The sequence below is a fragment of the Bradyrhizobium sp. Ses1 genome, from assembly GCF_059512365.1.
Genome location: NZ_JCAMOQ010000004.1, coordinates 1 through 56,548, shown reverse-complemented (window position 1 = coordinate 56,548; position 56,548 = coordinate 1). Strand labels below are relative to the sequence as shown.

Here is a 56,548-nt window from a genome sequence, read left to right as displayed (position 1 = left end):
GACGCGGCGAGCGCTCGCATTGGCATCGCGTCGATGCGGCGGAGATCTGGCACTATTACGCTGGCGATGCACTGACCTTGCGGATCGCCGATGCGAGCGGACAGCGCGAGATTCGTCTCGGCCCCGATCTCACCGCCGGCGAAGTGCCGCAGGCGATCGTGCCGGCGCATGCATGGCAGGCGGCGGAGTGCACCGGCGATTGGATCCTGGTCGGATGCACCGTGGCGCCGGCGTTTGAATTTGCGAAATTCGAACTGGCACCGAAAGGCTGGGAGCCCGATTAGTTTTGTAGGGTGGGCAAAGCGAAGCGTGCCCACCATCACGAGCTGAGCAAGAAATGGTGGGCACGCTTCGCTTTGCCCACCCTACTTTCTCCACATGGCCTGCGCGGCGACCATCACGCGTGATACTGGCCGCCGTTCACGGTGAGCGTCGAGCCGGTGATGAAGCCGGCGTCCTCGGCGGCGAGAAACAGCACCGCACGCGCGATCTCCTCGGGCTCACCAAGACGATTGACCGGGATCTGCGGGATCACGTTCTTCTCCAGGACGTCCTTCGGCACCGCCTGCACCATTTCGGTGTTGATATAGCCGGGCGCGATCACGTTCACGGTGATGCCGCCCTTGGCATTCTCAAGCGCGAGCGCCTTGGTGAAGCCGATGTCGCCGGCCTTGGCCGCGGAATAATTGACCTGGCCGAACTGGCCCTTCTGGCCGTTGATCGAGGAGATGTTGACGATGCGGCCGAACTTGCGGGCACGCATGCCCTCTATCACCTGGCGCGTCATGTTGAAGAGCGAGCCGAGATTGGTGTTGATCACCTCGTTCCACTGCTGCAGCGTCATCTTGTGGAATGCGGTGTCGCGGGTGATGCCGGCGTTATTGACGAGAACGTCGATCGGGCCGACCTCGGCCTCCACCTGCTTGACGCCGGCAGCGCAGGCATCGAACGAGGCGACGTCCCATTTGTAAACGGGAATGCCGGTTTCTTCCTTGAACTTTTGCGCCGCGGCATCATTGCCGCCATAGGTTGCCGCGACCTTGTAGCCGGCCGCCTTCAACGCCTTGCTGATCGCAGCGCCGATGCCGCGCGTCCCACCCGTTACTAATGCAACACGTGCCATGTCCGTCTCCTCCTTCGTCATTTTTTTCTAGGCCGACATTGTGCCGGTCTTTTGAAATTTATCTCTCTATTGAGCATGATCTTTTCGGGAAACCGGTCTCCACCTTTCCGGATCATGCTCTCAAAACGAAAATGCCCGGCGCGAGGCCGGGCATTCTCTTAACAGCTTGCACTGCGGTTGACAGACGATCTTTTCATCATTCAACCCGGCATGTTGCCTCTTGTTCAGTCGCGTGCAACGCACATCGCGATGCCCATGCCGCCGCCGATGCACAGCGTGGCGAGGCCCTTCTTGGCGTCGCGCTTCTGCATCTCGTGCAGCAGCGTCACGAGGACGCGGGCGCCGGACGCGCCGATCGGGTGACCGATCGCGATCGCGCCGCCGTTGACGTTGACCTTGGACGTATCCCAGCCGAGGTCCTTGTTGACGGCGCAGGCCTGCGCCGCGAACGCCTCGTTGGCCTCGATCAGGTCGAGATCGCCGATGCTCCAGCCGGCCTTCTTCAGTGCGCTGCGGGAAGCCGGGATCGGGCCGGTGCCCATGATCTTCGGGTCGACGCCGGCCTGGCCCCAGGAGACGATGCGCGCGAGCGGCGTCCTGCCTTCCTTGGCGGCCTGTTTGGCCGTCATCAGCACCACGGCGGCGGCGCCGTCATTGATGCCGGAAGCGCTGCCGGCGGTGACCGTGCCGTCCTTCTCGAAGGCGGGCTTGAGCTTGGCCATTGCGTCCAGCGTGGCGCCGTGGCGCGGATATTCGTCGGCGTCGACGACCACATCGCCCTTTCGGGTCTTGATGGTGACGGGGACGATCTCTTCCTTGAACCGGCCGGCCTTCTGCGCGGCTTCGGCCTTCTGCTGCGAGGCGACGGCGAACTCGTCCTGCTGGGCGCGGGTGATCTGATATTGCCGCGCCACGTTCTCGGCCGTGTTGCCCATGTGGTAGCCGTTGAAGGCGTCCCACAGGCCGTCCTTGATCATGGTGTCGACGAGCTCGAGCCCGCCCATCTTGACGCCGCCGCGCAGATGCTGCGCATGCGGGGCCATGCTCATGGATTCCTGGCCGCCGGCGACCACGATGTCGGAATCGCCATTGACTAGCGCCTGATAGCCGAGCGCGACCGAGCGCAGGCCCGAGCCGCAGAGCTGGTTGACGCCCCAGGCCGGGCTTTCCACCGGAATGCCGGCGGAGATCGAGGCCTGGCGGGCCGGGTTCTGGCCCTGGGCTGCGGTCAGGATCTGACCCATAATGACTTCGGACACGCGGCCCGGCTCGACGCCCGCGCGCTCCAGCGCCGCCTTGATGGCGATGGCACCGAGGTCATGGGCGGGAGTGTTGGCGAACGCACCGTTGAAACTGCCGACCGGGGTGCGGGCGGCGCTGACGATGACGACATCGTCTGACATGGGCATCTCCTAGAGCTTGATGTTTGGCCTGGGTAACTTGGCGGCGGGCGGGCGGCCGGACGCGGGCCTATCTTTCGGCCTCATCCTGTTAACCTCCTTGAGGCATGTCAATCGGCCAGACGGCCAAATCCTGCCGCGGCGCACTTAAATTGACCCCGTTGGACCTTTCCTGAGCAATAACTATGCTTTGGAATTAACCGTGGCGCACAAATCGTTGCCGAACTGCTTTGAAAATGCTTACCTTTGCTGCGATGCGTGTGCATCACCCCTGCAGCAATGCTGCAAAGGGTTCCCTCCTGGTGTTGATGTGTGAGCCCCATGGCAAAATCAGAACACCCGACCACGATCAAGAAGTACGCCAACCGGCGGCTCTATAATACCGGAACCAGCACTTATGTGACGCTCGAGGATCTCGCCGCGATGGTGAAGGAAGGCGAGGATTTCCTCGTCTACGACGCCAAGACCGGTGACGACATCACCCGATCGGTGTTGGCGCAGATCATCTTCGAGCAGGAGAACAAGGCCGGCCAGAATCTGTTGCCGACCACTTTCCTGCGGCAGTTGATCCGGTTCTACGGCGACAGCATGCAAATGGTGGTGCCGAAATATCTCGAGCAGTCGATCGAGACGCTGACGAAAGAGCAGGAGAAATTCCGCAAGCAAATCGCAAGCACGCTGAGCGGAACTCCCTTCGCCCCGCTCGAGGAACAGGTTCGGCGCAACATGGAGCTGTTCCAGCAGACTTTCTCCATGTTCAAGCCATTCGTGCCGCCGCGCACGGGAACCGCAACGCCCGAGCCCGAGAAAGTGCCGGAGCCGGCGCCGGATGACGACAACATCGACGACCTGCGCCGCCAGATGAAGGAGATGCAGGAGCGCCTCGAGCGGATGTCGCGCGAGACGACGACGGCGACGAAGAAGGAAGAGTAGGCTCTTCCCCATACCTGCATTGAGCTCGTCATTCCGGGGCGCGCGCAGCGCGAACCCGGAATCCATTGGGCCGTTTGCGCGAGCGGCTGAATGGATTCTCTGATGTGCAAATTGCACATCATAGCTCGATGCTGTCGCATCGCCCCGGAATGACGGAGAGCGGTGGACGACCAGCTAACCCGCCGCCGGCATCGCTTCATCCGCCGTGTGCCATGGCCGCGTCGGCGAGGCCAATCCGATCAGGCGGCCCTGGATATAGTCGCAGCCCCATTCGCGCAGCATCACCGCGGACGCTTCGTCCTGCACCCATTCCGCGACTGTCTTGATGCCGAGCCGGCGCGCGAGGTCGAGCAGTGTCTGCACGAAAGCGCGGTCGTCGGCGGAATGCGCGATGTTCTGCACGAAGGCGCCATCGATCTTGACGATATCGACGCCGAGCTTGCGCAGGTTGCGGAACGAGGTGTAGCCGGCGCCGAAATCATCGATCGCGATCCGGCTGCCGAAATTCTTCAACCGCGTGACGAAGCCGCGCACCTCGTCGAGATTGCTGATCGCCACCGTCTCCGTGATCTCGACGATCAGCCGCTCGCCGACGCCGGGATGCGCGGCCATCAGCGATTCGATTCCGGAGAGCCAGTCCGGATCCATCGTGGTATCCGGCGAGATGTTGAGGCTGAGCTGAACCTCGGGTGAAGCGGCAAGCTCGGCCACCGCAAGCTCGAGCACGCGGTGATCGACCAGCCGGATCAGGCCGAGACGCTCGGCGACCGGCACGATGTCGGGCGCCGACAATGCCCGCCCGTCCTCCTGCTGCATGCGCACCAGGCACTCGTAGAAGGCAGGCTGCCGCGACTGCACCTCGACCACCGGCTCGAACGCCACGACGATGCGACGTTCGTTCAGGGCGGTGACGATCTCGTCGGTGACGCGGATGTTGACGCGGCGCTGGGCGTCGCGCTCGACATTCGGCTTCCAAAGCAGGAACGAGCCGGCGCGGCGGCTCTTGGTGGTATCGAGCGTCTCCTGGGCGCGGTTGATCGCCTCGTCGGCGCTGCGGGCGTGGCGGGGCACGCTGACCGCGCCTATCGACGCCGTCACCGAGACGGGGCCTGACTTGGTCGGCACGATCTCCTCCCGCACGGCCGTGAGAAAACGTTCGGCGGCGACATTGGCATCGTCGACGGTGCAGTTGCGCAGGATCAGCCCGAACTTGTTGCCGGAGAAACGCCCGAGCACGTCGCCGCCGCGCAGGCGGGCGCGGATGCGCTTGCTGATCTCCGCGATCACGGCGTCAGCGACGTCGAAGCCGAAGGCGTCGTTGATGCGCGCCAGATGGTCGATGCCGATCAGCATGAAGGCGCAGGACGATCGGAAGCGTGCAGCCTCCTCGATCGCCTCGGCGAGCGCGGCGATCAGATGGGTGCGGTTGAGTTCGCCGGTGAGCGGATCGTGCCGCGACAGCTTCACGAGCTGCTCGTCGCGGGCATGACGCTCATTGTCGATCCTGATCACGCCCTGGGCGCGCACTGGCCGGCCGTCGGGTCCGGCAAACCAGCAGCCGGTTTCCTCGATCCAGATCACGGGCGCCGAGGTGTTGGCCCGCACGCCGTACTCAATCCGGTAAGGCATGCCCTCGCCGCTGCGGAGGGGCGCGGGTTGGCCGAACGCATCGCTGCGAATGGCACGCGATGGCTCGATCAGCCTGGAAAATGCGGCGCCGCTTGCAATCGCCTCCGCCGGGAGATCAGGGAAAACCAAGGCCACATTGTCGCTCCAGACGAGCGCATCGGAGGCAATATCCCAGACAAAGGTGACTTGGCCGAGCGAAGCCAGGATGTCGGCGGCTGGCGGGATGGAAGGCATCTGCTGTCGCCTCGTTTCAGGACACGGCCAGTTGGATACAGGTGGACGCACGTGACAGTGGGTAAGTGATTCCGAGCCCGGAGTGTGCCTCTGTTTCCGCTCAGACCTTAGGTAAAGTTCATAAATAATCTGGAAACCACGTTTTGCCGCCATCGGGAACAAAAGCCCGTGCATCGGCATGGACCTTGCGAGTTCGAGGCCAACGGGATGGCAGCGTCCCGAAACGTGACAATCGAGCGGGATCAGCGATGCCGGAAGCCGGCGAATCAAGGCAAGTGCTTGACGGCGAGGTTTTGACCGGCGCCGCCACCGCCTCGGCTGAACTCGTCCCGCTGACCGAATCCCTGCACCACGTGTCCAAGCAGCCGCTGCCACGGCCCGACGCGGGCTTCGTGACCCAGCTGATCGCGACTGCGGCGCTGGCGCCGGAGACTCGTCCGCTGCGGCGCGGCACGCTGGCGGACGCGCAGATGGCCTATGGCGCCCATCCGCAGGAACGGCGCGGCGTCGCGCGCCGCACGCGCCAGATCATCTAAGAGCGTTTTCGAGCGAAGTGGAAACCGGTTCGCGTAAAGAAAACGCGTCAAAACAAGAATCCAGAGCTCAGCGCTGTTCCGGTTCAGTCGGCGGATTGCGGCTTGGCTGCAGGTCCGGGGAGGCGACCGCGGGTTGCGCCTGTGTCGGCTTGGAATGATCCTGCAGCACTGATTCCGCGACCGAGGCCGCCGGCGGCACCGTGTTCGCTGACGTCGTTGAGGCTGCGGGTGGTGGAGCCGGCTGCGGGGCCGGCGCGGGAGCCGGCTGGGGAGTTGGCGCCGGCGCGGGTTGCGGCAGCGGGGCTGGCTCCGGCTCGATTTGCTGCGCCCGTGCTGCGGGCGCGATCGCCGCACGACGGCGGGTACGAAGCGCGATCCCGGAGATGAAATCCGCCAATGCCAGCAAGGTCAGCAGAGCAAAGGTCGAGGTGCCGAATTTCGGCCACAGCACGAATTCGGCGGCTGCCGCACCGAACACGATCAGCGACAGCAAGTGATCCATCACGAATTTGGCGCCCGGTCGCGCGCCCTTGATGACTTCGAGCAACAGCAGGAGGATGCCGAGCGCCAGCAGGATGTCGCTCAGCGTTATCGGCCACTCCGCCCCCGACATCAGCGGCACCGTCACCAGCGGATCGACCAGCGATACGCCGGGCATCAGGAAGACGATGATGTTGTAGACCGCGAGCGGAATCAGCAGCAGCGGAAAACCGACCATGCGAGCGAGGCCTTAGCGAAGGAAACCGGGAGCGAAACGCCCTGAGATCGTGATTCGATCAGATTGAATCGGATCATGACCTGATTTGATTGTTTGAGCATGACTTCCGCGCAAACGCTACGCGTTTGTCGCGAGGGAAGAACCGGCGCCACTCTTCCCGGATCACGCCCGACGCGCCGAGGCGGACCGTCTGATCGCACTCATTGGCCGATTTCGGGCGGCCCAATCAATCGTGATCCCGGCCCTGCTTTCAGAGCCGGGGATCCAAATGCTCTCCGATCCCGCGGGGATCAGGATTCTTTCTTCTTCAGGACCTGCCGGCCCTTGTACATGCCGGTCTTGAGATCGAGATGGTGCGGGCGACGCAGTTCGCCGGAATCCTTGTCCTCGACATAGGTCGGCTTCTTGATCGCGTCCGCCGAACGGCGCATGCCACGGCGCGACGGCGAGGTTTTTCTTCTGGGAACAGCCATAACAGTCCTCTAGGGGTGTAGCGGAGGCATCCGTCCGAAATTAAGGACGCGCGTCAAAAGCGAGCTGCGATGCCGATAAGGCCGGGCTTATAGAGGAAGGGATGGCGTAAAGCTAGGGCCTGACGCGATTAGATTGCGGTGCGAGCCCTCCCCGTCGGCAACGGGCAAAGCCCGACATGGCTGGTCGAATTTATCGGAACAAAACGTGACCATCCGCTATCGGTTTCGGCACGCGAGGGCACCACGATCTCGTCCTGTCCAGAATAGGCCATGCGGTGCCGGCCAGCGGGTGCATCGCGCTCAGAATCCGCGGCTCTCGCTCCAGCAGCGCTGCACCGCGCTGGCGCGGGCCATATAGGTTGCGCTCAGGCGGCGCACACCAGGGCCGGGATTGCGGGCGCTGCGCTTGACCGGATTGGGCAGGATCGCCGCGAGCAGCGCTGCCTCGCGTGGCGACAAAGTCGCCGCCGAGCGGCCGAAGGCGTATTGGGAACCGGCCTCGGCCCCGAACTGGCCGGACGGGCCGAGCTCGGCGATGTTGAGATAGATTTCCAGGATCCGCTGCTTCGGCAGCACGAAATCGATCCACATGGCCAGCGGCAGTTCCAGCACCTTGCGGACCACGCTGCGGCCCGGCCACAGGAACAGGTTCTTGGCGACCTGCTGGGTGATGGTCGAGCCGCCCCGGCCCGGCTCGCCATCCTCGGCATCGTCGATCGCATCCTGCAGCGCGTCCCAGTCGATGCCGCGATGGCTGCAGAACTTCGAATCCTCCGACCCCACCACGGAGCGGGGGAGATACGGCGAGATCGCGTTGAAATCGACCCATTGCCGGGTGACAGGCGCGCCCTTGAGGGTGCGCCAAGCCATCAGCGCCGAAACCGGCTGCCCGGATCGGTAAAGCGGTGTCAGCACGTAGGGCACGAGCAGCACGGCCACCAGCAGCAGCAAAAGGATCCGGACAATGCGCAAATTGGAGGTTCCGGCTGAAAGCGGGTCGGCGCTGCCGGCAATATTGGCCGGTTTCAAATGAGATTCTGTAACAATTGGCGGTTTTTCCAGCGCTTTTAAGGCGCAGCCTTCGTCCCGGCGGAATTGACGAAGCCGGTGCCATCAACGATTGTCCGCCCCGAAATCCGATCTGGAGCAATTCTTAATGACGACCGGTACTGCAGAATTCGCCAAGCGGCTGGACCAGACCGCTGACGATACCGAGGCCCTGCTGGCGAAACTCTTGGCCGACACCGTGGAACAGGACGAGATCGTCCGTCCGCGGCGGCTGATCGAGGCCATGCGCTATTCGAGCCTCGGCGGCGGCAAGCGCCTGCGGCCGTTCCTGGTGGTCGAGAGTGCCGCCGTGTTCGGCGTGCCGCGCAACGCCGCGCTGATGGCGGGGGCCGCGCTCGAATGCATCCACTGCTACTCCCTGATCCATGACGACCTGCCGGCGATGGACAATAGCGATCTGCGCCGCGGCCGCCCCACCCTCCACAAGGCCTATGACGACGCGACCGCGATCCTCGCCGGCGATGCGCTGCTCACGATCGCCTTCGACATCATCACCCGCGACGAGATCCATCGCGATGCCGGCGTCAGGCTGGCGCTGACCCGGGCGCTCGCGCGCGCTTCCGGCGTCGGCGGCATGGCTGGCGGGCAGATGCTCGACCTGGCCGGCGAAGGCCGGTTCGGCGACCGTGAGCCGGTGGACGTGGCGCGGCTGCAGCAGATGAAGACCGGCGCGCTGCTCCGCTTCGGCTGCATCGCCGGCGCCATCCTCGGCCTGTCCTCCGAGAAAGAATATCTGGCACTCGACGATTTCGGCCGCGCGCTCGGCGAAGCCTTCCAGATCGCCGACGACCTGCTCGACGTCGAGGGCGATGCCGCCGCGCTCGGCAAGCAGACCGGCCAGGACGCAGCGCTCGGCAAGACCACCTTCGTCACCCAGCTCGGCATCGACGGCGCCAAGCAGCGCGTCCGCGACCTGCTCGCGCGTGCCGATGCCGCTTTGTCGGTGTTCGGAGCGAAGGGCGATGTGCTGCGCGCAGCGGCGCGGTTCGTTGCCGAGCGCAGGAATTAGAGTGCCAATGGATCGGATCAGGTAGAGCGACCAAGACGAAGCTGCGCCCCCTCTCCCGCTTGCGGGAGAGGGTTGGGGTGAGGGTGTCGCCGCGGCGAGACTCTTCGTGTGGAGAGAGCCCCCACCCGCCGCTTACGCGGAGACCTCCCCCGCGAGCGGGAGAGGTGAACGAGCTAGCGGCCTGACCGTTACAATCAAAGAGAGCAACCAGGGCGGACCATGAGCAAGGAATTCGAGGACCACCTTGTTCGCTTCCGGAAACTGCCGAAGGCTGTCCGCGTGGTGTATTCGCGGCCACGCATCTTTACTTCGATCGCAGTGGGCGTCGCCGCGTTCTTCCTTTTGCCTCAGACACTGCGTCCGGTGACGCGGCTCGTAGTGAGCTGGGATATCTTCGTCGCGCTAAATCTCGCCCTCGCCTTCATGATGATGCTCCAATGCAGCATCGCTTACATCAGGCGCAACGCGATCCTGCAGGATGACGGCCGGTTCCTGATCCTGCTCATCACCGCGCTCGGCGCCTTCGCGAGCCTTGCCGCGATCATCTTCGAGCTCGGCGCCGCCAAAAGCAGCCCGGAAGCGCTGGCACTCGCGATCGTCACCATCGCGCTATCGTGGGCGCTGGTTCATACCGCCTTTTCGCTGCACTATGCGCACGAATATTATCGCGGGAAGGAACCCGGCGGTCTGCAGTTTCCGAGCGGCAAGGAGCACATCGAGGCCGATTACTGGGATTTTGTCTACTTTTCATTTGTGATCGGCATGACCGCGCAGGTCTCCGATGTCGGCATCACCGACAGGATCATCCGCCGCACCGCGACCGTGCACGGCATCATCTCCTTCGTGTTCAACACGGCGCTGCTGGCGTTGATGGTCAATATCGCGGCGAGCGCAATCTAGCTTCGGCGCGCAACATCACGCGTCATTGCGAGTTTGGCACCGGCCGAGGGCCGACCCCGCTTGATGAAAATAGGAGGGCGTTATTGACGCGCAGAGGCGCCTCCTCACCGCTGTCATTCCGGGGCGTCCGAAGGACGAGCCCGGAATCCATCGGGCGCCGCACTCCGCGGTGAGATGGATACCGGGCTCACGCTACGCGTGCCCCGGAATGACCGCGCGGACGATGACCGGCGGCTTGCAACTCACTTTCTTCTTAGCGGAGCGAAGCAATCCATTTCGCCGCTTGCTGAGGCATGGATTGCTCCGCTTCGCTCGCAATGACGGCTCGGCCAAGCTAATTGCAAACCTGGACATTGCCGCCGCCGCCCTCGTATGGGCCGCCTTGCGCGGTGGTGCGGAATTCGAGGTGGCAGCCGCGCGCGACCGGCCGGCAGCCGCCGCGGTCGCAGACCATTTGGCCGCCGCCACCGCCGCGGCCGCCTGAAGAGGCCATCGGCCGGGGAATGCGCACTTCCGACCGCTCGCGCCGCGCCGGCCGATCGTCGGAATCGCGCTTGGCGACCGGCTTCTTGTCGCGCCGCTTCTCGCACGCATTGTTGTCGTTGAGGAACGAGCCCGCGCCACAGACGATCCGGGTGCAGCGATCGCCATCGGCCTTGGTGCCGTGCTCGCAGATCAGCGGGCAGACGCGCGATGATTTCTGCTTGATGGCATCGAGCGTGTCGACATTGGCGACCTTGGTGTCGAGCCTGGTTCCGGCATAGCGATTGAACAGCGTCAGCGACCGCTGAGAGGCGGCGTTCCACTCGCCATCGGCGCTTCCTGTGAGGCAGCCGACGCGACGCAGCTCGGTCTGGATCGATTTGGTGACGTCGGCTTGCGGCGAGCCGGTGCTGAGCGCAGCGACACTCACCGCTTTGTCCTTGTCGACCGGCGTCGTCGTGGGCGCGGCGGCCGCCTGATCCGCGGCGATCTTGTCGGCCAGTGCCTTTTCCGCCGCCAGCCGCTTCTGCTCGGCGACCGTCGCCTGCTCCTGCGCAACCTGCTTGGCCTTTTCGGCGGCGATGCGCGCCTGTTCAGCGGCCCTGGCGTCGGCAGCCGCCTTGGCCTGCTCGGCTTTTTGGGCACCTTCGGCGGCAAGCCGGGCGCGCTCCTGCTCCGCCGCCCGCGCCTTCTCCGTGGCAGCGACCCGGGCTTCCTCGGCTGTGACCTTCTCGAGCTGGAGTTTGGCGAGGCTCGCATAGAAGCCGTCGGGATATTGCGCGAGAAAGGCGTTGAGCGCGCTCTTGTTGCCGACCTGCAGCGCCAGCTCGTAATCACGGCGGATATCGGCCTGCGGATTCGGCACGGGCGCCGCCTTGGCTGGCGCCGGGACCAGCGGCACGTCCTCCCCACCGAGCGAGCCATAGACGAACGGCTCCTGGCGGTTATTGGTGGACTTCAGCACGTCGTCGCGGACGTAACCGAACGCGCGCCGCACATCGAGCCCGGGCGTCGCCAGGTGCTTGGCGAGCGCTGATGTGAAGGGGCTGTTCTTGCCGTCGCCATCGGCGGCGGTGGAACCGGCCTTGGCCGCATAGGCGATCAGTACGTTCGGGCTGGTCGGCTCGACCTTGGCGAGGCCCTGCCCGATCGCGCGCGACGCCACCGTGCGCTTCATGGTCTTGGCAAAGGGATTGTCGCGGCAGGCGTCGAGGATCACGAGCCGCAGTTTCTTGGCCGGTTCGATCGCGATCAGGACGCGGTCGAGCGAAAACGCCTCGTCATAGACGTCGGTGTCGCGTTCCAGCCTCGCATCGACCGGAATGAGGTAATTGGCGCCGTCGACCTCGATGCCATGGCCGGCGTAATAGACCACGGCGATCTCGGCATCGCGGGTACGATCGGCAAAGTCGCGCAGCGCGCGGCGGGTCTCGACCGCCGGGAGATCGCGGCGGAAGTCCACCACGTCGAAACCGGCGTCCTTCAGCATCGCCGCGATCAGCGCGCCGTCATTGACGGGGTTGGGTAGCGGCGCGACGTTCTGATAGGCCTGATTGCTGAGCACCAGCGCCACGCGCTTCTCGGCGAAGGCCGGCTGGCACATCAGAAGCAGGAACAGCGCCAGAACGAGGTGATGCAATCCCGGAAATCCAATCGATTTCATTACCGCACCTTCAAAAAACGCGGCTTTTCCATCCGATAGCAAAGCCTATCAGAAGCCGGGGCCGGATGGGGTGAGCCAAATTACGAACCATCCCGTGCCCGCCGTCCCATAACGTGTTAGTAGCCGAAGCCGAGTGATGGTTCGCGTAGCCCGGGTGAAGCGAGGCATAACCCGGGAGCGCTGGTGACCGTCGATGGAGTGTCCCGGGTTGCGCTACGCTCCACCCGGGCTACCAAAGGATACCGGGAGGAACCAACCATGAGCCATGACCGATCAACCATTGAGGCCGTCGTGCAGAACTATTTCGACGGGCTCTACGAAGGCGACGCCGACAAGCTCGGCGCGATGTTTCACCCCTCCGCCGACCTGCGCTGGCTGGAAAAGGGCGAGCTTCAGGTGCTGACCGTGCCGGACTGGCTCGACCGGGTCCGCAAGCGGTCGTCGGCCAAGGCCGAAGGCAAGCCGCGCGAGGATTTCATCGTCACCATCGACCGCTCGGACGACTCCACCGCCTTCATCAAGGTCCGCTGCCAATTGCCGCCGCGCTATTTCACCGATTATCTGGTGGCGATGAAACTGAAGGACGGCTGGCAGATCGTCTCGAAATCCTATCGTTACGACCTGCGGGAGTAAGTCCGCCCCAGGGTTGGCGGATCGGACCGCCCTCTTTTCGATCTCGCACGGTCGAGCCGTCCACGCACATTGACCTTGCCTGCGCTTCGGGGCCAATTTGGACGGCCATGGAAGCCAGATTCCAGACCTTCGTGATCCTGCTCGCTGTGCTGGCGGGCACGGCGCTGGTGGCGCGGCGCCTCAATGTCGCGCCTGCCATCCTCTTGATGCTGGCAGGCATCGCGCTCGCGTTCGTGCCGGGCATGCCCAGCATCGAATTGCCGCCGGAACTGGTGCTGCTGCTGGTGCTGCCGCCGCTGATCTACACGGCTGCGGTGGCTATGAGTTGGCGCGAGTTCAAAAATAGCCTTCGTCCGATCGTGCTGCTCGCCGTCGGCTGCGTGATCTTCACAGCGGCGGCGGTAGCGATCGCCACTCACTACCTGATCGGGCTGCCTTGGGAGGTCGGGTTCCTGCTCGGCGCGATCGTGGCGCCGCCCGACGTGGTCGCCCCGCTTGCGATCGCGCGGCGGCTCCACATCCCCCGCCGCATCCTTGTCGTGCTGGAGGGCGAGGGGCTGGCGAATGATGCCACGGCGCTGATCCTCTACCGCTTCGCCCTCGCGGCGATCACCACCGGCGCCTTCTCGCTGCCGAAGGCCACCGGCGAATTTGCAGCCATCGTGGTCTGCGAGATCGCGTTCGGCATCGCCGTCGGATGGCTCAGCCTGCGCGCCCGCCAGCACTCGCGCGATCCGCAGGTCGAGATCACACTCTCGCTGATCACACCCTATGTGGCCTATTGGCTGCCCGAACATTTTGGCGGCTCCGGCGTGATCGCCACGGTCGCCTGCGGTCTTTACGTGAGCTGGAATGGGCCGCTCCTGATTTCTTCCGCCACCCGCCTGCAAGGCATCTTCTTCTGGGACTTGGTGATCTACCTGATCGAAGGCATCCTGTTCTTGCTCACCGGCTTCCAGATGCGCTTGCTGTACGAGAAGTCGAAGGCATTTCCGCTCGACGACATCCTCTCCACCACTGCGCTGGTGATCGCAGTCATCGTCATCGCGCGCTTTGCCTGGGTATTTCCCGCAACCTATCTGCCGCGGATCCTGAGCAAGCGCCTGCGGCAGCGCGATCCACAGCCGCCCTGGCAATGGGTATTCACGCTCGCCTTCGTCGGCGTTCGCGGCGCAGTGTCGCTCGCCGCGGCGCTGGCGCTGCCGTTTGCGCTCGCGAGCGGCGAGCCTTTTCCCTACCGCGACATGATCCTGTTCGTCGCCTTCGGCGTCATCTTCATCACGCTGGTGGGATTTGGCTTGAGCCTGCCCACGGTCGTCGGCTGGCTGAACATCACCAAGGACGGCTGCGCCGAGACTATCGCCGAGCATGAAGCAGAAATTGTCGCGAGGCGCCAGGCGCTGGCCGCCGGCCTCGCATCGCTCGATGCCATCGTTGACGAGCGCGAGCTCTCCGAGGAGGTCGTCAAGCTGCTGCGGGCGCGGCACCATATCCGCACCAGCCAGCTTCCGGCCGCGCTTGATCCCGACAAGCACGACGTCTCCGCCAACGGCACCGAGCTGACGCGCGAATTGATCGCGACCGAGCGCCAGTTCATCCACGCCCTGCTCCGCGACGGCAAGATCACCGACGAGACGCGGCGCAGGATCGAGCGCGATCTCGACCTGGAAGAGGCCAGCCTCGCGAACCGCGAATATCGGAAGATACCGTTGTAACGTGGCTGACCTTTTTATTTGAGCATGATCTCCGCGCAAACGCTTCGCGTTTGTCGCGAGGGAAAACCGGTTTCCACTTTTCCGGATCATGCTCTACCGCGAGGCGCAGAATTCCTTCACAGCACCGACCACAGCGGCGCCGATCATGTCCTGCCGTTCCGTGGACGCCATTGCCAGCTCTTCGTCCCGGTTGATGATCGAGCCGGCCTCAAGCAGGACCGCGGGCACGCGGGTCCGCATAAGCACGATGAGCTGGTCGTAGCGGTAGACGCCTACCTTCTTGTCCAGCAGTTTTCGCCGGTATCGCCCCATCACGGCCTGCGCATATTGGCGGGCATATTGCAGGCCCTGCGCCTTCATTCGATTGCCGAGCAACCGGGCGAACCTCAGACTGGTCCAGAATTTCGGATTGTCGTGAGAAACGAACAGCGAATAGCCGCTGAACCGGTCGCTGAAATGGCTCTTCGTTCCCTCGAACTCCCATTCTTCGAGAAAGGAATCAGGCACCGAATCATGGTGGATCGATAAGGCGAGATCGGCCCCTGAATTGTTGATGGCGGCGGCGCGCTTGAACAGGCTCGGCCTTTTCGGGCCCTCCGTCACCAGGAGGCGGGTTTGCGCAAAGCCTTCCAACTTCAATTGGTCCTCGATGCGTTTCGCAAGGCGGAGATTGAAATCGAATTCCGGAATGTTGCGGGCGCTCCTCGCACCCGGCGCTTCGGCGCTATGGCCGACATCCAGGATGAGCTTGAATTTGGACCGGTCGCATTTCGAAGACGCAGTCTTTGGCGCCGCCCTGACACTCCCGCGCGACCACGCGGCATTTCGCGTGTCGGGCGACACGAGCGACAAGACGATGATCGAACTCACGATGATCGGACGGTGGCGCCACACGGCGAACATCGTAGCCCGGATGCAGCGAAGCGCAATCCGGGATCTGTCCATCCGCGTGCGAGACATCCCGGGTTTCGCTTCGCTGCACCCGGGCTACGGTTAGCCCCCTACTCCGCCGCGGCGTTCTGGCCGGGACCGCCGACGAAGCCCGTGGGATCGCCGAAGCGCTCGGTCATGACCGCCGTCAGGTCCTTCGCCTTGCTGGTCACGCAGGCGCCAGAACGGACGATGTAACGGTCCTGACGCGCAACATGCGGCGGCGCCTCGCCCTGCTGCAGCGCGCGGGCGGCGTCCATCACCAGCTTGCGAAAATGCATGATGCCGAGGTCGGTCGGCCCGAGATGCTCGCGCGTGCGGTCGGCGATCGGGCCCTGGCTGTCCTGCACCGCGGCGTCCTGCTCGGAGACGCCCTTGATGCCGGTGTAGCTCTTGGTCCTCTGCAGTTTACGATCGATCAGATAGTCGTTCGATTTGTTGCGCAGCGGCACATAGTTCTCATCGACCTCGGCGATCACACCGTTGCCGCGGTCATACGCATCGCGCTCCGCTTGCGTGATCGGGCGATGCGGATTCCAGGCGTAGGTGTAGATCCAGCAGTTGGTATCGGTGACCGGCACGAAGCTCTGGCCGAAGATGTTCTCGCCCGGCATCGCGCTCGGCGCAAAGGCGTGAACCGGCATCAGGAATTGGGCGATGCGCCAATAGATGTTGTCGGAGCCGGTGAGGCGGCCGCCTGCGATCGTTAGCCCGGCGTCGTGCGCGTTGATCTTGATCACCGGCCGCGGGTCTTCGGCGATCCAGCGCATGTGCTCGGTCGCCACACGCACCAGCGGATTGACGAAATGCTTCTTGATGTCGAGAATCTCGTTCTCTTCCTTCTCGAACGACAGATGCGCGAAGGTAAAATGCGCGGTATCGATCGAGCCTTCCAGCGCCTGCACCCAGTTGCAGTCCTGCCACTTCTTGCTGACGTAGCGATGCGACGGCGGCACCAGCGCCATCTCCAGCGCCGGCAATTCCGGCACGGCATCGGCCGGCCCCATATAGGCCCAGATCATGTCGCCCCATTCGCGCACCGGATAGGACTTGATGCGGATGTGATCCTTGGCGTTGAGATCGGGATAGGAGGTCGGCATGTCGACGCAGCGGCCGTCGGTGTCGAACTTCCAGCCGTGATAGACGCAGCGGATGCCGCACTCCTCGTTGCGGCCGAGCCAGAGATTGGCGCCGCGATGCGGGCAATATTGGTCGATGACGCCGACAACGCCGCGACTATCGCGGAAAGCGAGCAGCTCCTCGCCGAGAATGATGATCTTCTTCGGTTCGCTGTCGGGCTCGGGCAATTCCTCCGACAACAGCACCGGCAGCCAGAAGCGGCGCAACAGCTCGCCCATTCCCGTGCCCGGCCCGCTTTCGGTCAAGAACCTGTTGTCTTCCGCGCGAAGCATGGGACGTCCTCCGATTCTTGTTTTGGTTACGAGGAAGCTTGGCGCAAGCGCAGGCGTCGGTCAACGCGCACTGCTTCAACGTGTCACACATATAGATTGTGAGATTTATCACACGCAATTTCAGGTAAAAATGATAGCGACGTTCGAATTGCCATGTCCCGTTCAGGAAAGGATGCTCAGATGGCGACGTCGGAAGCCGAAGTCGAAACTGCCGTTCGTGGCGGATGCGCTCTCTTCAAGCGAATGATCGCAAACCTTGAAATCAGAATCCGCGACGAACGGCGCAGGCTCGCCGTCCTCGAAGCCAGCCTGAGGAAGGCAGAGTCTCAACCAAGGCCCGAACCGGCCCTCATCGAGCAGCTCAAGCAGTCGATCGCATCACTACAGAGCCAGATCGATGAGGATGAGATGAGCCTTGCCGACATCCGCATCGACTTCGAGATGTTCTGCACATGATAGGTTGCGGCGCGCCGTCCCGCATTTACCGTCACACCGGCCGCTCGCCTTTCACCGTGACGCGCGTGCCGGCGCGGGTATGGGGCCAGTAGTCCCACATCGCACGGTGCTGGGTGCAGCGATTGTCCCAGAAGGCGATCGCGTTCTCGGTCCAGCGGAAGCGGCACTGGAACAGCGGGTTTTCCGCGTGCTGGTAGAGATAGGCGAGGATGGCGTCGCTCTCGTCACGGGGAATGCCTGATATGTGGCGGGTGAAGCCGCGATTGACATAGAGCGCCTTCTTTCCCGTGACCGGATGCGTGCGCACCATCGGATGCTCGGCATGTGGATAGCTCGGCTTGTCGGCGACGCCGTAATTGGCGTAGAGCCCGCGATAGATCGGCTCGCCGTCATGCAGCGCGGTGAGCCCGTCGAGATAGGCCTTCATCCGATCCGACAGCGCCTCATAGGCCGCATACATATTGGCGAACAGCGTGTCGCCGCCATGCGGCGGGCACTGCCTGATGTAGAGGATCGAGCCCATCGGCGGCTCGAGATCGCAGGACACGTCCGAATGCCAGCCTTCGCCGTTGGCGCGCGGCGAATCCTTGTCGGCGTAGATCCTCATCAGCGCGGGATCCTCGCCCTCATGCGGGGCGGCGGGATGGATGTGCAATTCGCCGAACTTCCGGCCGAAGGCGAGATGGTCCTTTGGCGTGATGCGCTGGTCGCGGAAGAAGATCACGAGGTTCTCGGCAAGCGCGCGATGGATCTCATCCATCTGGCGATTGGAGCGCGCATCGTCGGAGACGAGCTGCGCGATATCGACACCGGAAATCTCCGCGCCGATGATCGGCGTCAGCTTTTCGACGCCGATGGTTTCATAGGGCTCGCTCTCGTCGGCGAGATGCTTGTAGCGGGGACCTTGCTTGCCGGACAGCGAGCTCACGGGTGTTGCTCCCAATCGTTATTGTCGGGAGCATCGTAGCCCGGATGGGGCGAAGCGCAATCGCAGGCCGCGGCTTTATCTGTCGTCCCGCGAAAGCGGGGACGACAGCGGAGAGGGGTCGTTGGACGGAGAGAACTTACTCCGCCGCGGTCACCGTGCTCGCGGGCACCGTGCTACCCCGGCCGTAGCGCTGGTCGATGTAATCGATGACCAGCGCCTTGAAGTCGGCGGCGATCGACGGACCGCGCAGGGTGCGGAACTTCTTGCCGTCAACGAAGACAGGCGCGGCCGGCGCTTCGCCGGTGCCTGGAAGCGAGATGCCGATATTGGCGTGCTTGGATTCGCCGGGACCGTTGACGATGCAGCCCATGACAGCGACGTTGAGCTGCTCGACGCCGGGATACTTCGTCTTCCAGGCCGGCATCTCGTCGCGGATGAAATCCTGGATCGAGCGCGCCAGCTCCTGGAACGTGGTCGAGGTGGTGCGGCCACAACCCGGGCAGGCCGCGACCAGCGGCACGAAGGTGCGGAAACCCATCGTCTGCAACAGTTCCTGGGCGACCTGGACTTCCAGCGTGCGGTCGCCGCCGGGCTCAGGCGTCAATGAGATGCGGATGGTGTCGCCGATGCCGTCCTGCAAGAGGATGCCGAGGGCTGCCGAGGAGGCGACGATGCCCTTCGATCCCATGCCGGCCTCGGTGAGGCCGAGATGGATCGCGTAATCCGAGCGGCGCGCCAGATCCTGATAGACCGCGATCAGATCCTGCACGGCCGAGACCTTGGCCGACAGGATGATGCGGTTCTTGGGCATGCCGAGCTCTTGCGCGCGGGCCGCTGACAATAGCGCCGACTGCACCATGGCTTCGCGCGTCACCGCGCGGGCATCGCGCGGGTTCGGCGAGGCCGTGTTCTCGTCCATCAGCTTGGTCAAGAGTTCCTGGTCGAGCGAACCCCAGTTCGCACCGATGCGCACCGGCTTGTTGTTCTTGTTAGCGATCTCGATGATGTCGGCGAACTGCGAGTCGCGCTTGTTCTTGAAGCCGACATTGCCGGGATTGATGCGGTATTTGTCGAGCGCCTCGGCGCAGGCCGGATATTCGGCGAGCAGCTTGTGGCCGATATAGTGGAAGTCACCGATCAGGGGCGTGTCGATGCCGCGCTTTCGCAGGCCATCGCGGATATGCGGGACGGCGGCGGCGGCTTCCTCGCGGTCGACCGTGATGCGGACCATTTCCGAGCCGGCGCGCGAAAGTGCTGCGACCTGGGCGATGGTGCCATCAACATCGGCGGTGTCGGTGTTGGTCATCGACTGCACGACGATCGGGGCGCCCCCGCCGACGGCGACATGGCCGACCATGACCTGGGTTGTCTGATGCCGGGGCGCTGGGCCGGCGACGTCGCTGAGAATTTCGGGCTTGTTCATGGCGTCTCGAATATCAGGTTTTGGTGACATTCACCAAGGGGGGCACGAAGGCGGGCTGGCGGTTTATTGGATCACATATTTTCTAACGGAGATTCAACAGCTTGCGCCTGAAAGCGGGATCGAGCGCAAGACCGGCGGCCGTCCGATGGGCTGACCGGTATATCGGGGGAGGATTCGGGGGATTAAAGAGCCCGCGAACACGCGAGGACGGCTTTTCATCCCCTACCGCGCGCCATACCTTGAAGCAAATACAACCCGCGGGAGGTGCAGATGGCGACAAGGGATGAGCTTATCACCACGGCGGAACTTGCCGATATCCTGCATCAGCCGGATCTTCGCCTCTTCGACTGTACGACCTATCTGGAGCCGGCGCCGGAAGGCAGCGGCGTTCCCTATATTGCGGTGCCGGGGAAAGAAACCTTCGAGGCCGGCCATATCGCCGGCGCCGATTTTCTCGACTTGCAGGGCGAATTCTCCGCTCCGAACACGGAACTGCGCTTCATGATGCCCCTCGTCGCGCAGCTCGAAACCGCCTTCGGCCGCCACGGGATCGGTCCCGACAGCCGGGTGGTGCTGTATTCGATCGGCACGCCGATGTGGGCGACGCGCTTCTGGTGGATGCTGAAATCGCTGGGCTTCGACGGCGCCTCCGTGCTCGACGGCGGCCTGGACAAGTGGAAAGCGGAAGGCCGCCCGCTCGAGACCGGCCCCGCCAAGGGCTATCCGCCTGCGACGTTTGCCGCGAAACCGCGAGCGGGTTTCTTCGTCGGCAAGGACGACGTGCTCGCCGCACGAGGGGACCAAGGCACCGTCACCGTCAATGCGCTGGGTCCACAATTCCACGCAGGCCTCGAACCCAGCCGCTACGGCCGGCCGGGACGCATTCCCGGCAGCGTCAATGTGCCGGCGGCGACGTTGCTCGATCCCACGGCGAAGACGTTCATCGCGCGCGCGGACGCGGAAGCGAAATTTGCAAGCCAAGGCATCAGCAAGGACAAGCGCGTGATCGCCTATTGCGGCGGCGGCATTTCCGCGACGGTCGATTTATTCCAGCTCCATCGGCTCGGCTACGACAACCTCACCCTGTATGACGCGTCGATGGGCGAATGGGCCAAGGACGAGACGCTGCCGATCGAACGGGGATAGGCGCGGGTTCTTTACCCGTCATTGCGAGCGAAGCGAAGCAATACACGGCACGCGGAGGCATGGATTGCTTCGCTCCGCTCGCAATGACGGAGGAAAGATCTACCTCGACGCCCAGTCGTCATTCCGGGGCGATGCGAAGCATCGAGCCCGGAATCCATTTCTCCACCGCGCATGCGGCCCGATGGATTCCGGGCCTGCGCCTTCGGCGCATCCCGGAATGACAGCGGTGGCTCACGCCGGTACATTAGGATCCGGCGTCACCTTCGGATCCGGCTTGTTCACGAGATAGAGGCCGATGATCACCAACAGCGCCGCGACGCCGAATACCGGCGTCAGCGTGTCATGCATGATGACATAGGCAGCGACGACGCCGAACAGCGGCGTGATGAAAGTGAAGGCCGACAGCTTGCTGGCGGAATACATCTTCACCATCGCAAACCAGATCACGAAGGTGCAACCCACCACCCAGATCGCCTGATACGCCATCAAGGCGAGCGACAGCGGGCTGGGAAAATGGGTGATGGTTTCGCCCGCAAGCCACGAGGCGATACCCAGGATCGGAATCGACAGGGCGACCTGATAGCCGAGCGCCTTTTCCGGCGCGGCCTTGCGTAGCGCTGTCCCCTTGGCGACCAGCGTGGTGGCCGCCCAAAGCGCGCCGCCGCCGACCACCATCAGATCGCCCAGCAAGACCTTGGCGTCGACATCCGGCTGCGGCACGCCGATCGCAAGCGCGACGCCGGCAAAGCTCAAGGCGAGCCCGCTCCATTGCAAGGCGGAGAGCCGCTCGCCGAGGAACTGATGGGAGCCGAATGCGACGAAGAACGGCGCCGTATAGAGGAAGACCGACGCGCGCGAGGCCGAGGTGAACACTAGGCCGCTGAAGATCAGCACGAACTCGATGCCGAACATCAACCCGGCGACCAGGCCGGCCAGAAGCGTGCCGTCGCGCTCGAAGAATTTGACGCCGCGCAGCCAGCCCACGATCAGCATCACCGGCAACGCGCCGGCGGAGCGGAACATCGCCTGCAGCATCGGCGGAATGTCGGGCAGCGCGAGCTTGACCGCGATCTGGTTGAATCCCCAGCTCACGCACAGCATCAGCATGATCGCGACCGCGCCCGGGGTGAGCGCGCGCCCGGTTGCGGCGACGCTGGAGATGGTTTGCGTTGACATGTTGCCTCGGTTTCCGGCTTGGCGCCGTGTTATCGTTTGGAATCCGGAGCGGGGGGCTTCCGGGTTTCATGATCCGATCGGACCGGATCGGATCATGATCTCATCTCTTTCTCTGAGCATGATCTCCGCGCAAACGCTTCGCGTTTGTCGCGAGGGAAAACCGGTTTCCACTTTTCCGGATCATGCTCAAATCCAATCAGACAACGGCCCTGGTTTCTTTCTGGCAATGCGCGCAAGTGCCGGCGATCTCGACCACCGACAGCTTCGGCGCAAAGCCCGCGGCGCGCGCTGCGGCCTTCAGGCTCTGGGCCACCGGCGCCGCCGGGATTTCGCCGACTGCGCCGCAGCGATCGCAGATCAAAAACGCCACCATAGAGGTCTCGTCGTGATCATGCGCGCAGGCCAGAAACGCGTTCCGGCTTTCGATGCGGTGAACGAGGCCGTTCTCCATCAGGAAATCGAGCGCGCGGTAGACGGTGATCGGCGCCGGGCGCGGCATCGACTTGGCGAGCTCGTCGATCACCTCATAGGCGCCGAGCGGCCGGTGGCTGGACAATAGCGCCCCGAGCACCTGACGGCGGATCGGCGTGAACTTCTGCGCCCGCCGCGCGCAAACCTCCTCGGCATGCGCGATCCCTTCCGCAGTGCAGCGGCCGTGATCGTGGTCAGGTGCGGGAAATGTGGGTTTTGCCAACGTCATATGCACCGTTTTAGCAGCCTGACCGACGATCCCAAAGCCCCGGGGCTCGCCCCGTTCCCAGCCATGTTCTGGAAGCGGAGCTGCCTTCCGTTAACCGGACATGCGGAAATCATAAGCTAGCTTATTATAGCCAAAGCTTATGGAGGGTAGATTATGCCGGGGTCCGTCGACGCGAACTTCATGTTCACGCTCGGTGAATTGTTTCGCCTGATCCGCGTCTACGCGGACAAGGAGGCCGCGCGCTACGGAATTACCCGCGCGCAGTGGGCGGTGCTGACCAAGGTCGAGCGCAGCGAGGGAATGAAGCAGACCGAGCTTGCCGAGTTGCTCGAGATGCAACCGATCACGCTGACCCGGCTGATCGACAAGCTCTGCGACAATGGCTGGATCGAGCGCCGCGGCGACGAGAACGACCGTCGCGTCAACCGGCTCTATCTGCGCAAGGCGGCGCGCCCGCTGCTCGCCAAGCTCGCCGGCCTTCGCTCCGAACTCACTGCAACCGCGCTGGAAGGCATCAGCCCCGCCGATGCCCACCGTCTGCTCGCCCAACTCGAATCTATCAAGGAAAACGTCCGCAATGCCATCCAGACCCCGGCCGGCGAATCTCCCAGAAAAGAGCAGCGCTATGGCTGATCCCGTACTGAAACTCGCGCCCGAGCAGAGGGACAATCCGGCCTCGGCTCCAGCGAAGACCGATCAGCCGCGCGGCCTGATGGCGGGCTTGCGGCACTATCGCCGTTTCCTCCTCCTGGTCGTGTTGCCGCTGTTGGTGCTGGTCGGCGGCGTCGTCTTCTATCTCAACGGCGGCCGCTATGTGTCGACCGACGACGCCTATGTCGGTGCGCAGAAGGTGCTGATCACGCCCGACATCTCCGGCAAGATCGAGAAGGTCGTGGTCAAGGAAGGCCAGCAGGTCAAGCAAGGCGACGTGCTGTTCGAGATCGACCCGGTGCCGTTCCGCCTCGCGGTGGACCAGGCCAAGGGGGCGCTCGATCAGGCACGCACGAACTATGACAACCTGGTCGCCAATATCAAAATCTACGGCCAGATGCTCGATCTGGCACAACGGGGGGTCGACCTGAAGCAGCGGGACGTCGACCGCAAGCAGTCGCTGGTGAAGAGCAATTTCGGTTCGCAGCTCGACCTCGACAATGCCGCGACGTCGCTGGTGACCGCGAGCGCGCAGGCCGAGTTCATCAAGCAGCAGATCTCCAGCTCCAAGGCGCAACTGCTCGGCGATCCCGACCTGCCGCTGGAGCAATTCCCGCCTTATGCGCAGGCCAAGGCCAAGCTCGATGAGGCCCAGCGCAACCTCGACCACACCGTGATGCGCGCGCCGATGGCGGGCACCGCCACCCAGGTCGAGCAGATCCAGCTCGGCCGCTTCATCGCCGCCGGCACGCCGGTGTTCTCCATTATCGACGTGGCGAATCCCTGGGTCGACGCCAACCCGAAGGAATCCGACTTCACCTATGTCGCGGTCGGCCAGCCGGTCGACCTCGAGGTCGACGCGTTCCCGAACCATTTGTTCAAGGGCACGGTCGGCTCGCTCTCGCCCGGTACCGGCGCGCAATTCGCGATCCTGCCGCCGCAGAACGCGACCGGCAATTTCGTCAAGGTGGTGCAGCGCGTGCCGGTCAGGATCTATTTCGACCAGAACGACAAAATGGTGCGCAAATTGAAGGCGGGGATGAGCGTCTACGCCACCATCGACACCAACCATCGCCGCACGCTGTCCGGCCTGCTCGGCCTGTCCTCGGCCGCAGCGGCCCACGAGCAGGACTAGGTCTAATGAAATCAGGTCGAGTTGGTGCGGCATCGGAACTCGCCATCTCTCCCATCGGGAGAGGTCGGATCGCATCGCAAGATGCGATCCGGGTGAGGGGTTACGCTCTCTCGTGGGACCTGATCCCCCTCACCCGCGCCTTCGGCGCGACCTCTCCCCGGCGGGGAGAGGTGGTGCCCGCGGCCCGACCGATTCAACCAACCAGCACCAGGCGATAGAACAGATGTCGACGGCGGCCCCCTCGCCCAGCATGGTGCCCGGCCTGCGCCGGAACATGGTGACGGTCTGCGCGATGACAGCGACCGTCATGCAGGCGCTGGACACCACCATCGCCAATGTCGCGCTGCCCTATATGCAGGGCACGCTGTCGGCGTCGCAGGACCAGATCAACTGGGTGCTCACGTCCTACATCGTGGCGGCCGCGATCATGACCGCGCCGGTCGGCTGGATCGCCAACCGGTTCGGGCGCAAGCGCATCTTCATCATCTGCTCCGCCGGCTTCACCGTGGCTTCCGTGCTGTGCGGCCTGGCGCAGGACATCAGCCAGATGGTGCTGTTCCGCCTGCTGCAGGGCGTGTTCGGCGCCGCGCTGGTGCCGCTGTCGCAAGCCGTGATGCTCGACTCCTACGCGCTGCACGAACGCGCCAAGGCGATGTCGATCTGGGGCATGGGCGTGATGATGGGCCCGATCATGGGCCCGTCGCTCGGCGCCTGGCTGACCGAGACCTATTCCTGGCACTGGGTGTTCTTCGTCAACCTGCCGTTCGGCGCCATCACCGTGCTCGGCCTCATCATCTTCATGGACGAGACCAAGCAGAACCTGGAACTGCGCTTTGACTGGTTCGGCTTCGGCGCGCTCGCAGTTGCGATCGGCTCGCTGCAGCTTGCGCTCGACCGCGGCGAGCAGCTCGGCTGGCTCGAATCCAACGAGATCATCGCCGAGTTCATCATCAGCGGCATCGGTTTCTATTACTTCTTCGCCCATTCGTTCACGACGTCGAAGCCGTTCATCCGGTTCGAACTGTTCAAGGACAGGAATTTCGTCGGCGGCTGCGTGTTCATGACCGTGATGGGGCTTGTGCTCTACTCGACCATGGCGCTGTCCTCGCCTTACCTGCAGAACGTGATCGGCTATCCCATCATCACCGCCGGTGTGCTGCTGGCGAGCCGCGGCTGCGGCACCTTCGTCGCGATGATGCTGGTCGGACGCATGATGCGCTTCATCGAGGCGCGCACGCTGATCATCTCCGGCCTGGCACTGACCGCCGCGTCGCTGTTCGTGATGACCGGCTGGACCGACCAGACCAGCGCAACCGAGATCGTGGTCGTGAGCATCGTCCAGGGTTTCGGCTTCGGACTGGTGTTCGTACCGCTCTCGACCGTGGCGTTCCTGAGCTTGCCCAATCACCTGCGCACTGACGGCACCTCGATGCTGACGCTGCTGCGCAACGTCGCCAGCTCGATCGGGATCTCCATCGTGATCGCGCAGCTCACGGAAGGCTCGCGGCGCATCTACGCGACGCTGTCCGAGCACATCACCCCCTTCAACCATGCACTGCAGATGCCCAATGTCAGTGGCATGATCAATCTCAACACCGACACCGGCCGCGCGATGGCGGATAAGATCGTCGCGGTGCAGGCGCAAATCATCGCGTTCGCCCACGACTACCAGCTCGTGATGGTGTTCATCCTGGCCTCGATCCCGCTTGCGATCATGATCGGTTCGACCAAGGCGGCGCTGCGGTCGCAGTCGCAGGCATCCTCGGACCATGCGGCGGTGATGGAGTAGTCGAGGCTCGCTCACGAAAGAGTTATTCCCGGCGCGGCTGCCCTGGTTGATGCGTCGACCAATCCTATCTCCCCACCGATATCACTGGAGGTTGGAACATGGCGGGTTCAGCGCTGGTCGTGGGCGCAAGCGGTATCGTCGGCAATAATCTGGTCCGGCACCTGCGTCAGCAGGAGTGGCAGGTCTACGCGCTGGCGCGCCGGCCACCAGCCAACATCGGCGTGCAGCCGGTGGCGGCGGACCTGCTGGACCCCGCATCGGTTCGCAAGGCGCTACAGGATCTGAGACCGACGGACGTGTTCATCAGCACGTGGTTGCGCCAGAACACCGAGGCCGAGAATATCAGGGTCAATTCTGCGATGGTGCGCAACCTGCTCGACGCGTTGTCGCCTGCAGGTTCGGTGAAGCATGTCGCGCTGGTGACCGGGCTGAAGCACTATCTTGGTCCGTTCGAAAGTTACGGCAAGGGCAAGCTGCCCGCCACGCCGTTTCGGGAAGACCAGCCCCGGCTCGAGATCGAGAATTTCTACTACGCCCAGGAAGACGAAGTGTTCGCGGCGGCTGGTCGCGACGGCTTTGGCTGGAGCATCCATCGGCCGCACACCATCATCGGCTATGCCGTGGGCAACGCGATGAACATGGGCGTGACGCTCGCGGTCTACGCCACCATCTGCCGCGAGACCGGACGTCCGTTCCTGTTTCCGGGCTCCGCGACGCAGTGGAATGGTCTTACCGATATGACGGATGCGCGGCTGCTCGCACGCCATCTGGAATGGGCGGCGACAACGCCGGCCGCCCGCAATCAGGCGTTCAATGTCGTCAATGGCGACGTGTTTCGCTGGAGCTGGATGTGGCAGCGGCTGGCCGACTGGTTTGGACTAAAGCCGGCGCCATTTCAGGGCGAAGGAATTCCGCTGGAGCGACAATTGGCCGATGCGGGCCCGATCTGGTCCGACATCGCCAGAAAATATCGGCTGGCCGAGCCCGATCTCGGCGTGCTCACCTCGGCCTGGCACACCGACGCCGACCTCGGTCGCCCGATCGAGGTCGTTACCGATATGAGCAAGAGCCGCAAGCTCGGCTTTCTCGATTACCAAACAACCGATGATAGCTTCTTCGATCTGTTCGCGCGTTTACGCGACGAGCGTCTCATCCCGTAAGACCGGCTACGCAAGCGCATCGAGCCGGGCGTAGCTGTCTTCCATTCCGTGCTCCATGCCGGTCGCCAGCATCGCGTCCCGCGTCGCTGCATCCGGCAGCGTCATTCGCATCGTCATCAAGGTGCCGCTGCCGTCGGGCGCGAAAATGGTCTCGACGTGATTATCCGGCGTCGGGTCCGGCAGATGCATGCGCTCGACGTGGACGATGCGGCTGAACGGCGCGAGCTCCAGATATTCGCCGGTCAGATAGAACCCGCCGCCTTCGCCATTGCTCCACTCGTAGCGGATCTTGCCGCCAGGACGGGCTTCGCTGATGCAGACCGGCATGGTCCAGCCCGGCGGACCGAGCAGCCATTTCTGCAAGAGTTCCGGCTCGGTATGGGCGCGATAGACGGCTTCTGGCGGCGCGGCGAAGCGGCGGGTGACGATGACATATCGATCGCCTTCGGTCTTCAGCGTCAGTCTGGTCATGGGAAGCCTTTCACTTCTCGGTTTTCATATCGGCCAGAACCTGGTCGAGCCGGTCGTAATTCGCGTTCAGGGCTTGCCGTAGCATCGAAAGCCACTGGTCGATCTCGGCCATGGCACCGGGCGCGAGCCGGCACGGTCGCTTGGTGCCTTCAACGCGGCGAATGATCAGGCCGGCGCTTTCCAGCACCTTGAGATGGCGGGAGATGGCGGGCTGCGTCAGCTCGAACGGCTCGACCAGTTCCATGACGGTCGCTTCGCCCAGCGCAAGGCGAGCCAGGATGGCCCGGCGAGTCGGGTCGGCGAGCGCTGAAAAGGCGGCGTCGAGGTTGGGCATATCAAGCATCCAGTATATAACTGTATTATTATATAACGGAATGCTGATAGTCAAGGGCCGTGGCCCGGGTGGAGCGAAGCGCAACCCGGGACATCTGCATCAACGTTTGTGAGCGGCCCCGGGTTACGCTGGCGCTCCACCCGGGCTACGGCGCTCCAGCTGGCACGCGGCAGCGTCGGCGATCTCGGTGAGTTCATCGACGGCGAACAGCGCTTCCGAGCAATCATCGTCGCGGAAGTAGGCGCTGCGGGTGAACAACACGGGAATGCCGGCGCGCGAGGCCGCGATCAATCCGTTGCGCGAGTCCTCGATGGCTACGCAGCGGGAAGCAGGGAGCGACAGTCGCGCCAGCATCATGAGATAGACGTCGGGTGCCGGCTTCTTCTCGGGCACATCGTCGCCCGCGACGATCGCCTCGAACCACTCGGCCCAATCCTCGCCCAGCGCGACCGACAATAGCGCATCGATATTGGCATGCGAGGTCGTCGTCGCGATCGCCAGGCGCTGGCTGCGCCATCGGGCCTTCCGGAGCAAGGCTTCCACACCAGGCCGCAGCGGGCAGCCGCCCGTTGCGATCAGTTCGGCATAACGCGCGGTTTTGATCGCGTGCAGCTCCGCGATCTCGCGAGTCGACAGCAAGGGCATGGTTCGCTTGCGCATGGCAAATGCGCGGATCCGCTCCTTGCCTCCGGCGACGCGCAGCAACCGTCCGTAGGTGGGCTGGTCCCAGTACCAGTTGAGGCCTGCGCGCGAGAACGCCTCGTTGAAGGCGCGGCGGTGCACCTCCTCGGTCTCGGCCATTGTGCCGTCGACGTCAAAGATCAGTGCGTGGGCGCGGGCAAGGAGGTCTCCGAAGGCCGCCGCCCGCACGGCTGTCAGCGTCTCACTCATGTCTCCTTGTCCGTCGCGCCTTTCGAAAAGACTCGGCTCGCCAGCACATCGCCGGCCTCGATCGACATCACGTCGTCGGCCGTGAGCACCCGGTCCAGCCGGGAAACGATGCGGTTGGCCTGGCGGAGCCGGATACGATCCAGCGCATTGCGGATCGAGCGCGCGTTGGAGAACAGCGGCTGGGTCTTGCGCACGGCGATGTAGCGGATGAAGGCATCGCGTGCCGCCGCTGAGAACCGGTAGTTCTGCTGCTGCAGCATCAATTCGGCGATCGCGAACAGCTCGGGGTCGGAATAATCGGGGAAGTCGATGTGATGGGCGATGCGGGAACGAAAACCCGGATTGCTCTGGAAGAATTTCTCCATGCGGTCGCCATAGCCGGCGAGGATCACAACCAGATCCTCGCGCTGCTGCTCCATGATCTGCAACAGGATCTCGATCGCCTCCTGGCCGTAGTCGCGCTCATTGTCGGGGCGATAGAGGTAGTAGGCCTCGTCAATGAACAGCACGCCGCCCATCGCCTTCTTCAAGATCTCCTTCGTCTTTGGTGCGGTGTGGCCGATATATTGCCCGACCAGGTCGTCGCGAGTGACGCTGATGACGTGGCCGCGGCGCACGAAGCCGAGCCGGTGCAGGATGCTGGCCATCCGCATTGCTACCGTAGTCTTGCCGGTGCCAGGATTGCCGGTGAAGGACATATGCAGGGTCGGAAAGGTGGTAGCGAGCGCCATCTTCTGCCTGATGCGCTCCACCAGCAGCAGCGCTGCGATCTCGCGAATGCGCGTCTTCACTGGCGCCAGGCCGATCAACTCGGAATCGAGCTGGTCGAGCACGGCGCCGATGCCAAGGTCGGCGAATTCGCGGCGGAGATCGACGGCCTCCAGCGGGGCTTCGTCAGTCTGTGGCTGTGGTTGCGTCATCCTGCTCTCGTGTCGAAAAGCTCCGTCGCCGCAACCTGGCGACGACGGAGAAGTGCATCCGGACCAGGTCGGCCGAGGGAGCCACCCGCCTGGCTTGAACCGGACGCGGTTAACGGTCTGCGTAACGCTCGCCTTCAGGCCGCTCCGCCGCATAGGCATGCGTCGAATAGCGGAGGTTGCGACCGACGGATTCCTGCCGGTCGAGCCGGAAGCCGGGCTCGTTCGTGGGCCGATTGACGATGAAGGAGATGCGCACGGACTCCCATCCGTGGCTCGAATCGAAGCCGGAGATCCGGATATAGCGGTCGCCATACACGCGCCGGCATTCGCCGAGCTCCCGCATGATACCCGCGGCGTCGCGCAGATCGAACATCGGCAGGCCCCACATCTCCCAATAGGTGTTGCGGGGATGCGGATCGTCGGTGAATTCGATGTTAACAGCCCAGCCCCTGTCGAGGCAGTACTGCACCTGTGCCGTGATCTGCTCGTCGGTGAGATCGGGCAGGAAGGAGAAGCAGCCCTGGGTTATGCGCATGATGTACCCCTTTCAGACCGCGACGCTCGGCGTCGGAACGAAGTCCGGCGCATCGGTCGATTCATAGTTGAAGGTGACGTCCTTCCAGACCTCGAGCGCCTCGCGCAGCGGTGTGCAGCTTTGCGCCGCCTTGGCCAGGATCTCTGGACCTTCATGGACGTAGTCGCGCCCCTCGTTGCGGGCGAGGATCATCGCTTCCAGCGCGACGCGGTTGGCGGTGGCACCCGCCTGGATGCCCTGCGGGTGACCAATGGTGCCGCCGCCGAACTGCAGCACGACGTCCTCGCCCAGGAGGTCGAGCAGCTGATGCATCTGCCCGGCATGGATGCCGCCCGAGGCAACCGGCATCAGCTTGTTGAGGCTGGCCCAATTCTGGTCGAAGAACACGCCGTGCTCGAGCTGCATCGGATTGAAGTCTTCGCGGCAGATATCGTAGTAGCCGCGCGTGGTGTTCGGATCGCCCTCGAGCTTGCCGACCACAGTGCCGGCGTGAATATGATCCACGCCCGCGAGCCGCATCCATTTTGCGATGACGCGGAACGAGACGCCATGCGAGCGTTGCCTTGTGTAGGTGGAATGGCCGGCGCGGTGCAGATGCAGGATCATGTCGTTCTTGCGCGCCCATTTCGCCATCGACTGGATCGCGGTGTAGCCGATCACAAGATCGATCATGACGATGGTCGAGCCGAGTTCGCGGGCGAAATCGGCGCGCTCGTACATGTCCTCCATGGTCGCCGCGGTGACGTTGAGATAGGTGCCCTTGATCTCGCCGGTCGCGGCCTGCGCGCGGTTGACCGCCTCCATGCAGTAGAGGAAGCGCTCGCGCCAGTGCATGAAGGGCTGCGAGTTGATGTTCTCGTCGTCCTTGGTGAAATCGAGTCCACCCTTCAGCGCCTCGTAGACGACGCGGCCGTAGTTGCGGCCGGAGAGGCCGAGTTTCGGCTTCACAGTCGCGCCGAGCAAGGGACGCCCGAACTTGTCGAGCCGCTCGCGCTCGACCACGATGCCGGTCGCCGGGCCCTGGAACGTCTTCACATAGGCAACGGGAAGCCGCATGTCCTCGAGCCGCAGCGCCTTCAGCGGTTTGAAGCCGAAGACGTTGCCGATGATCGAGGCGGTGAGGTTCGCGATCGAGCCCGGCTCGAACAGATCGAGGTCATAGGCGATATAGGCGAAATAGCTGCCTGGCGAACCCGGCACCGGATCGACGCGGTAGCATTTCGCGCGATATTTTTCCGCCGCCGTCAGACGATCGGTCCACACCACGGTCCAGGTCGCGGTCGAGGATTCGCCTGCTACCGCCGCGCAGGCTTCGGTCGGATCGACGCCGTCCTGCGGCGTGACGCGGAACAACGCGATGACGTCCGTGTCCTTGGGCTGGTAGTCGGGCTCCCAATAGCCCATGCGCTTGTATTCGAGCACACCGGATTTGTAGCGATCCTTGCCGCGCAGGGTCATCGACTGCATATTCATATGGTCCTCCTGAAAACTTTCTGGCGTGCCCCTCACGCTGCTTCGGTCATCGCCCCAATTTGCGGATCGAGCGCGCCGGCGCGGTAGCGCCTCGCCATCTCGGACAGCGGAATCACCTTGATCTTTGCGGCATTGCCCGCCGTGCCGAACTGCTCGAAGCGGTCGCGGCAGAGGTCACGCAAAGCCTCCATCGCGGGTTTCAAGAATTTGCGGGGATCGAATTCGCTTTTCGATTGAGTCGCGACCTTGCGGAAGGCCGCGGCCATCGCGAGCCGGCAATCGGTATCGATATTGACCTTGCGGACGCCGTGCTTGATGCCGCGGACGATCTCCTCGACCGGCACGCCCCAGGTCTGCGGCATCTCGCCGCCGAACTGGTTGAACATGTCCTGCAATGGCTGCGGCACCGAGGACGAGCCGTGCATCACCAGATGCGTATTCGGCAGCCGCTGATGGATCTCTTCCACCACGCGCATCGCGAGGATGTCACCGTCGGGCCGCCGCGTGAACTTGTAGGCACCATGCGAGGTGCCCATCGCGATCGCGAGCGCATCCACCTTCGTGGCGCGGACGAAATCGACCGCCTGGCCCGGATCGGTGAGGAGCTGGTCATGGCTGACCTTGCCTTCGACGCCATGGCCGTCTTCCTGCTCGCCGCCGCCATGTTCTAGCGATCCGAGCACGCCGAGCTCGCCCTCGACGGAGGCGCCGACCCAATGCGCGATGTCGACGACGCGGCGGGTAATGTCCACGTTGTAGTCATAATCGGCTGCCGTCTTGGCATCGGCCTTCAGCGAGCCGTCCATCATCACCGACGTGAAGCCATAGCGGATCGCGGTGGCGCAGGTGGATTCCTCGTTGCCATGATCGAGATGCAGGCACAGCGGCACGTCCGGATACATCTCCTCGAGCGCATCGATCATCTTCGACAGCATGATGTCACCCGTATAGGCGCGCGCGCCGCGTGAGGCCTGGATGATGACGGGCGCATCGCAGGCCGACGCCGCCTCCATGATCGCAAGGCCCTGCTCCATATTGTTGATGTTGAATGCGGGCACGCCGTAGCCGCGCTCGGCGGCATGATCCAGCAGTTGCCTCAGGGTTATACGCGCCATGCTTATTTCCTTTCGCTTGCGTGCTGGATCACGCGCCTGGCCGCAGCCGCGACGGCGGCCGGCGTAATGCCGAACTCGCGGTAGAGCACATCAGCGGGCGCGGAGGCGCCGAAACCGTTCATGCCGACGAACTCGCCATCATCGCCAAGCCAGCGCGCCCAATCGCCCTCGATCGCGGCCTCGACGCCGACACGTGGCGCATCGCCCAGCACCTTGGCCTGGTAGTCGCGCGGCTGCTTCCGAAACAGATCGAAGCACGGGGCGGAAACGACGGCGGCACGGACATTCTCACTTCCGAGCAGCTTGGCCGCTTCGAGCGCGATCGAGACTTCTGAGCCGGTTGCAATCAGCGTGACGTCACGGCCTCCATCCGGCTCGATCGCCACATAGGCGCCAAGCGCGACGTGGTTGGTATCGGTAACATCGCGAAAAGCGGTCAGCGCCTGCCGCGACAGGCACAGGATCGACGGCGAGGTTTCGGCCTTCAGCGCGCAGTCCCAGGCTTCCGCGGTCTCGATCGGATCGGCGGGGCGAAACACCAGGAGATTGGGGATCGCACGGAGCGCGGCGAGATGCTCGACCGGCTGGTGCGTCGGACCGTCCTCGCCCAGTCCGATCGAATCGTGCGTCATGACGTGGATGACGCGGACGCCCATCAGCGCGGCGAGCCGGATCGCGGGGCGGCTATAGTCGGCGAATGCGAGGAATGTTCCGCCGTAGGGGACGAAGCCGCCGTGCAACGCGATGCCGTTCATCGCCGCCGCCATGGCGTGCTCGCGGACGCCGTAATGGATATAGCTGCCGTGCAGCCAGCCGGACCGCACTGGCACCTGTGATTTCGCCAGCGTGAGATTGGAGTGCGTCAGGTCGGCCGAGCCGCCGAGCAGGTTCGGCAGCGCTTCGGCGATCACATCGATCACCTGCTGCGACGCCTGCCGTGTCGCAAGCTTGGGACGCTCGGCCGCGAAACGCTCCTTCAGCTTCGCCATCGCCTCGGTATAGGCGCCGGGCAGCTTTTTGTTCAGCGCATCGTGGAACGGCGACCTGCCGCCGCCGTTGCAGGCGCTCCGTGAACGCTCGATCCAGGCGCGGCGCGCCGCCCGGCCGCGTGCGCCGATCTCGCGCCATTCGGCAAGCACGGCTGGCGGAACTTCAAATGGCTCGTAGCGCCAATCGAGCGCTGCCCGCGTTTTGGCGACCTCGTCCGATCCGAGCGGTGCACCGTGAACCTTCTCGCTGCCTTCCCGGTTCGGCGCGCCGAAGCCGATCACGGTCTGGCAGGCGATCAGCGACGGCAGGTCACTCTTCCTGGCTTCATCGATCGCCCTCGCAACCGCTTGCGGATCATGGCCGTCGATCCGGCAGGCCGACCAGCCGGAGGCCCTGAAACGCGCGAGCTGATGGTCGGAACAGGACAGTGACGTCGCGCCGTCGATCGAGATTCGGTTGTCGTCGAACAGCACGATCAGCCGGTTCAACCGCAAATGCCCGGCGAGCGAGATCGCCTCGTGGCTGATGCCTTCCATCAGACAGCCATCGCCGGCGATGACATAGGTGAAGTGGTCGACGAGTTCGTCGCCGAACCGCGCATTCATCAATCGCTCGGCGAGCGCCATGCCGACGGCGGTCGCGATGCCCTGCCCGAGCGGGCCGGTCGTCGTCTCCACGCCGGGCGTGTGGCCATATTCGGGATGGCCTGGAGTCGCCGATCCCCACTGGCGGAAGGCCTTGAGCTGATCCAGCGTGACGCCTTCATAGCCGGTCAGATGCAGCAGCGCGTAGAGCAGCATCGAGCCGTGGCCGGCCGAGAGCACGAAACGGTCGCGGTCGGGCCAGGCCGGGTCATCGGGGTCGAATTTGAGGAAGCGCGAAAACAGCACGGTCGCAACATCGGCCATGCCCATCGGCATGCCGGGATGCCCGGACTTCGCCTTCTCCACGGCATCGATGGCGAGGAAGCGGATGGCGTTCGCCATCTCGGCATGGCTGACTTGGGTGCGGCTGGCCACAGACGCAAGTGCGGTCATATCGTTCGCCTCTTTCGTTCCATCAGTTGCAGAATCAGCGGGGTGAGGATGAGCTGCATCGCCAGATCGAGTTTGGCGCCGTGGATCACGATCGAATTGGCGCGCGACATAAAGCTGTGCGGGATCATCGAGAGCAGATAGGGAAAATCGATGCCACGCGGATTCTTCAGCCGGATCACGACCATCGATTCGTCCGGCGTCGGGATCCAGCGCGCGATGAACGGGTTCGACGTGTCGACCGTCGGCACGCGCTGGAAGTTGATGTCGGTCTCGGTGAACTGCGGGCAGATATAGTTCACATAATCAGGCATGCGCCGCAGGATGGTGTCGGTCACTGCCTCCGTGGAATAGCCGCGGTGGCTGCGATCGCGATGCAGCTTCTGGATCCATTCGAGATTGATGACGGGGACGACGCCGATCTTGAGGTCGGCATATTTGGCGACGTTCACCTTCTCGGTGACGACGGCGCCATGCAGGCCCTCATAGAACAGCAGATCGGAGCTCTCCGACAACGACTCCCACTTGGTGAAAGTGCCGGGATCGCCGCCGTAGAGCCGCGCCTCCTGCTCGTCGTGCACATAGTGCCGCGTCGTCCCAGTGCCTGACTCGCTATAGTCGCGGAACAGTTTTTCGAGTTCCTCGAACAAATTGGTTTCGGGGCTGAAATGGCTGAAATGCTTGTTGCCGCGATCGGCCTCCTCGACCATCTTGCTGCGCATCTCGGCGCGATCGTAACGGTGGAAGGCATCGCCTTCGACATAGGCGGCGCTGACATTCTCGCGCCGGAAGATGTTCTCGAAGGTCTTCCTGACCGATGTCGTTCCGGCGCCGGAAGAACCTGTGACCGATATGATGGGGTGACGCCGCGACATGCCGGCCTCCTTCAGCGAAACAGTCCGCGGCGCGCGAATAACGGCGCGTCGGCGTTTTCGAACAGCGGCTCGACGCCCTCGTGCATCATATCGATGTCGCGCACGGTGCGCGGCGATCCCATGATCAAGGGCACCCGCTGGTGCGGCGTCCGCGCCGAAAGTTCGAGAATGCGGGCGCGCCCGCTGGAGGCGGCGCCATCAGCCCATTCCATGATCAGCGCCACGGGATGGGCTTCGTAGAGCAGGCGCAGGCGGCCTTCGCGGTAGGCCGGGCGCGCATCGGCTGGATAGAGAAACACGCCGCCACGGACCAGGATGCGGTAGGCTTCCGCCACCAATGAGCCGATCCAGCGCATGTTGAAGTCGCGGCCGCGTTCGCCATTGGCGCCGGCGAGGCATTCGTCGATATAGCCGCGCACCGCGCCGCTCCAGTGCCGGCGATTGGAGGCGTTGATCGCGAACTCCGGCGTATCAGGCGGAATCCGGATACCGCGCCCGGTCAGCACGAATTCGCGCCGCGGCGGGTACAGGGTGAAGACGTCGACGCGCTGGTCCAGCGCCAGCACCAGCACGGTCTGCGGGCCGTAGATGAAACAGCCGGCGGCAATCTGCGCGGTGCCGGGCTCGAAGAAGGTCGAGAGGATGTCGCGCGCCTTGGGCCGGATGGAAAAGATGGTGCCGACCGAGATGTTGTTCGCAAGGTTGGCCGAGCCGTCGAGCGGATCGATCGCGACACAGAGCGGCGCCTCGGCGTCGAGCGTCTCCGGCAGTTCCACTTCCTCCGAGAGCACGGCCGCCACCGGCGCTGTACGCAGGGCGTCGCGCATCAGGCGATCTGCGACAACATCGATGTCCTTTTGGGTGTCGCCGGCCGGATTGACCGCACCGTCACGGCCGGTGATGCCGACCAGCGGGCCCGAGGCGATGACGCCTGCGAGTTCGACCGCGGCCGCGGCCAGCGCCTCGACCACCGCCACGGCTGCCGCGCGGACGGTGTCCTGACGCGCGGGGTCGTCGAGATAGGCCTGCAATGCAGGAAGATGATCCACGGCCGCTCTCCCGTTCACCGAGCCCTCTCGACGGGGCTTCGCTTGAAGCGGCTCCGGAGCGGAGTCGCTGTCGCCACTATCAACACGCGAATTGCGGAATTAGTGAAATTTTAATATCTTAAGTGTGGCCAAAGTATTTTTTATGGAGGTACTCATGCCGGGACATTTCTCGCGCGACCTCACCATTCGTCAGCTGCGCGCGTTGACCGCCGTGCATGCGGCCGGCTCGATCACGGGCGCGGCCAACCGGCTCAACCTCACCCAGCCGGCGGTCACCCTGCAGCTTCGCAACCTGCAGGAGCTCGCCGGCCTGCCGCTGATCCAGCGCACCGTTGAAGGCATGGCGTTGACGGATGCCGGCCGCACCGTTCTCGCGCTGGTCGAGCGTATCGAATCCGCGCTCGCCGACTGCGAGCAGTCGCTCGACATGATCGCGGGCAAGAACGGCGGGCGCGTCGCGATGGGCGCAGTCAGCACCGCCAAATATTTCGTGCCGTTCGCGATCGCGGCGTTCTCGCAACGCTTCCCGAAGATCGACGTGACGCTCAGAATCGGCAATCGAGAGGACATCCGCGATGCGCTACGCGGCTACGACCTCGATATCGCCGTGATGGGGCAGCCGCCAGCGGACATCGAGGTCGAGATGCGCCCGCTCGGCAGGCATCCGCACGTGATCATCGCCGCCGCCGATCACCGGCTCAATGGAAACAAGCGCGTCGCCGCTACCGATCTTGCCTTTGAGACCTTCATCACCCGCGAGCACGGCTCCGGCACGCGGCTGCTGATGGAGCAGTTCTTCCAAAAGCATCGGATCGAGCCCAAGGTCGGCATGGCCATGGACAGCAACGAGACCATCAAGCAGGCGGTGATGGCCGGGCTCGGCATCGCCTTCATCTCCCAGCACACCGTCTTCCACGAGTTGGAGGAAGGACGGCTAGTGGTGCTCAAGGTCGCGGGCCTGCCAGTGATGCGCCAATGGCACGCGATCCGCCGCGCCGACAAGATCCTGCTGCCGCCGGCGCAGGCGATGCTGGATTTCCTCGGAAAGGAGGGATCGCGCTATTTGCCGAATGTGCGGTGAGGCCTGCCGCGCAACCCAGCCGTCATACGCGGGCTTGACCCGCGTATCCATCCATCTTCGCAAACGACTCATTGGAGATGGATGGCCGGGTCAAGCCCGGCCACGACGAGAGAATGCTGAGGCGTGACCTTAGACGTCGAAGAACACGGTCTCGTTGTCGCCCTGCAGGTGGATGTCGAGCACATAGGCCGGATTGGCAGCGCCCGCCTTGCGCTTGGCGATCAATGTCGCGCGGCGATCGGCCGGCACCAGCGCCAGCACGGCGTCCTCGGCGTTGGCCGTCTCATCATCGAAATAGATCCGCGTGTAGAGATGCAGCAGCATGCCGCGCGCATACACCGCGAGCAAAATGTGCGGCGCCTGCGGCTTGCCGTCGGGGTCGGGCACTTGCCCCGGCTTGATGGTGTCGAAGGAATAGCCGCCCTTGGCATCGGTGCCGACGCGGCCAAATCCCTTGAACGAGCTGTTCGGCAGCGCGCGGGCATCCTGCGGATCGGAGAACCGGCCCTGTGCGTCGGCCTGCCAGATCTCCAGCATGCAGTCCGGCACCGGCACGCCGTCGCCGTCGAACACCGTGCCTTCGACGCGGATGCGCTCGCCGGAAACGTCAGGGGTGATCAGGTTGTTGGTGAAGGCGTCGTTCCACGCGTACTCGCCGTTCGGCGTCAGGCCGTATTTGAAATACGGGCCGACCGTCTGCGATGGTGTGATGCCGTCCGGCCGCTGCTCGCTCACTGTTTATTCTCCATCGGCGTCGCGTTCCTGCCGCGCAGGACAATGTTGAAGCGGTAGCACAGCGCCCATTCCGGCTGGGTGTTTTCAAGGTCGAACGAGGAGATCATCCGCGCGCGCGCCTTCTCGTCCGTCACCGAGTTGAAGATCGGATCGAACGGAAACAAGGGATCGCCCGGGAAATACATCTGCGTCACCAGGCGCGAGATGAAGGCATGGCCGAACACCGAGAAATGGATGTGGGCCGGGCGCCAGGCGTTGTGGTGATTGCCCCACGGGTAGGCGCCGGGCTTGATGGTGACGAACCTGTAATAGCCGCTCGCATCGGTCTGCGCGCGGCCGGCGCCGGTGAAGTTCGGATCGAGCGGCGCCGGATGCTGGTCGACGACATGGACGTAGCGGCCGCAGGCATTGGCTTGCCACAACTCCACCAGCGCGTGGGGCACGCCGCGGCCGTCCTCGTCGAGCACATGGCCGTGCACGATGATGCGTTCGCCAAGCGGCTCGCCCTTGTGCTGAATGGTGAGGTCGTGATCGTTCTCGCGCACTGTTTCGTGGCCATAGACCGGACCGGTCAGTTCGGAGAGCGTTTGCCGGATTGGGATCAACGGCTTTTGCGGCGAGCGCTTGACCGTCGAGCGATAGCCCGGCGACAGCCGCGGCGGATGCGCCGCGAGCGATTGCAGCGGATAGAGCAAGGTCATGATGATTTCCTCCCTGGCGCTCCTTGCCGGTGAGCCAGCCGTCAGATCATTATAGGATATAACTAATCCGGAAAAGCGGTGTTTTTCGTCTTTCTATCCTTCATCCCGTCATTGCGAGCGAAGCGAAGCAATCCATGCCTCAGCAAGCGGCGAAATGGATTGCTTCGCTTCGCTCGCAATGACGGAGACAGATCAGTTCAACTTCTCGATCGCCACTGCAACGCCCTGGCCGACGCCGACGCACATGGTTGCCAAGGCAAGCTTCCCGCCCCGCTTTTCCATGCCATGCACCGCCGTCAAGGCAAGCCGCGCGCCGCTCATGCCAAGGGGATGGCCGAGCGCGATCGCGCCACCATGCGGGTTCACGAAGTCGGCATCCTCCTTGACCCCGAGCTGGCGCAGGCAGGCTATGCCCTGCGAGGCGAAGGCCTCATTGAGCTCGATCAAATCGAAATCAGTGATCTTGAGGCCGAGCCGCTCCATCAATTTGCGCGTCGCCGGCACCGGGCCGATGCCCATGATGCGCGGCGGCACCGCGGCGGACGCAAGCCCGAGGATGCGCGCCCGCGGCGTCAATCCGTGCTTCTTCACGGCGGCCTCGGAGGCAAGGATCATGGCGGCGGCGCCGTCATTGACGCCCGAGGCGTTGCCGGCCGTCACCGTGCCGGGGTTGCGCACTACCGGCTTCAGCTTGGCGAGGCCTTCCAGCGTCGTCTCCGGACGTGGATGCTCGTCCTTGTCAACGGTAATGGGGCCCGCCTTGCCACCCGGCGCGGAGACCGGGGTGATCTCCTCGGCGAAATAGCCGGCCGCGATTGCGGCACCGGCGCGCTGCTGCGAGCGGATCGCGAACGCATCCTGGTCGGCGCGCGAAACCTGGAATTCCTCGGCGACGTTCTCGCCGGTCTCCGGCATCGCATCGACGCCATACTGCGCTTTCATCAGGGGATTGATGAAGCGCCAGCCGATCGTGGTGTCGAAGATTTCGGCCGAGCGCGAGAACGCTTCCGCCGCCTTGCCCATCACGAATGGCGCCCGCGTCATCGATTCGACACCGCCAGCAATCGCGAAATCGATCTCGCCGGCGCGGATGGCGCGGCCGGCCGCGCCGACCGCGTCGAGACCGGAGGCGCAAAGCCGGTTCAGCGTCTGGCCGGGAATCGACTCAGGCATGCCCGCGAGCAGCAGCGCCATGCGCGCAACATTGCGGTTGTCCTCGCCGGCCTGGTTGGCGCAGCCGAAAAAGACCTCATCCACCTGCGACCAGTCTAGGTTCGGATGCTTGGCCATCAGCGCCTTGATCGGGGTGGCAGCGAGATCGTCGGTGCGCACCTTGGCGAGTGAGCCGCCGAAGCGGCCGATCGGGGTCCGGACGGCATCGCAGATATACACATCACGCATTGATTTCTCTCCCTGATTGCCGCGGACTTGCGCGCTAGGCTTGGATTGATGGCGAGTTTTAGGAGCGGGTTAGCAGGAGGTCAATTGAGGCGGACGCGTCCCTCGCCCGCGTTGAAATGAGGTCGGGGGCGTGGAGAGGGTGGAAAACCCAATATCGCGGGGCAAAGCGGTGGGACGGGAGAGCGAAATTTTGTAGTTTCCGCCCCCTCATGACCGTCCAGCAGCCCATTCCCGTTCCATCCGAGGCGACACCGAGTGCGGAAACGCCCGCGCGCATCACGCCGATGATGGAACAGTACCTCGAAATCAAGTCCGCCAATCAGGGCCTGCTCCTGTTCTATCGAATGGGCGATTTCTACGAACTGTTCTTCGAGGACGCCGAGATCGCTTCAAAGACACTCGGCATTGTCCTGACCAAGCGCGGCAAGCATCAGGGTATGGACATCCCGATGTGCGGGGTGCCGGTGGAACGCGCCGAGGATTACCTGCACCGATTGATCGCGGCGGGCCACCGCGTCGCCGTGTGCGAGCAGAGCGAGGATCCGGCAACGGCGCGCGCCCGCGGCAACAAGAGCGTGGTGAAGCGCGACGTGGTGCGGCTGGTGACGCCGGGCACGCTGACCGAGGACACGCTACTCGATGCCCGCACCAACAATTACCTGCTCGCGCTCGCCCGCGCCCGCGGCTCGTCCGGCGGCGACCGCATTGGGCTGGCCTGGATCGATATTTCGACTTCCGAATTCATGGTAACGGAGTGCTCTGTCGCCGAGCTTCCGGCGACGCTGGCGCGCATCAATCCAAATGAAGCCATCGTCACCGACGCGCTCTACAGCGACGTCGAGTTCGGGCCAGTGTTGCGCGAATTGCCGGCGGTGACGCCGCTTACTCGTGACGTCTTCGACGGCGCCACCGCCGAGCGGCGGCTGTGCGACTATTTCGCGGTCGCGACCATGGACGGCCTCGCCGCGATGTCGCGATTGGAAGCAACGGCCGCCGCGGCCGCCGTTACCTATATCGACCGCACGCAGGTGGGCAAACGCCCGCCGCTGTCACCACCCGCGCGCGAGGCGGTCGGCACCACCATGGCGATCGACCCGGCGACGCGCGCCAATCTCGAATTGACACGCACCTTGGCCGGCGAACGCCGCGGCTCGCTGCTCGATGCGATCGATTGCACTGTGACCGCCGCCGGCTCACGCCTGCTGGCACAGCGGCTCGCGGCGCCGCTCACCGACAGCACTACGATCACGCGGCGGCTCGATGCCATCTCGGCCTTCGTCGCCGATAGTGCGGCACGTGAGGATATCCGCAGCGTGCTGCGCGCGGCGCCGGACATGTCGCGCGCGTTGGCACGGCTGTCGGTCGGCCGCGGCGGCCCGCGCGATCTCGCTGGGCTCCGCGACGGCATCCTGGCCGCCGATCAGGCCTTGGTGCGGCTGGCGCAGCTCGACCAGCCGCCGGCGGAAATCGTGGCCGTGATGGAGGCGCTGCGCCGTCCGTCGCGGGACTTGGCGCATGAGTTCGAGCGTGGGCTCGCCGAGCAATTGCCGCTGATCAAGCGCGACGGCGGTTTCGTCCGCGAAGGCTATGAGGCCGCGCTCGACGAGAGCCGCAACCTGCGCGACGCCTCGCGCCTCGTCGTCGCTTCGATGCAGGCGCGCTACGCCGAGGACACCGGCGTCAAGGCGCTCAAGATCCGCCATAACAACGTGCTCGGCTATTTCGTCGAGGTGACCGCGCAACACGGCGACAAATTGATGACGCCGCCCTTGAACGCGACCTTCATCCATCGCCAGACGCTTGCCGGCCAGGTCCGCTTCACCACCTCCGAACTCGGCGAGATCGAAGCCAAGATCGCCAATGCCGGCGACCGCTCGCTCAATCTCGAGCTCGAGATATTCGACCGGCTCTCTGCCATGGCACTCGCCGCAAGCGACGATCTGCGCGCCGCCGCGCTCGCCTTCGCACTGCTCGATGTCGCGACCGCGCTGGCAAAGCTCGCGGTCGACGAGAATTATGTGCGGCCCGAGGTCGATCATTCCCTGGGCTTTGCGATCGAAGGCGGCCGCCATCCGGTGGTCGAGCAGGCCTTGAAGCGCGACGGCCAGCCGTTCATCGCCAACGCCTGCGACCTGTCGCCAGGGCCGGCGCAGAAATCCGGACAGCTCTGGCTGCTCACCGGTCCGAACATGGCCGGCAAATCGACCTTCCTGCGCCAGAATGCGCTGATCGCGCTGCTCGCCCAGATCGGCAGCTATGTGCCGGCATCACGAGCGCGGATCGGCATCATCGATCGCCTGTTCTCCCGCGTCGGCGCGGCTGATGATCTCGCGCGCGGACGCTCGACCTTCATGGTCGAGATGGTCGAGACGGCGGCGATCCTCAACCAGGCCAGCGAGCGTTCGCTCGTGATCCTGGATGAGATCGGCCGCGGCACGGCCACCTTCGACGGTCTGTCGATCGCCTGGGCCGCGATCGAGCATCTGCACGAGAACAACCGCTGCCGTACGCTGTTCGCGACGCATTATCACGAGCTCACCGCGCTCTCGGCAAGACTGCCGCGGCTGTTCAACGCCACGGTGCGGGTGAAGGAATGGCAGGGCAATGTCGTGTTCCTGCACGAGGTGCTGCCGGGCTCGGCTGACCGCTCCTACGGCATCCAGGTAGCCAAGCTCGCAGGTCTGCCGCCGGCGGTGATCAGCCGCGCAAAGTCCGTGCTGGCGAAACTGGAGGCGCAGGACCGCGGCCAGACCGCGCGCGCGTTGGTCGATGACCTCCCACTGTTCGCCGTCCCCTCCCGCGCCGCCGCGGAAGCAGCACCGCCGAGCGAAGCGGAGCTTTTGGTGGAAGCAGTGAAAGCGCTGCATCCGGACGAGATGTCGCCACGCGAGGCGCTGGAGGCGCTCTATACGCTGAAAGCAAAACTGCCGAAGCGTTAGACACTGCCGTAGGGTGGGCAAAGCGCAGCGTGCCCACCCTCCACGTTCGGTGCAAGAAAGGTGGGCACGCTACGCTTTGCCCACCCTACGTTCGAAGCAATCGTCGCCGGCCATGCCACCACAGGCCGAGATTCCAATTCACACAGGTGGCGAGCGCAAGACTCAGGCCGATCGCCGAGCCGAACTGCAGCGCGGCGAGGTGGAGCACCGCGACCGCAAGCCCAAATCCCATCAGGCCCCAGGCGCCGTTGGCGATCACGGCGGCCGTCGGCGGGCCGCCGATGCGCGGATGCAGGATCAGCATCATCGACGTGAACACCACCGGAAACAGCGCGATGATGCCGCTGACACGCGGGCCGACCCAGCCTGAGGACGTCACCACGATCGCGACCAATGTCGCGACCAGCGAGGCGCGCAGCGGGATGTCGTACCAGCGGCGGGTGATCAGCGGCATCTTCTTCACATGGCGATAGCGCTGCAACAGCGGCACGCAGATCGCAAAGGTGATGACGTTCACGATCAGCCCGGCGGCAAGCGTCCAGTGGAACTGGCGGAAGATGGACGCGAGCAGGAGCCATACCGCGACGGCGGCGACCGTGCTGAGCAGCGCACTATGGCGCTGTGCCAGCACGACATAGGTCAGTCCAAGATAGATCGTCGCCGCGTTGATGGGCAGGCTGGCGAGCGCGCCCTCGGCGATGAACGCCGCATCATGGTCGAGCGCGAGGAAGACATAGGATGGCCCCGCCGAGATCGGCAGCGTTGCCACCAGCGCGCCGATCACTGGCCCCGAACGCTCGGTGATGATGGAGGCGGTCACGACAAAGGCGGCGGTGGTCGCCATGCGCAATAGCAGCGTCAGCAGGAAGATGAATTCGGGGGGCATCGGCGCCGAAGAATTTATTGCAGGATCGCCGTAGCGACGGCCGCTTTCACCTCTCCCATAGGGAGAGGTCGATTTGCGCAGCAAATCGGGTGAGGGTTCAGGTCCCTCGAGGAAGCGAAGCCCCTCACCCGCGCCTTCGGCGCGACCTCTCCCTATGGGAGAGGTAAGACAAGACATCACGCCCGCTTCAGCGAGACCGCGACCTCCGGGCCGTGCCTGATGGTCTGGTAGACCACGCAATAGCGTTCGGTCAGCTTCAAGAGGAGGTCGAGCTTGTCCTGCGGCGCGTCGGTGTCGACCTCGAAGCGCAGGCGGATCTCGGCGAAGCCGACCGGGGCCTCCTTGTCGACACCGAGCGTGCCGCGGAAATCGAGATCGCCCTCGGCGAACACGTTGCCGCTCTTGAGCGGCACTTCGATCGCGGTCGCCACTGATTTCAAGGTCACGCCGGCGCAGGCGACCAGCGCCTCGAGCAGCATGTCGCCGGAACAGAGTTCCAGCCCGGAGCCGCCGGTCGCCGGATGGAGGCCCGCGACCGCGAGCGCGCGGCCGGTTTCGACCTTGCAGGCGATGCCTTCGCTCTCGATCGAGCCCTTGGCTTTCAGGGTGATGACGGCGGTGGCGGGATCGGCCTTGTAGCGTTCCTTGATCGGGGCTTGCAGCGCGCGGAGCTCGGTGGCGTCCATTGTTGTTCTCCCGGATTTTCTGCCTCCGGGTGTACTGCCTTATCGCACCGCTGTCACCACCACATCGCCTCGCCTGCATTCGCGGCCGCCTCGCTGTCAGGCACGTTGCGGTCGAGCGAACGATCGAGCGCCGTCAGCACGCGGCGCTTGAAATTGTCGAAATGTGCCGAACTTCGGTCGCGCGGCCGCGCCAGGTTGATCGCGATCTCCTCGAACAGCCGGCCCGGCCGCGGCCGCATCACCAGCACGCGGTCCGCCAGCACCACGGCCTCGTCGACGTCATGCGTCACCAGGATCAGCGTCGGGCGAGTGTCGGCCCAGAGGTCGAGCAAATGATCCTGCAGGTCGCGCCGGGTGAAGGCGTCGAGCGCGGAGAACGGCTCGTCCAAGAGCAGCACCTCCGGCTGCGGCACCAAAGCGCGCGCGATCGCCACCCGCTGCGCCTGCCCGCCGGAAAGCTCGCGCGGCCAGGCATTGGCCTTGTCAGTGAGGCCGACACGGGCCAGCGCGCGGGTGACCTTTTCACGCCGCGCATCGGCTGGCAGGTCGGAAAGACCGAAACCGATATTGTCGGCGACGCTGAGCCATGGCAGCAGCCGCGGCTCCTGGAAGATGATGCCGATCTTGGCGTGCGGCGCGGTGATGGTGTCGCCATCGAGCGTCACCGTGCCCGACGTGGCGCGATCGAGCCCGGCGATGGCGCGGAGCAGCGTCGACTTGCCGCAACCGGAGCCGCCGATGATGGCGATGATTTCGCCCGGCTTGATCTCGGCAGAGAAGCGCGACAGTGCATGGACCCCGTTGGGATAGGTCTTGCCGACCTTGTCGAGCGCGAGCATCAGGCGGCTCCGCGCTCGCGGCCGAAGGCGTCCTGCCAGCGCAGGAGCGGCGCGGTGGCGAGCTCGATCAGCCAGTCGGTGGTCTTGCCGAGGATCGCGAAGATCACGATCGCGGCGACGATCTGCGCCGGCTTGCCGAGCTGCTGGCCGTCGATCAGGAGATAGCCGAGCCCCTCGGAGGCGCCCATGAACTCGGCGGCAACCACGAACATCCAGCCGAGACCAAGGCCGACGCGGAGCGCCACCACGTAAGCCGGCAAGACCGCCGGCAACAGGATGCGCCGGATCATCGCCGGGCCCGAGAGGCGGAAGATGCGGCCGACCTCGACGATCTTGCGATCGACCGAGAGGATCGCGCCCATCACGCCGAGATAGACCGGGAAGAACACGCCGACCGCGATCAGCGCGACCTTCGAGGTTTCGAAAATGCCGAGCCAGAGGATGAACAGCGGCACCCAGGCGATCGAGGGGATCGCCCGCAGCGCCTGCACGGTCGGATCGAGCAGCCGCCGCGCCAGTCCCCAATAGCCGGAGACGGCGCCGAGCAGCGTGCCGGCGACGACGCCGAGCGCAAAGCCCGCGGCAACGCGAGAGAGCGTCGTGATGATGTGCCGCGACAGCTCGCCGCTTTTCGCCAGTTCCACGATCGTGGCGAAGACTTTCGTCGGCGGCGGCACCAATCGGCCGTTGGAATAGCCGAGCCTGACCGCCAGCTCCCAGCCGAGGGCGAGCCCGACTGGCAGCAGCAACCCGAGCGCGGGCCGCACAAAACGCGACAGCCGCACCGCCGCAGGCGGCATGGCGGCGTCGGGTTGTTCCAGCACTGGCACTTCGATGGTCATCGCCACGGCAAGAACCCTTTCCCGCGCCAGATTGCAAGGTGGGTATTCGTCGAGGCTTCGTAGCCCGAGTTTCGCTGCGCTCCACCCGGGCTACGGATCGTCAATTCGTCGGCAGAGGGACTTGGTCGTCGATCAGCGAATTCAGCACCGCCTTCACGTCGACCTTGGCATCGACCACGCCGGCCTGCTGCAGCGCGAGCCCTGCGGCGAGGATCGAATCGCGCTGCGGGGCGCCGATCCGGCTGTGGGTCAACTCGGTGCGCTCCTTGAGCTGCTTGTCGACCACGGCCTCCGGCAGCTTGGTTACGGCAATGAAGGTCTTCTTCAGCTCGTCGTAATTCGCCAGCGAATATTTGCGGGCCTCTTCGTAAGTAGCGAGCACGCGGCGCACGACGTCCGGGTGGTCCTTCAGGAACTGCTCGCGCACATTAAGGATGCCCCAGGTGTTGGCGTCCGCCTTGCGGAAGAACAATTTTGCGCCGTCCTCGACTTCGGCCTGCGCCATCATCGGATCGAGGCCGGCCCAAGCGTCGACATCGCCGCGGATTAGCGCGGTCTTGCCGTCGGCGTGCTGAAGCAGCACCGGCGTGATGTCCTTTTCGGAGAGGCCGGCATCAAGTAGTGCCCGCACCAGGAAGATGTGCGGATCGGTACCGCGGGTCACCGCGACGCGCTTGCCCTTGAGGTCGGCGACCGAGGCGATCTTAGAATCCTTGCCCGTGACCAGCGCGGTCCATTCGGGACGCGAATAGACATAGATCGACTTGATCGGGTTGCCGTTGATCTTGGCGACCAGCGCGGCCGAGCCCGCCGTCGAACCCAAATCGATCGATCCCGCGTTCAGGAATTCGAGCGCCTTGTTGGAGCCGGCGGATTGCACCCAGACGATGCTGATGCCGTCCTTGGCGAACTCCTTTTCCAGGAGCCCTTTCTGCTTCAGAACCAGCGAGACCGGATTGTAGGTCGCCCAGTCGATGCGTATCTCCTTGAGCGGCTCCGCCGCAAAACTTGCCGCGGGCGCAAGCGCCAAACCTGCAATCATCGCAGCCACAGTGCGCCGTGAAATCCGGACCATCCTCAGCCTCCAGGTACTGGAAAATCTTGTTAAAACGTCATTTCATCTCAATGAGTTAGGCCGCAAGGTCAATGAGAAAATCCGGATCCTGAAGGCGGCAGCGCGAGAATGAATTTGCCCAAATCAACTGGAATTCAGCACAGAGTGATCGCGGGGCCACAATGTCCCGTGACAGCACAGGCGCCGTCCTTTATCGGGATAGACCATGGATAGTGTCGTGGCCGAACCCCGCTCGGAAGTGGATGACCGTTTCGATACCGCGCGGATCACCGCCGCGGTCGACGCGCTCGCCGAGAAACACGCGGGACGCGAGGACCAATTCCGCTCGGCCATGGCGCAACTGCTCAAGGCGGAACTGATCGCGGCACGCGCCACGGCACAGGCCGTACTGCTCAAGGACCGCCACGGCCGACGCTGCGCGGAGCGGCTCTGCATCGTGCAGGACGAGATCATCCGCATCCTCTATGCGGCGGCGACCAAGCATCTCTATCACTCGCCGATCCCCTCCGGCGAGGAGCGCATGGCAGTCGTCGCCACCGGCGGTTACGGCCGCGGCCTGATGGCGCCGGAATCCGACATCGATCTGTTGTTCATCCTGCCCTACAAGCAGACCGCCTGGGGCGAGCAGGTCGCCGAAGCGATCCTTTATTGCCTGTGGGACATGGGACTGAAGGTCGGCCACGCCACGCGCTCGGTCGACGAATCGATCCGCCAGGCGCGCGGCGACATGACGATCCGCACCGCGATCCTGGAAACGCGGTTCCTGACCGGCGACCGGCCGCTCTATGACGAACTGGTCGACCGCTTTGACAAGGACGTCGTGCAGGGCACCGCTGCCGAATTCGTCACCGCCAAGCTGGCCGAGCGCGAGGAGCGGCACCGCCGCGCCGGACAGTCGCGCTATCTGGTCGAGCCCAATGTCAAGGACGGCAAGGGCGGCCTGCGCGACCTGCACACGCTGTTCTGGATCGCGAAATACGTCTACCGCGTGCGCGAGACCGATGAATTGCTCGAACGCGGCGTGTTCGACGCGCAGGAATACCGCACCTTCCGCCGCTGCGCCGATTTCCTGTGGTCGGTGCGCTGCAACATCCATTTCTTCGCCGGCCGCGCCGAGGAGCGGCTGTCGTTCGACGTCCAGCGCGAGATCGCGGTCAGGCTCGGCTACACCTCGCATCCCGGGATGCAGGACGTCGAGCGCTTCATGAAGCATTACTTCCTGATCGCCAAGGACGTCGGCGACCTCACCGCGATCCTGTGCGCCAAGCTGGAGGAAGAGCAGAAGAAGCCGGCGCCGGTGTTGAGCCGCATGGTGGCGCGCCTGCGGCCCGGCAGCACCAAGCGGCGCGTGCCCGAGAGCGACGACTTCATCGTCGACAACAACCGCATCAACCTGGCCGCGCCCGACGTCTTCAAGCACGATCCGGTCAACCTGATCCGCATCTTCCGCCTGGCGCAGAAGAACAACCTCGCCTTCCATCCCGACGCGATGCGCACCGTGACGCGCTCGCTCAAGCTCGTGAACACGCAGCTTCGCGAAGACGCGGAAGCCAATCGGCTGTTCATGGAGATCCTGACCTCAGACAACGCCGAGATCGTGCTCCGGCGAATGAACGAGACCGGCGTGCTCGGTCACTTCATCCGCGCCTTCGGCAAGATCGTGTCGATGATGCAGTTCAACATGTACCACCACTACACGGTGGACGAGCATCTGATCCGCTGCATCGGCTTCCTGCAGGAGATCGAGCGCGGCGGCAATGACGAGTTCATTGTCGCCAGCGACCTGTTCCGCAAGATCCGCCCCGAGCATCGCCCGGTGCTCTATATCGCGACCCTTTTGCACGATATCGCCAAAGGCCGGCCCGAGGATCATTCGGTCGCCGGCGCGAAGGTGGCGCGGCGGCTATGCCCCCGGCTCGGCTTCAGCAACGCCGACACCGAGCTCGTCGCATGGCTGATCGAGGACCACCTGACGATGTCGACGGTCGCGCAGTCGCGCGATCTCTCCGACCGCAAGACGATCGAGAATTTTGCCGCCGTCGTGCAATCGGTCGAGCAGATGAAGCTGCTGACGATCCTCACCACCGCCGACATCCGCGGCGTCGGCCCCGGGGTGTGGAACGGCTGGAAGGCGCAACTCCTGCGCACGCTCTATTACGAGACCGAGCCGGTGTTGACCGGCGGCTTCTCGGAAGTGAACCGTGCCCGCCGCATCGCGGTGGCGCAGGCCGAATTCCGGGCCGCCTTCACCGAATGGCCGGAGGCGGAGCTCAACGCCTATATCGAGCGGCACTATCCGGCGTACTGGCTCAAGGTCGAATTGCCGCGCAAGATCCGCCAGGCGCGCTTCATCCGCGCCAGCGAGCAGGCCGGGCACAAGCTTGCGATCAATGTCGGATTCGACGAGGCGCGCGGCGTCACCGAACTGACGATCTGGGCGACCGACCATCCCTGGCTATTGTCGATCATCGCCGGTGCCTGCGCTTCCGCTGGCGCCAATATCGTCGACGCCCAGATCTACACCACGACCGACGGCCGCGCGCTCGACACCATCGCGATCTCCCGCGAATACGACCGCGACGAGGATGAAGGTCGCCGCGCCACCCGGATCGGCGAAATGATCGAGGACGTCCTGGAAGGCAAATTGCGCCTGCCCGAGGCGATGGCACGCCGCGCCGTCCATCGCAGCAGCGGCAACAAGGTGAAGGCGTTCACCGTCGAGCCCGAAGTGACGATCAACAACCAGTGGTCGGACCGCTACACCGTGATCGAGGTTTCCGGCCTCGACCGGCCCGGCCTGCTGTACCAGCTCACCACCGCGATCTCGAAGCTCAACCTCAATATCGCCTCCGCCCATGTCGCGACCTTCGGCGAGCGCGCCCGCGACGTGTTCTATGTCACCGACCTCCTGGGCGCGCAGATCACTGCGCCGACCCGGCAGGCCGCGATCAAGAGTGCGCTGTTGCACCTGCTGGCCGACGAGAACGCGGCCGCCCAGCCGGCGGCCTGAACCTTCGCCGTGATTTTACGGAACCAGCAACCGGCTGACAGTTAAGCCTTTTATCCGATCAGCCAGCTTCAGGGTTGCCGCCTCAACGCCGCTGCCTTACCTAGAGCCTTGGTAAACCGTGGCTCTAGCCTTTGTTTCGACGCGTTTTCTGGCGCGAACCGGTATCCACCCTCGGATCAAGTCCGAGGGCATGCTTCGCGCGAAAACGCTATGGTAGGCTCATGAAATTCCTCGATGAAGCAAAGGTCTATATTCGCTCCGGCGACGGCGGCAACGGCTGCGTCGCGTTCCGGCGCGAGAAGTTCATCGAGTTCGGCGGGCCCTCCGGCGGCAATGGCGGGCGCGGCGGCGACGTCATCATCGAGGCGGTCGACGGGCTGAACACGCTGATCGACTACCGCTACCAGCAGCATTTCAAGGCGCAAAAGGGCACCAATGGCATGGGCAAGGACCGCCATGGCGCCAATGGCAAGCCGATCGTGCTGAAGGTGCCGGTCGGAACCCAGGTGTTCGACGAGGACCGCGAGACGCTGATCTACGATTTCACCAAGCTCGGCGAGAAATTCGTGCTGGCCGAGGGGGGCAATGGCGGTTTCGGCAACGCGCATTTCAAGTCGTCCACCAACCGCGCCCCCCGCAATGCCAATCCCGGCCTGCCCGGCGAGGAACGCTGGATCTGGCTCCGCCTGAAACTGATCGCCGATGCGGGCCTGGTCGGACTGCCGAATGCCGGCAAATCGACCTTCCTGTCCGTGGTCAGCGCCGCCAAACCGAAGATCGCGGACTATCCCTTCACCACGCTGCACCCGCAGCTCGGCGTCGTGAGCGCGCAGGGCCGCGAATTCGTGCTCGCCGACATCCCCGGGCTGATCGAGGGCGCGCATGAAGGCGCTGGCCTCGGCGACCGCTTCTTGGGCCATGTCGAGCGCTGCCGCGTGCTGTTGCACCTGATCGACGCCACCTGCGAGCATGCCGGCAAGGCCTACAAGACGGTACGTACCGAGCTCGAGGCCTATGAGGGCCATCTCGCCGAGAAGATCGAGATCGTCGCGCTGAACAAGATCGACGCGGTCGCGCCGGACGAATTGAAGAAGCAGAAGGACCGGCTGAAACGGGCGGCAAAGAAGACGCCGCTGCTCGTCTCCGCCGCCACCGGCGAGGGCATTCCGGACGCGTTGAAGGCGCTGGTCGAGGTGATCGGCGAGGCGCCGGTGTCGGCCAAGGCCAAAGGCGGCACTGATGCCGAACCCTGGGCGCAACCGACGCCGCAGGGCTGATTCCAACGCTCTTTCCCGAGCGCCGCTTTCAAAGTAAGGGGTGGTGCGCATCCCTCCGCTGCTCTACTCCGACCGAACCCATGAAACGCCCCGCGCTCAATCGCTTTCGCCGTATCGTCGTCAAGGTCGGCTCATCGCTCCTGATCGATTCCGAGGCGGGCGAGGTCAAGTCGTCGTGGCTGTCTGCGCTCGCCGCCGACATCGCCAAGCTGCACCGGGAAGGCCGGGAGGTGTTGGTCGTCTCCTCCGGTTCGATCGCGCTCGGACGTAGCCAGTTGAAACTGCCGCGCGGGCCCCTCAAGCTCGAGGAGAGCCAGGGTGCAGCCGCCGTCGGGCAGATCGCGCTGGCACGGATCTGGTCGGAAGTGCTTGGCGATCACGGGATTCGTGCCGGGCAGATCCTGGTCACACTGCAGGATACCGAGGAGCGCCGCCGCTATCTGAATGCGCGCTCGACGATCGCCAAGCTCCTGGAATGGCGCGCGGTGCCGGTGATCAACGAGAACGACACGGTCGCCACCAACGAGATCCGCTATGGCGACAATGACCGCCTCGCCGCCCGCGTCGCTACGATGGCGAGCGCCGATCTCCTCGTCCTGCTGTCCGACATCGACGGCCTCTATGACGCTCCGCCGGCCGGCAACCCCAACGCAAAACTGATCCCGGTGGTCGAAAGCATCAGCGCGGAGATAGAGGCGATGGCGGGCGAGGCTGGATCCGAGCTGTCGCGCGGCGGCATGCGCACCAAGATCGAAGCGGCCAAGATCGCGACCACCGGCGGCACGCACATGCTGATCGCCTCCGGCAAGATCGAGCATCCCTTGCAGGCGATCGCGGACGGCGGGCGCTGCACCTGGTTCCTGACGCCGGCCAACCCGATCACAGCGCGTAAACGCTGGATCGCCGGGTCGCTGGAACCGAAGGGCACGCTGACCATCGACGCCGGCGCGGTGGCCGCGCTACGCGCCGGAAAGAGCCTGTTGCCGGCCGGCGTGATCCGGATCGACGGCCAGTTCGCCCGCGGCGACGCGGTGATCGTCCGTGGCCCCGATACCCATGAGATCGGCCGCGGCCTCGTCGCCTACGACGCAGAGGAGGCCGACAAGATCAAGGGGCGCTCCTCCCCCGACGTGATGGCCATCCTGGGCATCAGCGGCCGGGCGGAGATGATCCACCGCGACGATCTGGTGGTCGGCCCTGCAGGGGTTATTGCGGCCAAATAGGCCATTGGCCGAGCTCCTGCGGGCTTCCCGGCGGTTGGTGAAACCGACCCGGTTCGACCTGCCATGCCGGTTCCTCGCCTCGCCAAGGCCCCGATTTCCGTGCTAGACCATGGTCTTAACAGAACGCTGGGACACTCCATGACTGCGCCGCTGAAGGCGATCGACGGTAACGCCGATCTGCCGACCCTCATGAACGAACTCGCGACACAAGCGCGTGCCGCTGCGCGCGTGCTGGCGCTCGCGCCGCCCGAGCAGAAGAACAGGGCCCTTGCCGCGATCGAGCGTGCCATCCGCGAGAATGCACCGACCATCCTTGCCGCCAATGCCGAGGATGTCGCCGAGGCGCGCGCGAGCGGTGCGACCTCGGCATTCGTCGACCGCTTGACGCTGACGCAGGCGCGCATCGAGGCGATGGCCGATGGCGTCGCCACCGTGCGCAACATTCCCGATCCGGTCGGCGCCGTCACCGAGAGCTGGCAGCGGCCTAACGGCATGACCATCGAACGTGTCCGCGTGCCGCTCGGCATCATCGCCGTAATCTTCGAAAGCCGCCCCAATGTCGCGGCCGATGCCGGCGTGCTGTGCCTGAAATCCGGCAACGCCGTGATCCTGCGCGGCGGCTCCGACAGTTTCCGCTCCTGCCGCGCGATCCATGAGTGCCTGGTGCAGGGCCTGCGCGAGGCGGGCCTGCCGGAAGCCGCGATCACGCTGGTGCCGACCCGCGATCGCGCCGCGGTTGGGCTATTGCTCACCGGGTTGAACGGCGGCGTCGATGTGATCGTCCCGCGCGGCGGCAAGAGCCTGGTCGCTCGGGTGGAAGCCGAAGCGCGCGTGCCGGTGTTCGCCCATCTGGAGGGCGTCAACCACGTTTATGTCGACCGCTCGGCCAATCTGGAGATGGCGAAGTCGATCGTGCTGAACGCCAAGATGCGGCGTCCCGGCGTCTGCGGCGCGGCCGAGACGCTTCTGGTCGACCGCGCCGGCGCCTCCGCCAGCCTGAAGCCGCTGGTCGAGATGCTGATCGATGCCGGCTGCGAGGTGCGCGGTGACGAGACGGTGCAACGCGTCGATGCCCGCGTGAAGCCGGCAGCCGAGGAAGACTGGGACACCGAATATGAGGACGCGATCATCGCGGCTCGAATCGTCGACGGCGTCGATGAAGCGATCGCGCATATCCACCAGCACGGCTCGCGGCATACCGATGCCGTCGTGACGGATGATAAGGCTGTTGCGGAGAAATTCCTCAATGAGGTCGACTCCGCGATCGTGCTGCACAACGCCTCGACCCAGTTCGCCGACGGCGGCGAGTTCGGCTTCGGCGCGGAGATCGGGATAGCCACCGGCAAATTCCACGCCCGCGGGCCGGTCGGCGCCGAGCAACTGACGAGCTTCAAGTATCGCATCCACGGCACCGGACAGACACGGCCGTGAAGCCAAACTTGTGATCCCATTGAAGCCAGCCCAGATCGCGTCGCCATCGGTCGCGCGGGCGCTTCCGTTCTACACCAACGGAATGCGCATCGGCCTGCTTGGCGGCTCCTTCAATCCGCCGCATGCCGCGCATCGCGCGATCAGCCAGTTCGCGCTCAAGCGGCTGCAGCTCGACCGCGTCTGGTGGCTGCTCACGCCCGGCAACCCGCTGAAGAATCACGACGGCCTGCATGCGCTCGCCGAGCGTGCTGCAGCCGCACTGAAAGTGGCCGACGATCCTCGTATCGATGTGAGCTGTCTCGAAGCTGTCATCGGCACGCGCTACACTGTTGACACGATCATCCATTTGCGGCGCCGCGTCTCCGGCGTGCATTTTGTCTGGATCATGGGCGCCGATAACCTCGCGCAGTTCCACCGTTGGAAAGACTGGCGGCGCATCGCCTCCGATGTGCCGATCGCCGTGATCGACCGTCCGCCACAAAGTTTCCGCGCGCTCGCCGCGCCCGCCGCACAGGCGCTCGCCCGCTATCGTCTGCCCGAGAATCAGGCGCCCCGGCTGGCGGATCAGCGGGCGCCGGCCTGGGTCTTTCTCACCGGCATGAAATCCAATCTGTCTTCGACCGGCCTTCGGAACCCTGATGGGAGCTGGAGGACGGTCTAGCGCATGATCGAGGTGGATCATGCGGCAAGTGGCGTGGGGCTTACTGGAATATTGAAACCCTTAACCCCACATGCGTAGTATAGGCGGCGGGCACCGAGATTCGGCGTTCGCGATACAGTGAAAGGAATGGTCCCTGGCCACACCTGTATTGTCCAAGTCTGTTTTACCCAAGGCAGCCAACAAGGCAGCAAAACCTGCGCGTAAAACATCGACCCCGACTGCGGCCTTGAAGGCGCAAGGCGACGCCGACAAGACCCTGAATATGATCCTCTCCCGCCTCGACGATATGAAGGCGGAAGAAACGGTCACCATCGACCTTCGCGGCAAATCAGCATACTCCGACTACATGGTCATCACCTCGGGCCGGGCCAACCGGCACGTCGGTGCGATCGCGGAGAACGTCACGAAAGCCCTGAAGGAAAACGGCATCAGCAAAATCCATGTCGAAGGCTTGCCCAATTGCGACTGGGTGCTGATCGATTCCGGCGATGTGATCGTGCACGTGTTCAGGCCCGAGGTGCGCGAGTTCTACAATCTCGAGCGGTTGTGGACGCAAAGCCCGGTCGCGGCGGTCTAGGGTTCAGACTCAATTGATCCAATAGGCGACGACTGCGGCGATGTGGACGGCAGCCAAGAAGTTTCTGGCGAGTT

Annotated in this window: 52 protein-coding genes (1 of these 52 cut by a window edge); 21 read left to right on the top strand and 31 right to left on the bottom strand. The window is 64.3% G+C overall.

The annotated features are described in order from the left end of the window. Positions 1-284, top strand: the 3' portion of a protein-coding gene (locus tag AC5ZG5_RS07095) for a cupin domain-containing protein (protein WP_456641469.1). It extends 145 nt beyond the left edge of the window; only the last 284 of its 429 coding nucleotides appear in the window; its start codon lies beyond the left edge, outside the window; the stop codon is at positions 282-284. A 113-nt stretch (positions 285-397) separates the two neighbouring features. On the opposite strand, the gene phbB is transcribed toward AC5ZG5_RS07095, so the two are convergent. Next, positions 398-1,123: an acetoacetyl-CoA reductase gene (gene phbB / locus AC5ZG5_RS07090; protein ID WP_130231417.1), complete on the bottom strand. Its 726-nt coding sequence runs from the start codon at positions 1,121-1,123 to the stop codon at positions 398-400. Positions 1,124-1,347: 224 nt separating this feature from the next. Then, positions 1,348-2,526, bottom strand: coding sequence for an acetyl-CoA C-acetyltransferase (locus tag AC5ZG5_RS07085; protein WP_456641470.1), 1,179 nt, complete (start codon positions 2,524-2,526; stop codon positions 1,348-1,350). 318 nt (positions 2,527-2,844) lie between these two features. On the opposite strand from AC5ZG5_RS07085, the gene phaR reads away from it, so the two are divergent. Beyond that, a complete protein-coding gene (phaR, locus tag AC5ZG5_RS07080) occupies positions 2,845-3,456 on the top strand; it encodes a polyhydroxyalkanoate synthesis repressor PhaR (RefSeq protein WP_028169166.1) in 612 nt (203 codons plus the stop codon). 174 nt (positions 3,457-3,630) lie between these two features. On the opposite strand, the gene AC5ZG5_RS07075 is transcribed toward phaR, so the two are convergent. Beyond that, on the bottom strand, positions 3,631-5,319 hold the full coding sequence (locus AC5ZG5_RS07075) for a putative bifunctional diguanylate cyclase/phosphodiesterase (RefSeq protein WP_456641471.1): 1,689 nt from the start codon (positions 5,317-5,319) through the stop codon (positions 3,631-3,633). 248 nt (positions 5,320-5,567) lie between these two features. Here AC5ZG5_RS07075 and AC5ZG5_RS07070 point away from each other — a divergent pair, with 248 nt between their 5' ends. Next, positions 5,568-5,855, top strand: coding sequence for a hypothetical protein (locus AC5ZG5_RS07070; protein ID WP_456641472.1), 288 nt, complete (start codon positions 5,568-5,570; stop codon positions 5,853-5,855). Positions 5,856-5,922: 67 nt separating this feature from the next. Here AC5ZG5_RS07070 and AC5ZG5_RS07065 read toward each other — a convergent pair whose 3' ends face one another. From AC5ZG5_RS07065 to mtgA, 3 genes are all read right to left on the bottom strand, one after another. Next, a complete protein-coding gene (locus AC5ZG5_RS07065) occupies positions 5,923-6,573 on the bottom strand; it encodes a hypothetical protein (protein WP_456641473.1) in 651 nt (216 codons plus the stop codon). A 290-nt stretch (positions 6,574-6,863) separates the two neighbouring features. After that, positions 6,864-7,046 (bottom strand): 50S ribosomal protein L32, encoded by a 183-nt coding sequence (rpmF, locus tag AC5ZG5_RS07060; protein WP_007598106.1) that lies wholly within the window; start codon positions 7,044-7,046, stop codon positions 6,864-6,866. A gap of 300 nt (positions 7,047-7,346) precedes the next feature. Next, positions 7,347-8,018: a monofunctional biosynthetic peptidoglycan transglycosylase gene (gene mtgA, locus AC5ZG5_RS07055; RefSeq protein WP_456641474.1), complete on the bottom strand. Its 672-nt coding sequence runs from the start codon at positions 8,016-8,018 to the stop codon at positions 7,347-7,349. Positions 8,019-8,202: 184 nt separating this feature from the next. Here mtgA and AC5ZG5_RS07050 point away from each other — a divergent pair, with 184 nt between their 5' ends. Together AC5ZG5_RS07050 and AC5ZG5_RS07045 are read left to right on the top strand one after the other, a co-directional pair. Continuing rightward, the gene (locus tag AC5ZG5_RS07050; RefSeq protein WP_456641475.1) at positions 8,203-9,123 is read left to right on the top strand and encodes a polyprenyl synthetase family protein; all 921 of its coding nucleotides are present in this window, start codon (positions 8,203-8,205) and stop codon (positions 9,121-9,123) included. A 219-nt stretch (positions 9,124-9,342) separates the two neighbouring features. Next, a complete protein-coding gene (locus AC5ZG5_RS07045; RefSeq protein ID WP_456641476.1) occupies positions 9,343-10,023 on the top strand; it encodes a DUF1345 domain-containing protein in 681 nt (226 codons plus the stop codon). Positions 10,024-10,357: 334 nt separating this feature from the next. Here AC5ZG5_RS07045 and AC5ZG5_RS07040 read toward each other — a convergent pair whose 3' ends face one another. Then, a complete protein-coding gene (locus tag AC5ZG5_RS07040; RefSeq protein WP_456641477.1) occupies positions 10,358-12,169 on the bottom strand; it encodes a caspase family protein in 1,812 nt (603 codons plus the stop codon). Positions 12,170-12,427: 258 nt separating this feature from the next. Here AC5ZG5_RS07040 and AC5ZG5_RS07035 point away from each other — a divergent pair, with 258 nt between their 5' ends. Together AC5ZG5_RS07035 and AC5ZG5_RS07030 are read left to right on the top strand one after the other, a co-directional pair. Further along, positions 12,428-12,802: a nuclear transport factor 2 family protein gene (locus tag AC5ZG5_RS07035; protein ID WP_456641478.1), complete on the top strand. Its 375-nt coding sequence runs from the start codon at positions 12,428-12,430 to the stop codon at positions 12,800-12,802. A gap of 107 nt (positions 12,803-12,909) precedes the next feature. Further along, the gene (locus AC5ZG5_RS07030) at positions 12,910-14,517 is read left to right on the top strand and encodes a Na+/H+ antiporter (RefSeq protein ID WP_456671157.1); all 1,608 of its coding nucleotides are present in this window, start codon (positions 12,910-12,912) and stop codon (positions 14,515-14,517) included. 93 nt (positions 14,518-14,610) lie between these two features. Here AC5ZG5_RS07030 and AC5ZG5_RS07025 read toward each other — a convergent pair whose 3' ends face one another. After that, positions 14,611-15,420 (bottom strand): N-acetylmuramoyl-L-alanine amidase family protein, encoded by an 810-nt coding sequence (locus AC5ZG5_RS07025; RefSeq protein ID WP_456641510.1) that lies wholly within the window; start codon positions 15,418-15,420, stop codon positions 14,611-14,613. Positions 15,421-15,518: 98 nt separating this feature from the next. After that, complete coding sequence (locus AC5ZG5_RS07020) at positions 15,519-16,859, bottom strand: Rieske 2Fe-2S domain-containing protein (RefSeq protein WP_456641479.1); 1,341 nt, start codon at positions 16,857-16,859, stop codon at positions 15,519-15,521. A gap of 180 nt (positions 16,860-17,039) precedes the next feature. Here AC5ZG5_RS07020 and AC5ZG5_RS07015 point away from each other — a divergent pair, with 180 nt between their 5' ends. Continuing rightward, positions 17,040-17,315 carry a hypothetical protein gene (locus AC5ZG5_RS07015; protein ID WP_456641480.1) on the top strand — a complete coding sequence of 92 codons (276 nt, stop codon included), beginning with the start codon at positions 17,040-17,042 and terminating at the stop codon, positions 17,313-17,315. 31 nt (positions 17,316-17,346) lie between these two features. On the opposite strand, the gene AC5ZG5_RS07010 is transcribed toward AC5ZG5_RS07015, so the two are convergent. Both AC5ZG5_RS07010 and ispG read right to left on the bottom strand, forming a co-directional pair. Beyond that, complete coding sequence (locus AC5ZG5_RS07010; protein ID WP_456641481.1) at positions 17,347-18,243, bottom strand: TauD/TfdA dioxygenase family protein; 897 nt, start codon at positions 18,241-18,243, stop codon at positions 17,347-17,349. Positions 18,244-18,379: 136 nt separating this feature from the next. Continuing rightward, positions 18,380-19,666, bottom strand: a complete 1,287-nt coding sequence (gene ispG / locus AC5ZG5_RS07005; RefSeq protein ID WP_456641482.1) for a flavodoxin-dependent (E)-4-hydroxy-3-methylbut-2-enyl-diphosphate synthase — start codon at positions 19,664-19,666, stop codon at positions 18,380-18,382. Positions 19,667-19,936: 270 nt separating this feature from the next. Here ispG and AC5ZG5_RS07000 point away from each other — a divergent pair, with 270 nt between their 5' ends. Then, the gene (locus AC5ZG5_RS07000) at positions 19,937-20,812 is read left to right on the top strand and encodes a sulfurtransferase (protein WP_130225379.1); all 876 of its coding nucleotides are present in this window, start codon (positions 19,937-19,939) and stop codon (positions 20,810-20,812) included. A gap of 231 nt (positions 20,813-21,043) precedes the next feature. Here the strand turns inward: AC5ZG5_RS07000 and AC5ZG5_RS06995 are convergent, their stop codons facing one another. Both AC5ZG5_RS06995 and AC5ZG5_RS06990 read right to left on the bottom strand, forming a co-directional pair. Continuing rightward, positions 21,044-21,919: a DMT family transporter gene (locus AC5ZG5_RS06995; protein ID WP_130225392.1), complete on the bottom strand. Its 876-nt coding sequence runs from the start codon at positions 21,917-21,919 to the stop codon at positions 21,044-21,046. A gap of 265 nt (positions 21,920-22,184) precedes the next feature. Beyond that, positions 22,185-22,688, bottom strand: a complete 504-nt coding sequence (locus AC5ZG5_RS06990; RefSeq protein ID WP_456641483.1) for a Fur family transcriptional regulator — start codon at positions 22,686-22,688, stop codon at positions 22,185-22,187. Positions 22,689-22,841: 153 nt separating this feature from the next. On the opposite strand from AC5ZG5_RS06990, the gene AC5ZG5_RS06985 reads away from it, so the two are divergent. The 4 genes from AC5ZG5_RS06985 (at position 22,842) to AC5ZG5_RS06970 (ending at position 27,423) form a co-directional block, all read left to right on the top strand. Further along, complete coding sequence (locus AC5ZG5_RS06985) at positions 22,842-23,321, top strand: MarR family winged helix-turn-helix transcriptional regulator (RefSeq protein ID WP_028168004.1); 480 nt, start codon at positions 22,842-22,844, stop codon at positions 23,319-23,321. Next, positions 23,314-24,474, top strand: coding sequence for an HlyD family secretion protein (locus AC5ZG5_RS06980; protein ID WP_456641484.1), 1,161 nt, complete (start codon positions 23,314-23,316; stop codon positions 24,472-24,474). The genes AC5ZG5_RS06985 and AC5ZG5_RS06980 overlap by 8 nt, the downstream gene beginning before the upstream one ends. Before the next feature lie 223 nt (positions 24,475-24,697). Beyond that, positions 24,698-26,263 (top strand): MDR family MFS transporter, encoded by a 1,566-nt coding sequence (locus AC5ZG5_RS06975; protein WP_456641485.1) that lies wholly within the window; start codon positions 24,698-24,700, stop codon positions 26,261-26,263. Positions 26,264-26,361: 98 nt separating this feature from the next. Beyond that, complete coding sequence (locus AC5ZG5_RS06970) at positions 26,362-27,423, top strand: SDR family oxidoreductase (protein WP_456641486.1); 1,062 nt, start codon at positions 26,362-26,364, stop codon at positions 27,421-27,423. 6 nt (positions 27,424-27,429) lie between these two features. Here the strand turns inward: AC5ZG5_RS06970 and AC5ZG5_RS06965 are convergent, their stop codons facing one another. The 10 genes from AC5ZG5_RS06965 to AC5ZG5_RS06920 all read right to left on the bottom strand — a co-directional run bounded on the left by AC5ZG5_RS06965 (position 27,430) and on the right by AC5ZG5_RS06920 (position 37,110). Continuing rightward, complete coding sequence (locus tag AC5ZG5_RS06965; protein WP_456641487.1) at positions 27,430-27,894, bottom strand: SRPBCC domain-containing protein; 465 nt, start codon at positions 27,892-27,894, stop codon at positions 27,430-27,432. A gap of 10 nt (positions 27,895-27,904) precedes the next feature. After that, complete coding sequence (locus AC5ZG5_RS06960) at positions 27,905-28,228, bottom strand: ArsR/SmtB family transcription factor (protein ID WP_208827505.1); 324 nt, start codon at positions 28,226-28,228, stop codon at positions 27,905-27,907. Between the two features lie 123 nt (positions 28,229-28,351). Continuing rightward, positions 28,352-29,119, bottom strand: coding sequence for an HAD family hydrolase (locus AC5ZG5_RS06955; protein ID WP_456641488.1), 768 nt, complete (start codon positions 29,117-29,119; stop codon positions 28,352-28,354). After that, a complete protein-coding gene (gene cbbX / locus AC5ZG5_RS06950; RefSeq protein ID WP_456641489.1) occupies positions 29,116-30,039 on the bottom strand; it encodes a CbbX protein in 924 nt (307 codons plus the stop codon). Before cbbX ends, AC5ZG5_RS06955 begins: the two co-directional genes overlap by 4 nt. 109 nt (positions 30,040-30,148) lie before the next feature. Beyond that, positions 30,149-30,574 carry a ribulose bisphosphate carboxylase small subunit gene (locus tag AC5ZG5_RS06945; RefSeq protein ID WP_130225370.1) on the bottom strand — a complete coding sequence of 142 codons (426 nt, stop codon included), beginning with the start codon at positions 30,572-30,574 and terminating at the stop codon, positions 30,149-30,151. A 12-nt stretch (positions 30,575-30,586) separates the two neighbouring features. Beyond that, positions 30,587-32,047 carry a form I ribulose bisphosphate carboxylase large subunit gene (locus AC5ZG5_RS06940; protein WP_130225369.1) on the bottom strand — a complete coding sequence of 487 codons (1,461 nt, stop codon included), beginning with the start codon at positions 32,045-32,047 and terminating at the stop codon, positions 30,587-30,589. A gap of 32 nt (positions 32,048-32,079) precedes the next feature. Further along, a complete protein-coding gene (fba, locus tag AC5ZG5_RS06935) occupies positions 32,080-33,162 on the bottom strand; it encodes a class II fructose-bisphosphate aldolase (protein ID WP_456641490.1) in 1,083 nt (360 codons plus the stop codon). A 2-nt stretch (positions 33,163-33,164) separates the two neighbouring features. Further along, entirely contained in the window at positions 33,165-35,189 is a 2,025-nt protein-coding gene (gene tkt, locus AC5ZG5_RS06930; protein WP_456641491.1) for a transketolase, read from the bottom strand. Then, a complete protein-coding gene (locus AC5ZG5_RS06925) occupies positions 35,186-36,061 on the bottom strand; it encodes a phosphoribulokinase (RefSeq protein ID WP_456641492.1) in 876 nt (291 codons plus the stop codon). The genes tkt and AC5ZG5_RS06925 overlap by 4 nt, the downstream gene beginning before the upstream one ends. 11 nt (positions 36,062-36,072) lie before the next feature. Continuing rightward, entirely contained in the window at positions 36,073-37,110 is a 1,038-nt protein-coding gene (locus AC5ZG5_RS06920) for a class 1 fructose-bisphosphatase (protein WP_456641493.1), read from the bottom strand. 154 nt (positions 37,111-37,264) lie between these two features. On the opposite strand from AC5ZG5_RS06920, the gene AC5ZG5_RS06915 reads away from it, so the two are divergent. Continuing rightward, complete coding sequence (locus tag AC5ZG5_RS06915; RefSeq protein ID WP_456641494.1) at positions 37,265-38,191, top strand: LysR family transcriptional regulator; 927 nt, start codon at positions 37,265-37,267, stop codon at positions 38,189-38,191. 129 nt (positions 38,192-38,320) lie between these two features. Here the strand turns inward: AC5ZG5_RS06915 and pcaG are convergent, their stop codons facing one another. The 3 genes from pcaG to pcaF all read right to left on the bottom strand — a co-directional run bounded on the left by pcaG (position 38,321) and on the right by pcaF (position 41,028). Beyond that, on the bottom strand, positions 38,321-38,926 hold the full coding sequence (gene pcaG, locus AC5ZG5_RS06910) for a protocatechuate 3,4-dioxygenase subunit alpha (protein ID WP_456641495.1): 606 nt from the start codon (positions 38,924-38,926) through the stop codon (positions 38,321-38,323). Continuing rightward, on the bottom strand, positions 38,923-39,627 hold the full coding sequence (pcaH, locus tag AC5ZG5_RS06905) for a protocatechuate 3,4-dioxygenase subunit beta (RefSeq protein WP_130225364.1): 705 nt from the start codon (positions 39,625-39,627) through the stop codon (positions 38,923-38,925). The genes pcaG and pcaH overlap by 4 nt, the downstream gene beginning before the upstream one ends. A 192-nt stretch (positions 39,628-39,819) precedes the next feature. Then, on the bottom strand, positions 39,820-41,028 hold the full coding sequence (gene pcaF, locus AC5ZG5_RS06900) for a 3-oxoadipyl-CoA thiolase (RefSeq protein ID WP_456641496.1): 1,209 nt from the start codon (positions 41,026-41,028) through the stop codon (positions 39,820-39,822). Positions 41,029-41,237: 209 nt separating this feature from the next. On the opposite strand from pcaF, the gene mutS reads away from it, so the two are divergent. Next, the gene (mutS, locus tag AC5ZG5_RS06895; RefSeq protein ID WP_456641497.1) at positions 41,238-43,967 is read left to right on the top strand and encodes a DNA mismatch repair protein MutS; all 2,730 of its coding nucleotides are present in this window, start codon (positions 41,238-41,240) and stop codon (positions 43,965-43,967) included. Positions 43,968-44,052: 85 nt separating this feature from the next. Here mutS and AC5ZG5_RS06890 read toward each other — a convergent pair whose 3' ends face one another. From AC5ZG5_RS06890 to AC5ZG5_RS06870, 5 genes are all read right to left on the bottom strand, one after another. Further along, positions 44,053-44,853, bottom strand: coding sequence for a hypothetical protein (locus tag AC5ZG5_RS06890; protein ID WP_456641498.1), 801 nt, complete (start codon positions 44,851-44,853; stop codon positions 44,053-44,055). Positions 44,854-45,029: 176 nt separating this feature from the next. Continuing rightward, entirely contained in the window at positions 45,030-45,539 is a 510-nt protein-coding gene (locus tag AC5ZG5_RS06885) for an OsmC family protein (RefSeq protein WP_456641499.1), read from the bottom strand. Positions 45,540-45,592: 53 nt separating this feature from the next. Further along, positions 45,593-46,378 carry an ABC transporter ATP-binding protein gene (locus AC5ZG5_RS06880; protein ID WP_456641500.1) on the bottom strand — a complete coding sequence of 262 codons (786 nt, stop codon included), beginning with the start codon at positions 46,376-46,378 and terminating at the stop codon, positions 45,593-45,595. Continuing rightward, positions 46,378-47,220, bottom strand: a complete 843-nt coding sequence (locus AC5ZG5_RS06875; protein ID WP_456641511.1) for an ABC transporter permease — start codon at positions 47,218-47,220, stop codon at positions 46,378-46,380. The genes AC5ZG5_RS06880 and AC5ZG5_RS06875 overlap by 1 nt, the downstream gene beginning before the upstream one ends. 100 nt (positions 47,221-47,320) lie before the next feature. Continuing rightward, on the bottom strand, positions 47,321-48,295 hold the full coding sequence (locus AC5ZG5_RS06870) for an aliphatic sulfonate ABC transporter substrate-binding protein (RefSeq protein WP_456641501.1): 975 nt from the start codon (positions 48,293-48,295) through the stop codon (positions 47,321-47,323). A gap of 205 nt (positions 48,296-48,500) precedes the next feature. Here AC5ZG5_RS06870 and AC5ZG5_RS06865 point away from each other — a divergent pair, with 205 nt between their 5' ends. From AC5ZG5_RS06865 to rsfS, 6 genes are all read left to right on the top strand, one after another. Then, positions 48,501-51,305 carry a [protein-PII] uridylyltransferase gene (locus AC5ZG5_RS06865; RefSeq protein ID WP_130225359.1) on the top strand — a complete coding sequence of 935 codons (2,805 nt, stop codon included), beginning with the start codon at positions 48,501-48,503 and terminating at the stop codon, positions 51,303-51,305. A 221-nt stretch (positions 51,306-51,526) separates the two neighbouring features. Further along, on the top strand, positions 51,527-52,582 hold the full coding sequence (gene obgE, locus AC5ZG5_RS06860) for a GTPase ObgE (protein ID WP_028166271.1): 1,056 nt from the start codon (positions 51,527-51,529) through the stop codon (positions 52,580-52,582). An 80-nt stretch (positions 52,583-52,662) separates the two neighbouring features. Then, complete coding sequence (gene proB / locus AC5ZG5_RS06855; protein WP_130225358.1) at positions 52,663-53,805, top strand: glutamate 5-kinase; 1,143 nt, start codon at positions 52,663-52,665, stop codon at positions 53,803-53,805. 138 nt (positions 53,806-53,943) lie between these two features. Further along, positions 53,944-55,236 (top strand): glutamate-5-semialdehyde dehydrogenase, encoded by a 1,293-nt coding sequence (locus tag AC5ZG5_RS06850; RefSeq protein WP_456641502.1) that lies wholly within the window; start codon positions 53,944-53,946, stop codon positions 55,234-55,236. A gap of 19 nt (positions 55,237-55,255) precedes the next feature. Continuing rightward, positions 55,256-55,897: a nicotinate-nucleotide adenylyltransferase gene (locus tag AC5ZG5_RS06845; RefSeq protein WP_035691165.1), complete on the top strand. Its 642-nt coding sequence runs from the start codon at positions 55,256-55,258 to the stop codon at positions 55,895-55,897. Between the two features lie 226 nt (positions 55,898-56,123). Further along, complete coding sequence (gene rsfS, locus AC5ZG5_RS06840; RefSeq protein WP_028166267.1) at positions 56,124-56,474, top strand: ribosome silencing factor; 351 nt, start codon at positions 56,124-56,126, stop codon at positions 56,472-56,474. Positions 56,475-56,548 lie beyond the last annotated feature (74 nt).

Bases quoted from the DNA above. Each gene is read 5' to 3' on its own strand.
- phbB (WP_130231417.1), bottom strand. From the start codon at position 1,123: ATGGCACGTGTTGCATTAGTAACGGGTGGGACGCGCGGCATCGGCGCT.
- AC5ZG5_RS07085 (WP_456641470.1), bottom strand. From the start codon at position 2,526: ATGTCAGACGATGTCGTCATCGTCAGCGCCGCCCGCACCCCGGTCGGC.
- phaR (WP_028169166.1), top strand. From the start codon at position 2,845: ATGGCAAAATCAGAACACCCGACCACGATCAAGAAGTACGCCAACCGG.
- AC5ZG5_RS07075 (WP_456641471.1), bottom strand. From the start codon at position 5,319: ATGCCTTCCATCCCGCCAGCCGCCGACATCCTGGCTTCGCTCGGCCAA.
- AC5ZG5_RS07070 (WP_456641472.1), top strand. From the start codon at position 5,568: ATGCCGGAAGCCGGCGAATCAAGGCAAGTGCTTGACGGCGAGGTTTTG.
- AC5ZG5_RS07065 (WP_456641473.1), bottom strand. From the start codon at position 6,573: ATGGTCGGTTTTCCGCTGCTGCTGATTCCGCTCGCGGTCTACAACATC.
- rpmF (WP_007598106.1), bottom strand. From the start codon at position 7,046: ATGGCTGTTCCCAGAAGAAAAACCTCGCCGTCGCGCCGTGGCATGCGC.
- AC5ZG5_RS07050 (WP_456641475.1), top strand. From the start codon at position 8,203: ATGACGACCGGTACTGCAGAATTCGCCAAGCGGCTGGACCAGACCGCT.
- AC5ZG5_RS07045 (WP_456641476.1), top strand. From the start codon at position 9,343: ATGAGCAAGGAATTCGAGGACCACCTTGTTCGCTTCCGGAAACTGCCG.
- AC5ZG5_RS07040 (WP_456641477.1), bottom strand. From the start codon at position 12,169: ATGAAATCGATTGGATTTCCGGGATTGCATCACCTCGTTCTGGCGCTG.
- AC5ZG5_RS07035 (WP_456641478.1), top strand. From the start codon at position 12,428: ATGAGCCATGACCGATCAACCATTGAGGCCGTCGTGCAGAACTATTTC.
- AC5ZG5_RS07030 (WP_456671157.1), top strand. From the start codon at position 12,910: ATGGAAGCCAGATTCCAGACCTTCGTGATCCTGCTCGCTGTGCTGGCG.
- AC5ZG5_RS07025 (WP_456641510.1), bottom strand. From the start codon at position 15,420: ATGTTCGCCGTGTGGCGCCACCGTCCGATCATCGTGAGTTCGATCATC.
- AC5ZG5_RS07020 (WP_456641479.1), bottom strand. From the start codon at position 16,859: ATGCTTCGCGCGGAAGACAACAGGTTCTTGACCGAAAGCGGGCCGGGC.
- AC5ZG5_RS07015 (WP_456641480.1), top strand. From the start codon at position 17,040: ATGGCGACGTCGGAAGCCGAAGTCGAAACTGCCGTTCGTGGCGGATGC.
- ispG (WP_456641482.1), bottom strand. From the start codon at position 19,666: ATGAACAAGCCCGAAATTCTCAGCGACGTCGCCGGCCCAGCGCCCCGG.
- AC5ZG5_RS07000 (WP_130225379.1), top strand. From the start codon at position 19,937: ATGGCGACAAGGGATGAGCTTATCACCACGGCGGAACTTGCCGATATC.
- AC5ZG5_RS06995 (WP_130225392.1), bottom strand. From the start codon at position 21,919: ATGCTGATGCTGTGCGTGAGCTGGGGATTCAACCAGATCGCGGTCAAG.
- AC5ZG5_RS06990 (WP_456641483.1), bottom strand. From the start codon at position 22,688: ATGACGTTGGCAAAACCCACATTTCCCGCACCTGACCACGATCACGGC.
- AC5ZG5_RS06985 (WP_028168004.1), top strand. From the start codon at position 22,842: ATGCCGGGGTCCGTCGACGCGAACTTCATGTTCACGCTCGGTGAATTG.
- AC5ZG5_RS06980 (WP_456641484.1), top strand. From the start codon at position 23,314: ATGGCTGATCCCGTACTGAAACTCGCGCCCGAGCAGAGGGACAATCCG.
- AC5ZG5_RS06975 (WP_456641485.1), top strand. From the start codon at position 24,698: ATGTCGACGGCGGCCCCCTCGCCCAGCATGGTGCCCGGCCTGCGCCGG.
- AC5ZG5_RS06970 (WP_456641486.1), top strand. From the start codon at position 26,362: ATGGCGGGTTCAGCGCTGGTCGTGGGCGCAAGCGGTATCGTCGGCAAT.
- AC5ZG5_RS06965 (WP_456641487.1), bottom strand. From the start codon at position 27,894: ATGACCAGACTGACGCTGAAGACCGAAGGCGATCGATATGTCATCGTC.
- AC5ZG5_RS06960 (WP_208827505.1), bottom strand. From the start codon at position 28,228: ATGCCCAACCTCGACGCCGCCTTTTCAGCGCTCGCCGACCCGACTCGC.
- AC5ZG5_RS06955 (WP_456641488.1), bottom strand. From the start codon at position 29,119: ATGAGTGAGACGCTGACAGCCGTGCGGGCGGCGGCCTTCGGAGACCTC.
- cbbX (WP_456641489.1), bottom strand. From the start codon at position 30,039: ATGACGCAACCACAGCCACAGACTGACGAAGCCCCGCTGGAGGCCGTC.
- AC5ZG5_RS06945 (WP_130225370.1), bottom strand. From the start codon at position 30,574: ATGCGCATAACCCAGGGCTGCTTCTCCTTCCTGCCCGATCTCACCGAC.
- AC5ZG5_RS06940 (WP_130225369.1), bottom strand. From the start codon at position 32,047: ATGAATATGCAGTCGATGACCCTGCGCGGCAAGGATCGCTACAAATCC.
- fba (WP_456641490.1), bottom strand. From the start codon at position 33,162: ATGGCGCGTATAACCCTGAGGCAACTGCTGGATCATGCCGCCGAGCGC.
- tkt (WP_456641491.1), bottom strand. From the start codon at position 35,189: ATGACCGCACTTGCGTCTGTGGCCAGCCGCACCCAAGTCAGCCATGCC.
- AC5ZG5_RS06925 (WP_456641492.1), bottom strand. From the start codon at position 36,061: ATGTCGCGGCGTCACCCCATCATATCGGTCACAGGTTCTTCCGGCGCC.
- AC5ZG5_RS06915 (WP_456641494.1), top strand. From the start codon at position 37,265: ATGCCGGGACATTTCTCGCGCGACCTCACCATTCGTCAGCTGCGCGCG.
- pcaH (WP_130225364.1), bottom strand. From the start codon at position 39,627: ATGACCTTGCTCTATCCGCTGCAATCGCTCGCGGCGCATCCGCCGCGG.
- pcaF (WP_456641496.1), bottom strand. From the start codon at position 41,028: ATGCGTGATGTGTATATCTGCGATGCCGTCCGGACCCCGATCGGCCGC.
- mutS (WP_456641497.1), top strand. From the start codon at position 41,238: ATGACCGTCCAGCAGCCCATTCCCGTTCCATCCGAGGCGACACCGAGT.
- AC5ZG5_RS06890 (WP_456641498.1), bottom strand. From the start codon at position 44,853: ATGCCCCCCGAATTCATCTTCCTGCTGACGCTGCTATTGCGCATGGCG.
- AC5ZG5_RS06885 (WP_456641499.1), bottom strand. From the start codon at position 45,539: ATGGACGCCACCGAGCTCCGCGCGCTGCAAGCCCCGATCAAGGAACGC.
- AC5ZG5_RS06880 (WP_456641500.1), bottom strand. From the start codon at position 46,378: ATGCTCGCGCTCGACAAGGTCGGCAAGACCTATCCCAACGGGGTCCAT.
- AC5ZG5_RS06875 (WP_456641511.1), bottom strand. From the start codon at position 47,220: ATGACCATCGAAGTGCCAGTGCTGGAACAACCCGACGCCGCCATGCCG.
- AC5ZG5_RS06870 (WP_456641501.1), bottom strand. From the start codon at position 48,295: ATGGTCCGGATTTCACGGCGCACTGTGGCTGCGATGATTGCAGGTTTG.
- AC5ZG5_RS06865 (WP_130225359.1), top strand. From the start codon at position 48,501: ATGGATAGTGTCGTGGCCGAACCCCGCTCGGAAGTGGATGACCGTTTC.
- obgE (WP_028166271.1), top strand. From the start codon at position 51,527: ATGAAATTCCTCGATGAAGCAAAGGTCTATATTCGCTCCGGCGACGGC.
- proB (WP_130225358.1), top strand. From the start codon at position 52,663: ATGAAACGCCCCGCGCTCAATCGCTTTCGCCGTATCGTCGTCAAGGTC.
- AC5ZG5_RS06850 (WP_456641502.1), top strand. From the start codon at position 53,944: ATGACTGCGCCGCTGAAGGCGATCGACGGTAACGCCGATCTGCCGACC.